Below are 55,869 nucleotides of genomic sequence, written 5' to 3'. Positions count from 1 at the left end.
GTCTTGCCGCAAGAGGCAAATTTTAGCCTGAACGGGGGTTTCGGCAATTGCCCGTTCGTTGCGCCTGTGATCCGAGCGGTTCGTGATTCGGGAGCCCGGTTGGCGGCTTCGGACCTATGAATGGACTTGTGGGCGGGCTTGGCCCGCGTCAAGGCCATCAGCACGGGGGAGCGTCGGCGATCCCGTACCTTATGGCTTGGCGGCGGGCTGGACGACCTGCTGCTCGACGAGGGAAAGGTGCCCCGGCAGCGCGCCGGCGCGCAGCAGCATGGCGACTCTGTTGGCCTCTTCGAGAGTGAAATTGCCGGAGATCTGGACCGAGCCGCCGGTGATGGGCTCACGGATCACGGGGGCCGAAATCACCCTGTCGTCGAGCACGATGGCAAAGGGCTTGCCGATGTTCTCTTCCGTGACGTGCGCGAAGCGCCGGGCGCCGCGCGCATTGAAGGTGAACGAGGCAATCGGATCCTTGGTGCCCGTGGCAAAGCCCGGGCCGGCATAGCTGATGTCGTCGCCGTCGAGCGCGCTGTCCTTCGAAACCAGGTAGGATCGCTTGTCCTTGAAGCCGAACAGGACTTCGGAGCCGGCGGGAGGGCTGCTGAGCTCAGCCTGCTCCGCCGGCATCGAGAGGTCGACCGTGCGGAAGCTGACGCGCACTTTTTTGGCGAAGATCGCGATCACGCGCTCGGGCTCCATCATGCCCGGCAGGAAGATGCGGATGCGGTCCGGCCCGTCCGGCTGCACGCTGGCGAGCTTGATGTCGTTGTCCTTGAGGCGCTGCTCGATCATGGCGATGGAGTCTTCGACCAGATCGTGCTGCCGCGCGGCGAGGGCGGCATCCGCGGGCGTGAGCCTGATCAGTCCATCGCCGGCGTCGGTCACGGTGAACGCGTGCGTGGGCAACGTGTTTGCCACCGAGGTGAGCTTGCGCTCGAGCTGATCACGGCCCTTGGCGTCGGCGATCTTGACCTCGACGCTGCCGTCATGGATCGCAAGGCCTGAGAATGCAATGTGGCCGTCCCGCAGGTTTTTGTAGACGTCGTCGCGCAGGTCCGTGACGGCAGCCTCGCGCAGGCCATCCGTATCGACCTTGTAGACGATGCGCGATCCGCCCTGCTTCTCCATCATGTTGCCGACGAAGGCCGAGATTTTCGCGCGCATCTTGTCGAGCTGGGTCTCCTCGGCGCGGGCGGCGCGGGGCAGGGCGATCGCCGATGCCATCGTGAGCACGACAATCATCCGTGTGATCCGCTGCTGCAGGGTCGTGGTCATGGGGTCCTCAATTCGCCCAAGCGCGGGGTCAGGTGGCGAGACCAGCGCCAGTTGTTGGTCCCCCGATCGCGCGTGGAGGTTCAAGAATGAGGGTTCGAACCTCCTGGGCGCCAGGCGCAACTCACAGCCAACGCTGCCGACTTTGGAACATGCCATGCGAGCCGGGATCATCGGAATCATGTTGAGTGCGATGCTGGCCGCAGGCCCGGCAGCCGCCTACGACACGTATGACAGCCGAAGCCTGTTCGCCAACCCGATGTTCATCGACCACGGGACCAGCGACGTTGCCTATGACCCCCGAAACTGCGCCGGCGTTGATTGGGACGACGAGGTCGTGCTGGCGCGGGTGACGGCCGGCCCGCGCGTCAACTTCATCAAGAGTCCGGACGACGAGACCGGCAAGGCCCCAAGCTGCCCCGCGGCGGGCGGGGCCTGCCGCAAGAAATCCTATCTCGTGCCCGGCGACTTCGTGCTTGCTGGCCGGACGCGGGGCGATTTCACCTGCATCAGCTACCGCTCGCCGGTGAGAAGGATCCCGGCCTGGCGGAACGGCTGGCTGCCGCGCGCGGCGCTGAGCCCGGTCGCACCGATGCCGGCACCACAGCTCAGCGATTGGCTGGGCACCTGGAGCCTGCCGAACGGCAGCATCGCCATCACCGACGATGGCATCGGCGGTCGTCTGCACATCGTGGGCGAGATGGCCGTGGCCACGATGCGCGACGTCCACACCGGCACGCTCGATGCGCAGGTGAAGCCTGGAACGGACAACATCGCCTTCCTCGAGGACGGCTGGCTGCCGTTCGAGACCAATTGCGACAGCGGCTGCCGGGTGCGCATGCGGCGCGTCGGCCCGTTTCTGCTGGTGCAGGACAATGGCGATTGCGGCGGCGCCGGAGCCAGTTTCACAGGGCTCTATCGCCGCAGCCCGTAGGGAATGGACGAACGCCAAATCATCCATCATTCTGTCCACGCCCGACCGGCAAGCGGTCGGGAGCCCGCCTGAACCAAAATGTCAACGACAAAGGGGCGCGGAATGAACATGAGGGAGGACGGAATTCCATGGCGGGCATCCACGCGCTCGATCGGCTCATCGGCAACGACTACCCGGACCTGGCAACGGACGCGGAGGTGCGGGCCTTCGAGCAGGTCCCTTACGCGGATCGCGTCGCGGCCGCGAGCACTTATGACGCCATCAAGCTCGGCGCTGAGCGCAACCCCGACGGTCCGGCGATTCAGTTCCTGCAAAATGCCGATCCGGCCGACACGCCGCTCGTCGTCAGCTACCGCGACTTCATCGTCCGCGTCACGCAGGCCGCCAACATGTTTCACGCGCTCGGTGCGGAAAAGGGCGACGTCATCAGCTTCATGCTGCCGCTGGTGCCCGATGCCTTCGTGACGCTGTTCGGCGCGGAGGCCGCGGGCATCGCCAATCCCGTCAACCCGCTGCTGGAGCCGCACCAGATCGCGGAGATACTGGAAGCCGCAAACACCAGGATCCTGGTGGCGCTCGGGCCGATGCCGGGCACCGACATCTGGCAGAAGGTCGAGCAGATCCGCCCGCAGCTGAAACATCTCAAGGCGATCGTGCAGGTGTCCGGCGGCGGCGATCCCGCCAACGGAATCTACGCGTTCAACGATCTCATCAAGCAGCAGCCGTCCGACCGGCTTGTCAGCGGGCGCAAGATTCCTGGGAGCGACATCGCCGCCTATTTCCACACCGGCGGCACCACCGGCACGCCGAAGCTGGTGCGGCACACCCATGCCAACCAAGTCTATCAGGCCTGGGCGCTCGGTCTGATGCTGAAGTCGAAGCCAGGTGGCAACATGCTGTTCGGCATGCCGCTGTTTCACGTCGGGGGATCGCTGACGCAGGTGCTGCTGACGCTGTCGAGCGGCGGATCGCTCGTCGTGCTGTCGCCGAGCGGATGGCGCAATCCGAATTCGGTGAAGAACATCTGGGGACTGGTCGAACGCTTCAGGCCCGAGGCGCTGTCGAGCGTGCCGACGGTGCTCGCCGCCGCGCTCGCGGTGCCGCCGGGCAATGCCGACATCTCCAGCCTGAAATATGCCGCCGGCGGTGGCTCGGCGATTCCCGTCGCGGTCGGCTCGGCGATCCAGGACAAGCTCAGCTTGCCGGTGGTCGAGGTCTACGGCATGACGGAGACCTCGAGCGTGCATACGCTGGCCTATCCGTCGCGGCCGATCCGGCTCGGCTCGGTCGGCCTGCCGATGCCCTATGCGCGCGTGCGCATCGTGCAGCTCGATGCCGACGGTCGGCTGATCCGTGACTGCGCACCTGACGAGATCGGCGTCGTGATCATGGCCGGTCCCGGCGTGTTCGGCGGCTATCTCAACGGCGAACACAACGAGGGCGCCTTCGTCGACGAGGTCTGGGTCAATTCCGGCGATCTCGGCCGGTTAGATGCTGACGGCTATCTCTGGATCACCGGCCGCGCCAAGGATCTCGTGATCCGCGGCGGCCACAACATCGATCCGGCGCCGATCGAGGAGATCATGTTCCGCCATCCTGCCGTGGGCTTCGCCGCGGTGGTCGGCCAGCCCGATGCCTATGCCGGCGAGTTGCCGATCGGCTATGTGCAGTTGAAGCCGGGTGCCCAGGTCGAGCCCGGCGAGCTGGAGACGTGGGTACGCGAGCGCACGCCCGAGCGCGCCGCCGTGCCCGTGCAGATCATCCCGATCGATCCAATGCCGGTCACCGGTGTCGGCAAGGTGTTCAAGCCGCAGCTGCGCTGGGACGCGGCGCAGCGTGTCTTCGCCAAGGTGCTGGCGCCGATCGCCGAGCGCGGCATCGACTGCAAAGTGAAAGTCGGGGCCCATGGCAGCCACGGCTCGATCGCCACCGTCACGCTTGCGGGACTCGCGGCGGAGCAGCGCGAGGTGGTCGCCGGCGAGGTGCACGCGCTGCTTGCGCCGTTCGTGATGCGGCATGAGGTCGGATTCGCCTGACCGGCATTGCCGAGCGGCTAGTTAGGCCCGATGGAGCCGCGCACAGCACGGCTCCATCACTACCGATTGGCCGCTACCCGCGGATCGCCGCATTGGCCTGCTCGGCCGCGCCTGTCATCGCGTCCTTTGCCGATTTCGCCCCGTTGACCACTTCGTTGACGCCGATCATGAAGGCGTCGAGGATCAGCTTCGATTGCGGGTGGAAAAGAATGGCCTTGGCGCGGTCGACATCGGCATTTTGCAGGTTGGTGAGCGCCGCCTCAGCGGCCTCCGCGCCGAACGCCGTCTTGAAGCCTTCGCTGGACCACGCCGATACGCGTGTCGTGGCCAGCCCCGCTGCAGCCGTCTGCAGCGATGTCGGCTTGCTCGTCGCCCAGAGCAGGAACAGGAACGCTGCCCGCTTGTTTCGTGACTTGGAATTGATGCAGGCCTGCCAGTGCGACATGAAGGGAACGGGTGCACGGCCGGGGAGATGCGGGAAAGTTGCATACCCGGCGTGCCCAGCCACACGGCTCTTCGCGGGATTGGAGATGTCGGTCGCGAAGTTGCTGCTGTCGATGGCCATTGCGGTCCTGCCCTGCAGGAAATCATCCAGCACGTGGTACCATTCATAGCTGCCGGCGCCGAAAGGTCCGGCCTGGCTCAGTATCTGTCCGTACATCTCGACGGCCGCGATCGCCTCGGGGCTCGCGAAAGCGGCCTTGTTGTCCTTGACCATGGCTCCGCCGTACGAGAACACGAAGCCCAAGGCCGGCGGGCAGGAATTGAAGCTGGCCTGGGCCCGCATGGCGATGCCCGACATCTCGCTGGTCTTGACCGCCTTGGCTGTGGCAAGCAGCTCTTCGAATGTCTGGGGAACCGGCAGGTTCCTGGCTGCCAGCGCATCCTTGTTGATGAACAGGGTCATCGCCTCCGAGGTGATCGGGATGGCGTAGCGTTCGCCGTCCGACCACAGCGGGAAGGCTCGGGCTGTTTTCAGCAGGTCGTTCTCGTCGTACCAGCCGAGATCGGTCAGCGACCTCTGGGAGTAATAGTGGTTCAGCGGCTCGAGCCATCCTGCCGAGATGCCTTGACCGTAGATCGTGAACATGAAGACGTCGGGCGTGCTGCTGCCGCGCGCGAGCCTGATCGGCAGAGCGCTCATGAACGTGGTTTCCAGCTGGAAATCGGCGTCCACCGTGATGCCCGTGAGCCTGGTGAACTCCGGCAGCAGCGGCGTGATCGCATGCGACCAGGGATGGATCGCACCCGCAAGCGTGATCGTCTGCCCGGCAAACTGCTTCCAGTCGATCGACGCGCTTGCGTAAGCCGCAGTGGTATCCTCGGCAAAGCCCCAGCGCGGCAGCGCGGTCAGAGCCGGCAGGACTACGCCAGCCGTCCCCAATCCCCTGACGAAGCTGCGTCGGCTCGCCCGATAGCGACGGCCCGATGAGTTTTCACCCTGCGCCATGTTGATGCTCCCTCGATCACCAAGGGCATTCATTCATAGCACGCGCGCGGGACCGTACACCTGCGACATCGCGGCTCTCACCACTGAAGTGGTCCGATGAATGTCGGGTTCCCGACCTACCCATCCGTGCTATTGTCCTATCATGCTCTGGCGTCGGCACCAGAACACGCACGGTCACACGAATCGAAGACGCACGGCCAATGTCCGTCCCTGTTCGGGCCCTGCCTTTGCGATGGCTTGCTCGTCCGCTGGTCCTGGCGGTCGTGGCGCTGCTGACGCTGTTTTCCGCGACCGCAATTCTCGGCCTGGAATATTGGCAGGAGCGGCAATCCACTCATCACGTGGTCGGGCATAGCCGCCAAGTCCTCGAAACACTCGATCGGCTGCGGGCGATCATCGCGGAACTGGAGGCCGAACGTCGCGGGTATCTGATGACCCTCGACCCGACCTATCTCAAGGCCTACGGCGTCTCCGACGAAGGTGTACGGCGAGAGGCGCAGGCGCTGCAGGCGCTGGTCGCGGACGATCCGTTGCAGAGGCTGCGCGCTCAACATCTGGCGCTGACCGTTACAGCCAAGCTGCGCGAGATCGACGAGATGGTGAAGACGGCCGGCACGTCCGGGCTGGCGGCGCTGGCGATGATCCGCAGCATGGATGAGATCCGCTCGCAGATCGACCTGATGGTGGATCACGAGCGCTTCCGTCTCGCCGACCGCGAGGCGCGCGCCGAAGCCTTCGAGCAACGCTGGACATGGTGGATCACCGGCGCCGTTGTCCTCGTCGTCGCGCTGGCTGGAGCTGCGCTGGCGCTCGCGCGGCTCGAAGCGAAACGGCGCAGAAAGGCGACCGAGGAGAACATCCAGCTCCAGAGCGATGTTGCAGCGCGCGATATCAAGATCCGGCGCCTGTTCGATGCCAACATCATCGGCATCATCATCTGGGAGGTCGAGGGACGCATTCTCGAGGCCAACGATGCCTTCCTGCGCATCGTGGGCTACGACCGGGAGGATCTCGTCTCGGGGCGCGTGCATCGGACCGACCTCACGCCGCCGGAATGGCGCGACCGCGACCTGCAAACCGTGGGGGAATTGAAGCGGGTCGGGACGGCCCTGCCATTCGAGAAGGAGTATGTGCGCAAGGACGGAAGCCGCGTGCCCGTGCTGATCGGCGGGACCATGTTTGCAGAAGGCGGGGATCAAGGGGTCGGCTTTGTGCTTGATCTGACGCCTCTCAAGCGGGCGGAAGCCGAAGCTCGCGAACACGAGCGGCGCTACCATGAAGCCCTGATTGAGCTCGCGCACGCCAATCGCGTCACCACGATGGGGCAGCTCACCGCTTCGATCGCCCATGAAGTCAACCAGCCGATCGCCGCGATCGTGGCGAACGCCGAGGCCGGGTTGACTTGGCTTCAGGCTCAACCGCCAAATCTGGAGCGGGTCAGGCAGACGTTCGGCTGGATCACCGCTGATGGCATGCGAGCCGGCGACATCATCGGCCGGATCCGAGCGCTGATCAGGAAGGCGCCCCCGCAAAAGGAGGACATGGAGATCAACCAGGCGGTGCTCGAGGTCATTGCGCTGACCCGCAGCGAAGCGTTCAAGAACGGCGTCTCGGTGCGAACGCAACTTGCCGAAGGCTTGCCGCCCGTTCAGGCAGATCGGGTTCAACTTCAGCAGGTGATCCTCAACCTGATTGTCAACGCGGTCGAGGCGATGGCCGGGGTCGGCGAGGGGGGACGCGAGTTGCTGATCAGCACCGGCAGGGACGCATCGAATGGCGTGCAGGTCACCTTGCGGGATTCCGGTCCGGGACTGGATCCGAAGAATGTGGAGCGCCTGTTCGACGCCTTCTACACCACCAAGCCGACAGGCATGGGGATGGGCCTCGCCATCTGCCGCTCGATCATCGAGGCGCATGGCGGACGGATGTGGGCCGGCGCGAACGAGCCTCACGGCGCCGTCTTTCAGTTCACCCTGCCTCTCGCGCCAGACGAGACCGCATCTCGCCTGCTGAGGACGGGTGAGCCAACGGCTCTACGCTCTGCGGCCCGATGACGGGCATTATCCATAGACCCGCTTGGATGCCTTTATGTGACGCTTGTCACAGAAGGGAGATTGCTTTCGGCCATGCTGTGAATAGTGTGTTCTGGAATTGCATCCGGGGGGACTGCAGTGATTCCGTTTCGGCTTTTTGGTTTATTGATTTTTGCAATCTGGCTGACTTGCGGACCGGCTCATGCCGAGAAGCGGGTCGCGCTCGTGATCGGCAATTCCGCCTACAAGAGCGTGCCGCGGCTCGCTAATCCCGTGAGCGATGCCGGCCTGATCGGCGGCATGTTCAAGAGGGCTGGCTTCGACGCGGTCGATGTTAAACAGGATCTGAGCGGCGCCGAGATGCGCAAGGCGCTGCGCGAGTTCGGCACCCGCGCGCGCGATGCCGACGTCGCGGTCGTCTACTATGCCGGCCACGGCATGGAGGTCGATGGCAACAACTACCTCATTCCGATCGATGCCGCTCTCGAGACCGATACCGACGTCTACGACGAGGCGTTCCCGCTTGATCGTGTGCTGGTGAGCATCGAGCCGGCGAAGCAGCTTCGGCTGGTCATCCTGGACGCCTGCCGCGACAACCCCTTCGCCAAGACCATGAAGCGGACGGTGGCCTCGCGTGCGATCGGCCGCGGCCTTGCCAAGATCGAGCCGACCAGCCCGAACACCATGATCGCCTTTGCCGCGAAGGCCGGCTCGACGGCCTCCGATGGCGATTCCAAGAACAGTCCGTTTGCGACGGCGCTGGCCGATCATCTGCCGAAGCCCGGCCTCGATCTGCGCAAGGCGTTCGGGTTCGTGCGCGACGATGTCCTGAAGGCGACGAGCTACAAGCAGGAGCCGTTCGTCTATGGTTCGCTGGGCGGCGATGACGTGGCGCTGGTGCCGGCGAAGCCCGCCGCGGCCGGCCCGCAGGCCAATCCGCAGGACAGCGTACGCCGCGACTACGAGCTTGCGTTGCAGGCCGGCCTCCGCGAGGCCTGGGAAGCGTTTCTGCAGGCCTATCCCGACGGGTTCTATGCCAATCTGGCCCGCGTGCAACTGAAAAAGATTGCGGCCGAAGAGGAGCGCGCCACGGCGACCGAGAAGGCGCGTCTGGCCGAACAGGAGAAGGCAAGGCTCGCCAGCGAACGCGTCCAGAAGGCGGAGCTGGAAAAGGCCGCCGCTGCGGCGAAGGCCGCAGAGGACGCGCGCATCGCCGCCGAGAAGGCCAAGCAGGTCGAGCAGGCCAGAGCCGAAGCGGCCGAGCAGCAACGCAAGGCGGCCGAAGCTGCCGCCGCGAAGGCGCTTGCCGAGAAGCAGGCGGCGGAGAAGGCCAAAATCGAGCTTGCCGCCAGGCAGGCCGCGGAGAAGGCGTCCGCCGAGCAGGCCGCAAAACAGACAGCCGATCGGCAGATGCCCGAGAGCGAGAGCCAGAAAGTGGCGGCGCTTTCGCCGGCGCCCGCGTCCACACTATCGGCGGCCGATCTGGCGAAATCCGTGCAGAGCGAATTACGCCGCGTCGGCTGCCTTTCCGCCGCCGTTGACGGCGACTGGAGCGCCGCATCGCAGCGCTCGCTGACGCTGTTCAACAAATATGCCGGCACCAAGCTCGACGCGAAGCTTGCGAGCATCGACGCGCTGGATGCGCTGAAGGCAAAGCCGGGCCGCGTCTGCCCGCTCGTGTGCGATCACGGCTTCAGGGCCGATGGCGATCAGTGCACGAAGATCTCCTGCCGCGCCGGCTATCGCGTCAGCGACGACAACGAATGCGAGAAGATTCCGGAGAAGAAGCCGGTCGCGACGCGCGAGGATTCAAGGAAGCGCGATACGGAGCGGAAGGCCACCGAATCTTCACCGGCCAAGCCTGAGGCGAGTGGGCAGATTATTTGCACTCAGACAGGCTGTCGCCCGGTGCAAAAAGGGTGCCGGCTGGGCAGTGGAGTTATCCCTGGAAGGGTCCAACTCCCCGGTGTAGGCCAAGAGGTGTGCAATTAGTTTTGCGTAACGACCGATTCTGTGCCGTGCATCAAGGCCCGCAGGTGATTAGCGTGAACATCATTCGATTATTCTGTGCATTGATTTTTGCAGCTTTCTTCGCCTGCGCGCCCGCGCAGGCTGAGAAGCGCGTCGCGCTCGTCATCGGCAATTCCGCCTACAAGAACGTGCCGAGGCTCGCGAACCCGGCAAACGATGCCGGCCTTATCGGCGACATGTTCAGGAAGGCCGGCTTCGATGCGGTCGACGTCAAGGTGGACCTCAATGCCGCCGAGATGCGGCGGATGCTGCGTGAGTTTGCCGGCAAGGTCCGCGACGCCGACATGGCGGTGATCTACTACGCTGGCCACGGCATCGAACTCGACGGCAACAACTATCTCATCCCGACCGACGCCACGCTGGAGACCGACGGCGACGTTCTGGACGAGACGGTCGCGCTCGATCGCGCGTTGTTCGCGGTCGAGCCGGCGAAGCGGTTGCGTCTCGTCATCCTCGATGCCTGCCGCGACAACCCCTTCGCCAAGACCATGAAGCGCACGGTCGCCCCGCGTGCGATCGGCCGCGGGCTCGCCAAGATCGAGCCGACCAGCCCGAACACGATGATCGCCTTTTCGGCCAAGGCGGGATCGACGGCATCCGACGGTGACACCGGAAATAGCCCGTTCGCCACGGCGCTGGTCGATCATCTGCCCAAGCCCGGGCTAGATCTGCGCAAGGCGTTCGGCTTCGTGCGTGACGACGTCTTGAAGACGACCGGTAACAGGCAGGAGCCGTATGTTTATGGCTCGCTGGGCGGCGACGATGTGGCGCTGGTGCCGGCGAAGCCGGCCGCGACCGGCCCGCAGGCCAATCCGCAGGATGCCATTCGCAGGGATTATGAGCTCGCGCTCCAGCTCGCCACGCGCGACGCCTGGGAAGCGTTTCTGGCGCAATATCCGGAGGGTTTCTATGCCAATCTGGCCAAGGGCCAGTTGAACAAGATCGCCGCCGAAGAGGTGCGCGCGGCGGCGACCGAGAAGGCGCGTCTGGCCGAACAGGAGAAGACAAGGCTCGCGGCGGAGCGCGCGCAGAAGGCGGAGCTGGAAAAGGCCGCCGCGGCGGCGAAGGCGGCCGAAGACGCGAGGGTCGCGGCCGAGAAACAGAAGCAGGTTGAGCAGGCCAAAGCGGAAGCGGCCGAGCGGCAGCGCAAGGCGGCCGAGGCTGCGGCCGCGAAGTCCGCCGCCGACAAGCAGGTGGCCGAGAAGGCGGCCGCGGATCTCGCGGCAAAGCAGCAGGCCGAGCGCGCGGCAGCGGAAGCTGCGGCCAAGCCAAAGCAGGACGGAAGCGAGGCTGACAAGAAGGTCGCTGCGCTGGCCACGGGGCCAAATTCCGCATTGTCCGACGCCGATCTCGCGAAATCCGTACAGCTCGAATTGCGGCGCGTCGGCTGTCTCACCTCAGGCGCTGGTGGTGAATGGAATTCGGCGGCGCAGCGCTCGTTGACGCTGTTCAACAAATACGCCGGTACCAAGTTCGACGCGAAGCTTGCGAGCACCGACGCGCTGGATGCGCTGAAGGCCAAGCCGAGCCGCGTCTGCCCGCTGGTCTGCGATCACGGCTTCAGGGCCGATGGCGATCAATGCGTCAAGATCACCTGCCGTGCCGGCTATCGCGTCAGCGACGACAATGAATGCGAGAAGGTCCAGGACAAGAAGCCGGTCGCGACGCGCGACGACGCGAGGAAGCGGGACGGCGAACGGAAGCTAGATGAGGCCACTCCTTCCAAGCCGCAGGTCAGCGGTCAGATGATCTGTAACCAAGCAGGCTGCCGTCCAGTCAGGAGTGGGTGCAGACTGGTGGGGCAAAAATCCGGCCTCAACACGGCCGGATACTATGGTGGACAGATGGAAGTGTGCAATTAAGCGCTCGCGTCGAGACGGCATCGTAGCCCGGATGAGCGCGGCGATATCCGGGACCTTGCTGCAACCTAGCGAGAACCCTCCCGGGTGTCGCTTCCGCCCTCGCTTCTTGAACTACGACGGCCAAGTCCTCACCCGGGCTGGAGCGACTGCGAATGCGGTTCTGGTTTAGTCTAGCCCGTTGGCATCCTCGTCTCGATCAGGCGCACCCAATAGGAGGCGCCGTGGCCGAGGATGTTGTCGTTGAAGACGTAGGCCGGATGGTGGCACTCGTTGCCGTCGCCCATGCCGACCAGGATCATCGCGCCGGGGCGCGCTTCCAGCATGAACGAAAAATCCTCGGCGCCCATCATCGGGATGAACTTCTCGTTGACGCGCTCGGCGCCGACGATGTCGCGCGCGACATCGGCGGCGATGCCGGCCTCGCGCGGATGGTTCATCGTCACCGGATACATGCGCGTGTACTTCGTCTCGGCCGAGCCGCCATAGGCGCGCGCGACGCTGTCGGCGACTTCGCCGATGCGGCGCTCGACGAGATCGCGCACTTCGGGATCGAGCGTGCGCACGGTGCCGCTGAGCTCGGCGACCTCGGGGATGATGTTGAAGGCGGTGCCGGCGTGGAATTGCGTGACGGAGATGACCGCCGATTTCAGCGGATCGACATTGCGCGCGACGATCGACTGCAGCGCGTTGACGATCTGTGAGCCGATCAGCACGCTGTCGACCGCCTTGTGGGGGCCGGCGCCGGCGTGGCCGCCTTTGCCGTAGACGGTGATCTGGATGTTGTCGGAGGAGGCGAGCATCGGACCAGGCGTGGTCGCGAAATGGCCTTCGGCGAGGCCCGGCATGTTGTGCATGCCGTAGACCTCCTGGACGTTCCAGCGCGTCATCAGCCCGTCCTCGACCATGGCCTTGCCGCCGCCGCCGCCTTCCTCGGCGGGCTGGAAGATCAGAACTGCGGTGCCGTCGAAATTGCGCGTTTCGGCGAGATATTTTGCGGCGCCCAGCAGCATCGCGGTGTGGCCGTCATGGCCGCAGGCGTGCATCTTGCCGGGGACTTTCGAGGCGTAGGGTACATCGGCGGTTTCCATGATCGGCAGCGCGTCCATGTCGGCGCGCAGGGCGATGGTCTTGCCGGACGCGCTCTTGCGGCCGCGGATCACGCCGACCACGCCGGTGCGGCCGATGCCGGTCACCACCTCGTCGCAGCCGAACTCGCGCAGCCTGTCGGCGACGATGCCGGCGGTGCGGTGGACTTCGTAGAGCAACTCGGGATTCTCGTGGAAGTCATGGCGCCAGGCGGCCATTTCGTCGGAGAGGGCGGCGATGCGGTTGACGATGGGCATGGGGAGGGTCCGTTCTCTGGGATTCTTGAGCTACCGTATCGTCATTCCGGGGCGACGCGCCAGCGTCGAACCCGGAATCTGGAGATTGTGACCAAGGGGGTTACGACTCCCCGAACACGCGCTTGAAGATCGTGTCGACGTGCTTGAGGTGGTAGCCGAGGTCGAACTGCTCCTCGATCTCGGCGTCGGTGAGATACTTCTTCACCTCGGCGTCCTTCTTCAGGAGCTGGAGGAAGTCGCCTTCGCCGCGCCAGACCGGCATCGCATTGCGCTGCACAAGCTTGTAGGCGTCCTCGCGGCTCGCGCCCTTCTGCGTCAAGGCAAGCAGCAGGCGCTGCGAATGCACCAGGCCGCCGAGGCGGTCGAGATTCTTCTGCATGTTGGCGGGATAGACCAGGAGCTTGTCGATCAGGCCGGCGAGGCGCACCAGCGCGAAGTCGAGTGTCACGGTGGCATCGGGGCCCATCATGCGCTCGGCCGAGGAGTGCGAGATGTCGCGCTCGTGCCAGAGCACGACGTTCTCCAGCGCCGGCGTCACATAGGCGCGCACCATGCGCGAGAGGCCGGTGAGGTTTTCCGACAGCACCGGGTTGCGCTTGTGCGGCATCGCGGACGAGCCCTTCTGCCCTTCGGAGAAGAACTCCTCGGCCTCCAGCACCTCGGTGCGCTGGAGATGGCGAATCTCCACCGCGAGGCGCTCGACGGAAGAGGCGATCACGCCGAGCGTCGAAAAATACATCGCGTGACGGTCGCGCGGGATCACCTGCGTCGAGATCGGCTCCGGCGTCAGGCCCATGGCCTTGGCGACATGCTCTTCGACGCGCGGATCGATCTGCGCGAAGGTGCCGACGGCCCCGGAGATGGCGCAGGTCGCAACTTCTTTCCGCGCCGCGATCAGGCGCTCCTTGGCGCGCGAGAACTCGGCATAGGCATAAGCGAGCTTGAGGCCGAAGGTGACCGGCTCGGCATGGATGCCGTGACTGCGGCCGATGGTCGGCGTCATCTTGTGCTCGAAGGCGCGCTTCTTCAGCGCCGCCAGCACCTTGTCGAGGTCGGCGAGCAAGAGGTCGGCGGCGCGGGTGAGCTGCACGTTGAGGCAGGTGTCGAGCACGTCGGAGGAGGTCATGCCCTGGTGCACGAAGCGCGCCTCGGGGCCGACGATCTCGGCGAGATGGGTGAGGAAGGCGATGACGTCGTGCTTGGTCTCGCGCTCGATCTCGTCGATGCGGGCGACGTCGAAAGTGGCGTTCTTGGCCTTTTCCCAGACCGTGTTGGCAGCCTGTTTCGGGATCGTCCCGAGCTCGGCTAGCGCGTCCGCCGCATGCGCCTCGATCTCGAACCAGATCTTGAACCGCGTCTGCGGCTCCCAGATCGAGGCCATTTCCGGGCGAGTATAACGGGGAATCATCTGACGGCTCCAGAAGGTGGGGCGGGGGCGCCCCATGGGAGGCAAGGGGCGCGGCTCCGGCCAAAATGCTTTTTACGCCGCGATTTAGCAGAGCGGGGAGGGCGAAACAAACGGCCAGGACGAGGTAGCGGGGGATGACCGGAAGCCACGCGCCGAACGCGGCCGTTTCGGCCCTAACCGACGGCTCAGAAATTAACTGTCAATCACGGATCATTGACTGACAGATATTGAAATCTGTCAGCGTGACGTGTATATCCGTTCTGGGACGCTCCACTTGGGCGTCCCGCGGTCACCTCCTGGGGCCCCAACATCCGAAACAGTCACGGATCGAGGGACGCAATTGAAGGGCGAGGGCCGCGGACGAATGGAGAATAAGAAAATGACGACCGAAATCATCAACTTCACCGGGACGATTGGGCATTGGCTCAATTTGCTGGTGGCGCGCCAGATCGCGGCGCAGGCTGCAAAACTGCCTCATTAAGGCGAGAGCCTTCCGAACGACCGGCGCGGCCGCTTCGGAAGTGGTCCTATCGCCGGGTAACTGAGCCCTTTAGCGGGAACATGGTGCTGGCATGAATGAAGCCGTTGTACTGACGCCGGAGCGGATCCTCGAAGTCACCGAGGACGTGCTTCGGCGCTACGGACTTGCCAAGGCCACCGTGGTCGATGTTGCTCGTGCGCTCGATGTGAGCCATGGCAGCGTCTACCGGCATTTTCCGAGCAAGGCGTCGCTGCGCGAGGCGGTGGCCAAACGCTGGCTCGAGCGCATCGACGGGCCGTTGCGCCAGATCGCTGAAGACGCTGCTGGTCCCGCGCCGGAGCGGCTCGACCGCTGGCTGCGCACGCTGTTCGCCGCCAAGCGCGAGCGCGTCTGCGACGATCCCGAGATGTTCCAGACCTATCTCACGTTGGCGCGCGAAGCCTGCGCGGCGGTGAAGTGCCACAAGGATGGTCTGATCGACCAGATGTCGGCGATCCTCGCCGACGGCGTGAAGCAGGGCGTTTTCAGTGTCACCGACACCAAGGCCACCGCACGCGCGATCTTCGACGCCACCAGTCGCTTCCACCATCCGGCCCATGCCGACGAGTGGAAGGATGCCGATCTGCCCGCACGCGTCGACGCGACGCTGGCGCTGCTGCTGCGCGGGTTGCAGGCCTAGACCGGCACGCCCACTTCAAAGTGCGGAACGGTGCTTCCTGGTTCCACTTCCCATCGGGAGAAGTCGACTGCCGAAGCATGCAATACCGCCTGTGGGTCACACAGTCGCAGAGGCAGATTGGGACACTAACGTCTTGGTCGAGGTGCGTGCGACCGCTCTCGGAAGAATCGAAGAGACTTTTAGCGACCGCCAAGTGAGGCGGCCCCTTTAGGGCAGACAATCGGACGCCATACCTTTGAGTAAGACTTCACCCTCTCGCCTTGTGAAGAAGCGCGTCATCGCGCAGCGGCGGCGAGGGAGCCGCGTGTCTGCGCGCGTGCAACGCGGCGCGGGTCGACGGCACAACCGGCGGGCTTTCCGGGTATGCATTGACTGCGATTTCGACGACGTCCTTTGACCGCTTGCGAAGGCGGTAGAATGTCAGCTCCTGATCGAGCATGGGGCAGCGGAAGTTGACGACGGCCGTATCCGGCAAGCGGCAAAGTTCGTCGATGAGCTCGCCGACCGTGATGATCGGGGGATGAGGGACTGCCTTGTGATTAGCCTTACTCATGGCGCTACTCCTTCACTCCTCTACTAACCACAGCGTGACGGCCTCGGTTCCGTTCCGCGCAGCTCGTACAAAGGTACGAACTACGCACCTATGCGCTAGAGATTCGATCCCAACCGCAGGCTGCGCGACCGCAATATGCCGAACGGGTCTTCACGAGCGGCCAGTCTGCGATATGTCGTGAGGTCCTCGGGCGTCGGACCTTCCCCGCGTCTGACATTCGTGCCAGCAGTCGTTCCGAGCGGAATCGACGTGCCGAGGCCGGCATAGAGATAATTGTCGCCGAATGCCTTCTTGAGCGCGGCAAAAGTCGGCTCACCGGTGCAATGTCCCGGCGCGATGCTGTCGACCCTGAACCTGTCCTTCAGCGCGGTGACGACCTTCGCGATCATCTCGTCAGGCGCAACGACGAGATGAAATCCACCCGCGATGAGATGAATCCTGGGATTGATGGCGGTCGCCGCCTCGACGATGCGCTCGATCCCGGGATGCGAACAACCGACCAGAAGGACCACTCCGTCTGCAGTGTTGACGGCCAAGGACAGCTCCTTGAGTTCTTTGGTCCCGGGGGCATCGGAGATCAGCGAGATAAGCGTGATCCCGGGAGCAATCTCGGTCGTCTGGTCGATCAGTTCGAAATTTGCGTTGGCCCATGCCGAGCCGAACTTCATCACCTCGGGGGGCTTGCCAGCATAGTACCGCATCTCCGGCGGCAGCGCCTCGTCCTTCCGATAGAAGCTGGACGGCAGCGACGAGCCGTAGATGCCAAATCCCTCCTTTGGGGCATAGACCTTGACGGTCGGATTGACGCTCAGGACGTAGGACAGACCGGCCATGTGATCGGAGTGACGGTGCGAAAGAACGACAAAATCGAGGTCGGAGAGGTTGACCCCCTTGGCCTTCACGTTTGCCGCGAAGATCTCGGGGTTATCGCCCGTATCGAACAAGATGCGCTTTCCCGCGATTTCGACGAGGGCTGAATAGCCCCAGTCTTTTGTCATCGCGTCATTTGTGCCGAAGGCATCATAAAGAATGGTGATCTGATTTTTCGCTTCGATCGCGGAGCTTTCACCTGACGGGGCCACCGCAAGAATGCCCGAAGCAATCAGTGTTGCAAGAAGACTGTCCCTGATGTTCATGGAAGCGTCTCCTGTTGTCGTGCAAAACACACAACGGGAACGAGGCGGCTTCTGAGGAGCAGTTCAAATGGGCTCGCGTTGAAAAACCCGAGCCCGATAGACAGTCGCCGACCTTGTGCCAGATGTCGCGCGCGAACCAGCTTAGCATGGTCTGGGAAAGACTGGATGTTCTTCGTTGGGGAGGCGGTCGGAACGCCGTGCGGTAGCATATGGCCGATGGAGAAGGTGCTTTGGGTGCCTCGTACAGGGCTGCGAAGCACTAGATCTTCGTCAGCCCGCACGTTGCCGCGAGTCGCACGAGCTGCGCGTCGGTGCGTGCGCCGGTCTTGGTCTTGATGAGATAGTGATAGTTCTGAACCGTCTTCACACTGAGATTGAGGTGTGAGGCGATCTGCTCGGTCGTCGCGCCGCCGGCGAATTGGCGCAAAATCTCGATTTCCCGTTCACCCAGTTGATCAAGCACCGAGCCGGTCGGCGACAGGCTGTCCTCGGCCAGCACATGGGCGATGTCGTCGCTCATGGCGCGCTCGCCGCGGGCAACGCTGCGGATCGCGGTGACGACTGCTGACGGCTCGCTGCTCTTGGTGACGAAGCCGCTGGCGCCGGCGCTGAAGGCGGCTTTCACCAGCACCGCCTCGTTGTGCATGGTGAAGACGAGAATGCGCGCACGCGGGCTGCGGGCGCGGATGTTGCGGATCGCCTCCAGCCCGCTCGCGCCGGGCATCGAGATATCCATCACGACGACGTCGGGATCGTGCACCTTGAAGGCACCGTAGGCGTCCGCTGCATTGTCGGCTTCCGCCACGACATGGAGGTCGCCCTGGCTCTCCAGCACGCGCCGATAGCCCTGCCGGACGATCGGATGATCGTCGACCAGCAGTACGGAGATGCCTGTCGCCGCAACCTCGGTCATGCCCGCCTCATGCCGCGAGCGGGATCGTGGCGGCGACGCTGAGGCCGCGCGTTGCGGGGAGGATCGACAGTGAGCCGCCGGCGGCCGCGACGCGCTCGCGAATGCCGGTGAGGCCGAAGCCGGCGGAGCGCGCCACGCGCTCGGCATCGCCGCCGCCGTCATCCTCGACCCGGATCAGAAGCGCATCATCCTCGCCGGAACGGCGCTCGATGTGCAACGAGATCTCGCGGGCCGCGCTATGGCGCAGCGCGTTGGTCAGGCACTCCTGGGCGACGCGATAGGCGGTGGTGGCGGCCGGGCCGCTGATGTCGGCGAGGTCGCCCTTGAGATCGAGCTGGATCGTCGGCTGCGCCGCGCTCTGCGAGCGCCAGCGGTCGACGAGATTGACGAGGCTCGCCTCGAGCCCGAGCTCTTCGGGCAGGGGATTGCGCAGGCGCTTCAGTGTGTCGCGCAAGGACGCCATGATGCGGTGGGTCGCCTGCGAGATCATGCGTGCATCCTGTGCGGTGCCGTTGTCCTTGCTCTCCCTTGCGGCCGCGGTCTCGATCGTGTTGGCGAAGGCGAGGATGGCCGAGAGGTTCTGTCCGAACTCGTCGTGAAGTTCGCGGGCGAGCGCGCGCCGCTCGTCGTCGCGAATCTCGATCAGTCGCCTTGTCAGCGCCGCGCGCTGCTCGGTCGCCTCTTCCAGGCGCGCGCCGAGCTCGCCGACGGCCTCGCCGATCATTGCGAGCTCCATCGAGCGGAAGCGCGGCAGCTTCGTGCGATACTGTCCGCGTGCCATGCGCTGCAACGCGGTGACGATCGCGCGCGCCGGCGCCAGCGCGTGTGCGATTGCGAGCGAGGCGAGCAGCGCGATCGCCGCCGACATCAACAGCGCGACATCGACCACGTTGAGGATGTACTCCCAGGCCAGCGAGATCGCGGCGGCGGCATCGGGTGTCGCAACGACCGTGCCGGCCGCCGCGGCGCGGGGACTGACAGGGCGCACCACCTCGGCATGGCTGCCGAGGAACGTCGGCACGATGGCTGCGAACCAGCGCGGCGGGATTTTGCCGATGCCTTGGTTCTGGCCGCAGAGCGGCTTCTCAAATGCGGCCGCCGGCTGGAACTCGACGCATACGCCGGGCGAGATCAGCTTCATCGTCTCGATCGTGCGCCAGTCGGGAACCGGCAGCAGGTGCTCGCGCATTCTGTTGCTGCGCAACAACAGCTCGTGCCAGTACAGCGCCTGAAGCGCCTTCGCGACACGCTGCGCCGACGCCGCGGTCGCGCGGTCGACGCTGCGATAGGCGTCGAACGTAGCCCATATCGTGGCCGCCCCCAGGCAGAGCGCGACGATGAGAAGCAGGCGGGCGACGAGCTGGAGCACGAGACGCATGCGATCACCCCCAACGTTTGCTAAGCTCACAGTAACAACGTCGCCGCGCCTTGCCAATTCTCGGGGAAGGGCAGGACTGCTGCTCGGGCAAATTTCCCAAGCCGATTTGGGCATGGCTCTTTGGACCGGGCGCGGCGACTTTGATCTAATCCGCGACGAAAGATCGTTGCAGGCCCGGAGCGATGCAGCATGAGCTCGATCACGATTGGACCGACCGCACGGCAACCGGCCGACCCGGCCGAGCGGAGCGCGCTCCTGTTCTGGATGATCTTCACAGGCCTTTCCATCTTCGCCGTCATCCTGTTGTGGCGGTTCGGGCTGATCCATCTGATGCTCACCTCGGACCGGACCTACATTTCGAGCGTGATCGCGGTGCTCTACATCGTCACCTGCGGTCACTGCTTCCTGCGGACGCGGGCGATCGCGCGTGAGGGGGCGGCGGCGCGGCGCTGCCGCGCGGTGCTGGCGGCGACCGGTGGCAGCAAGGCTCTCGACGCCAGCGCGAACTCGCTGCCGCGCGGCCTGGTACGGGATCACATCGACAGCCTCGTGACGAAGGCTGCGGCGCAGGATTACCGCCGGGTCGACCAGACGCTGCTGCTGCGGACGCTCGCCGACCGCCTGCGCGGCTCCAACGGGTTCGGCGCCTTCGTCTCCGACACGCTGATGAAGCTCGGCCTGCTCGGCACCATCATCGGCTTCATCATCATGCTGGCGCCGATCGCGGGGCTGGACGCCGCCGACAAGGTCGCGATGCGCTCCTCGATGGGGATGATGAGCGACGGCATGGCGGTCGCGATGTACACGACGCTCGCGGGTCTCATCGGCTCGATCCTGGTCCGGATCCAGTACTACATGCTGGACGCCGCGACCCAGCGGGTGTTCTCGGACGCCGTCGTGCTGACCGAGACCTACGTCACGCCGGCTCTGGAACGCCGTCATGATGGATGATTTCGGTCTCTATCCGCGCGAGGAGTCGTTCGATCCGCTGGGCGTGATGCTGTTCAAGGCGCTCCAGGTGATCGCCTTCCTGTTCTTTCTCGCTCTGCTCGCGGTGTCCCCGGATGCCAAGGACGGCAAGATCGACTCCAAGGCCGAGTTTATGATCACGCTGGACTGGCCGGACAATCACCCCGACGATCTCGACCTGTTCGTGCAGGATCCCGCCGGCAACATCGCCTGGTACCGGCACCGCGAGGCCGGATTCCTCACGCTCGACCGTGACGATCGCGGCGGCGCCAACGATTTCATCACGGTCAACGGCAAGAAGATCGCTTCGCCCATTCGCGAGGAGATCGTCACGGTGCGCGGCATCGTCGCCGGCGAATACACCGTCAACGTCTCGCATTTCCAGGCCACGACCGGCGAGCCCGTCTCGGCCAACGTGAAGGTGCAGAAGCTCAATCCGACCGCGCAGGTCGTCTTCGACAACAAGCTGACGCTCGACCACACCGGCGACGAGAAGACGGCGGTGCGGTTCCGGCTCGATGCCGAGGGCAAGGTGGTCAACGTGGATCAGCGGCCGAAATCGCTGCTGGAGACGTTCCGCAGCACCTGGCGCAACGGCGGCGACATCGATCCGAAGACCGGTGTGAGGATACGCCGTGAGTGATCTGCAACAGGTCATCCTGACGCTGTCGATCGCCTACGCCGTGATCGGTGCGCTGCTGCTGGTCGTGCTGGTCTATGCCCGCCTCCACTGGTCGCTGAAGGCGACCGCCGTGGTGGTGACCAGCGTATTCTATGTCGTCAGCTTCGGCGGCATGCGCTCCCTGCTCGGCTGGGCCAGCGCGGAGCGGATGCCGACCTCGTTCAAGCTGCTCCAGGCGCGCATCGTCGAGCCGCATTCGCTGGCGGGCGACCCGGGCTCGATCTATTTCTGGATCGAGGAGCTCGATGAGGACAACCGCCCGAGCGGCATCCCGCGGGCCTTCCGCGTGCCCTACAACGACAGGCTGGCCGACAAGACCCACGCTGCGCAGAACGAGATCGCGGCCGGGCATCCGCAGGGCGGGCGCGCGGCGGATTTCGGCGGCGGCGACGGCAGCCTCATCGACATGGTCCGGGAATATGTGACGCCAAAGGCCGTGCTCGAGACGTCTGGCGGCGATTCCTCGACCGGTGAGTTCAACGCCCCGCCGGCCGGCGCGCAAGGCGCCGTCTTCACGCCGCTGCCGCCGCCCCGGATGCCGCCGAAGGACGAGCAATAGGCTCTTCACCATGGCCGCAAGCGGCGCGCTGGAAAATAGCCCGGCGCTGGCGCATCTTGTTGACGTCCCTCAAATTGGCTTTATCGGCGTCCAGATAGCCTTCGAGGGTGGAGGGTGCGTGCTCCTAGCTGTCTTCTCGGATATCCATGGCAACCGGCAGGCGTTCGATGCCTGCCTGAAGGCCGCGCGGGCCCGCGGGGCGGAGCGGTTCGTGCTGCTCGGCGATCTCGTGGGCTATGGCGCCGACCCGGAGTGGGTGGTGGACACCGCAATGGAGCTGGTGGCCCATGGCGCCGTCGCGGTGCGTGGCAATCACGACCAGGCTGTGAATTCCTCGGCCGAGACCATGAACGCCGAGGCGCAGATCGCGATCGAATGGACGCGGGGGCGGCTCGACACAGCGCAGCGCCGGTTCCTCGCCGAGCTGCCGATGCTGGTCGAGGATGGTGACCGTCTGTTCGTGCACTCGGAAGCCTCGAGTCCCCAGCGCTGGCACTATATCCGCTCGACGGCGGATGCCGCCAAGAGCCTGATTTCGACGCCCGCCCATGTCACCTTCTGTGGCCACATCCACCGTCCCGCGCTCTATTCGATGTCGGTGACGGCGAAGATGACGAGCCTCGTGCCCAAGACCGGTGTCTCCGTGCCGCTCCTGCGCGGGCGGCAATGGCTCGCCGTGCTCGGCGCGGTCGGCCAGCCGCGCGACGGCGATCCGTCCGCGGCCTTCGTGCTGTTCGACACGGTCTCGTGCGAGATCACCTATTGCCGCGCGCCCTATGACATCGCGAGCGCGGCGAGCCGGATCCGCGAGAACGGCCTGCCGCCCTGGCTCGCCGACCGGCTGTCGGAGGGACGCTGACAGCGATGCCGATACCCCTGGTCAAGCCCGGCGCCGAGATCGACGGTTACACCATCGGCGAATGCGTCCATGCCGGCGGCATGGCGACGCTGTGGATGGTTACCCATCCCGGCATCGACACCCCGCTGCTGATGAAGATCCCGCGGGTGTCCGAAGGCGAGGACCCGGCGGCGATCGTCTCCTTCGAGATGGAGATGATGATCCTGCCGCGGCTCGCAGGACCGCATGTGCCGGCCTGTTTCGGCACCGGCGATTTCGCCCGTCAGGCCTATGTCGTCATCGAGCGCATTCCGGGGACCACGCTGTACAAGCGGCTGCCCGACCTGCCGCTGCCCTACGAGGAGGCGCGGTCGCTGGTGGCGAGGATCGCGACCGCGCTCGCCGACCTCCACCGGCAGAACGTGATCCATCACGACATCAAGCCGAGCAGCATCATGTTCCGCGACTCTGGCGAGGCGGTCCTGATCGATTACGGCCTGTCGCACCACAACCATCTGCCCGACCTGTTGCAGGAGGAGTTCCGCCTGCCTTACGGCACCGCGCCCTACATGGCGCCGGAACGGCTTTTGGGCGTGCGCGATGATCCGCGCAGCGATCTGTTTTCTCTCGGCGTGCTGCTCTATTTCTTCACCACCGGCGAGCGGCCGTTCGGCGAGGGCGAGACGTTGCGCGCGATGCGGCGGAGGCTGTGGCGCGATCCGCATCCGCCGCGCACGCTGCGAGCCGACTATCCGCCCTGGCTCCAGGAGGTGGTGCTGCGGTGTCTGGAGATCGAGCCGGGCTGGCGCTACCCGACCGCCGCGCAGCTCGCCTTCGATCTCACCCATCCGGACCAGGTCAAGCTCACCGCACGCTCGGAGCGGTTGAAGCGTGACTCCTTGAGCGTCGCCTGGCGGCGCCGGTTCAACCAGGGCGTCATGCAGCCGCGCGCGAAGGCCGATGTCGCGGCGCAGATCGCATCGAGCCCGATCCTCGCGGTCGCGCTCGACACCGCGGAAGGCGCGCCGGAGCTCAACGAGGCGCTGCGCGTCACCACCGAACGCATTCTCGCAACGTTGCCGTCAGCGCGGCTCGCCTGCGTCAACGTGCTCAAGCTCAACCGCATCGCCGTCGACCGGACGCTGGACGAGCAGGGCTCGAACAAGCATGTCGACCGCCTGGTGGCGCTGAGGCATTGGGCCACGCCGCTCAAGCTGGACGAGAGCCGGCTGTCGGTTCATGTGCTGGAGGCGATCGACCCCGCCGCCGCGCTGCTGGAGTTCGCCGAGGTCAACCAGGTCGACCACGTCATTATCGGCGCGCGGCAGGGCTCGTTCAGGCGGACGCTGCTCGGCAGCGTCTCGGCCAAGGTGGCCTCGGAAGCGACCTGCACCGTCACCGTGGTGCGGCCGCCGCGGTTGGCCGCGGATGCGGCCGAGGCGGATACGGACGAGGCGACAGGATAGGCCTCGTCCTGCTGGCCGGATCAGGCTGCGTGAGCGACGCCCTTGCGGCGGATGGGCCAGGAGAAGTGCGGGCCGGCTTCGCCGTGATCCGCGCTGCCACCGAAGTACTGGACGATCTCGCGGCAGGGCTCGCAATTGAAGAGGTTAGGCGAAGCGGGCCCCTTGGTCATTTCCTTCAGGCAGTTCGGGCAGTGCGGTTTCATCGGTTCAATCCGGAAAAAGATTCAATGCCGGCGCGTGACCGGAATGGGCGATCCAGGTCCACCATCTCGGCCCCGGCGTTGTCGCGCATCTCGCCTTCGGTGCGTTCGAGACGACCGAAGAAATAGTCGAGGCTCGGATGCGGGCGCCGCGGGATGCGGCACCTGCGCTTCGGCTGGCGCTTCACGATCGCGATCTGCACGGGCGTCACGCCCTGTCGCGACGGATGATGCGTGCCGAACGTGCCGGGACCTTCACCGGTCCGGCCGATGGGCCAAACACAACGAATGCACCAAAACCAAGCCACAACGCCACGCCAATCCAAACCAGGGTCGTCGTCATGATGTGCTCCCGCCAAAACAGGCAGGAATCACTTGCTGTGATTTGCACGAATCAGGGAAGTCCGGAGGAGTACGGATTCAGGTTGCAATCTTAAGGACTGCGCGCTGCACCCCGCAAGAGCCGCAGCTTCTCCGCAACTGCTGCCGCGCAGCTCAGATCGCTTCGCCGCGCGCCCCGAGCGCCGCGTTGCGGATCGCGGCGATGTTGGTCTTGTAGGCTTCCTGCGTGCCGCCCCTGAATACCGAGGTGCCGGCGACGAACGCGTTGGCGCCGGCGGCAGCCAGCGCGCCCGCGACGTCAGGGCCGACGCCGCCATCGACCTCGATGTCGATCGGGCGGCCCGCGGTCATCGCGCGGATGTCGCGGATCTTGCCGATCGCGGAGGGGATGAAGGCCTGGCCGCCGAAGCCGGGATTGACCGACATCACCAGCACGAGGTCGATCAGGTCGATGACATATTCTAGCGCGCTGATCGGCGTGCCCGGATTGAGCGAGACGCCGGCCTTCTTGCCGAGCGCGCGGATCGCCTGAAGCGAGCGATGCAGGTGGGGACCGGCCTCGGCATGCACGGTGATGTGGTCGCAGCCGGCTTTTGCAAACGCCTCGAGATAGGGGTCGCAGGGCGAGATCATCAGGTGCGCATCGAAGATCTTCTTCGTGTGCGGGCGCATCGCCTTGATGATGTCGGGGCCATAAGAAATGTTCGGAACAAAGTGCCCGTCCATCACGTCGAGATGGATCCAGTCGGCGCCGGCGGCGTCCACCGCGCGGACCTCTTCGCCGAGTTTTGAGAAATCCGAGGCCAGGATCGAGGGCGCGATTGCCAGGGGGCGGGGGCTGAGGGCTTGGGTCATTGGGCGCGGTTTCCCGTGGCGGCCGAAGGAGGATTGGCCTCGCCTAACATGGGCATTTGCGCCGGGCAATGCAGGGAGGCCTGCTTCTTGTGGGCGGAAAATTCTGCCGCCTGCGGCATGAATTGCCGGTGTTCCCCGGTTTCGCAAGACACGGTCAGGCCGGATTTCATTGAGCTTTTCGTGCTGGCACGACGCTTGCTGACCTCCGTTCAGGACATTGGCTGCGGCATGCCGCATCGGTTGGAGTTGTGCAATGTTGTTCGCCCTCGGTGCCGTCTCGGCTGCGCTCGACGCGATTCAGTCGCTGACGAACTCGAAATCGTCGTCGTCGACGCAGAAGACGGGATCCTCGCAAGGCGCAACGAATCCGTTCGCGATCGACAGCGGCAGCAGCTCGACGACCGGCGCGACCTCGTCGGTCAACTCGGGCAATTGTCCGCAGATCGCGCCGGAGACGATGAGCGCACTGCTCGCTGCGCAAAGCCAGTCGTCGGACAGCACGAACACCTCCGCCAGCTCGACCTCGACGGGCTCGACCTCCTCGATGAGCCGGGACGATGCGCTGAAGCATCTGTTCTCGCAGATCGACGCGGATGGCGACGGCAAGATCACCCAGTCGGAATTCGAGAAGGCGCTGGGTGCCGGCGGCACCAACCTGGCGCAGGCCGATGACGTATTCTCGAAGCTCGACGCGAATTCCGACGGCAGCGTCACGGTTGACGAGATGTCGAAGGCGTTGAAGAGCGGCCATCATGGCCACCATGCCCAGGGCGCGAGCGGCTCGGGCGATGCGTCCGGCAGCGGCTCGGATTCGTCGTCGCAATCGAGCGGCGGGTCGACCTCGACCACGACGACCAACGCCGACGGCTCGACCACCACCACCGTCACCTACGCCGACGGATTCAAGATGTCGACGACGGTTCCGGGTGCATCAAGCGCCGGCAACTCGGCCTACGACTTGTTTGCGCAGCTCATGCAGCGCCAGGGGCAGGCCTCGTCCGCGACTCCGTCTTCAACGATGTCGATGAGCGTGTGAGCTCGGCTAGTCCGAACTAAATAGCGCTGACGCCTTACCTCTCCCCGCAAGCGCGGCGAGGGAGCGCACCTACGCAGCGGCCACGCCGCTAGCCGAACCGATCCTTCCACGCCGGCACTATGCCCGCGAACGGCAGCGCGGTCGCGCTATGGACGCCGCGCGCAATCGCGCGCGCGACGACGTTGGCAGCGACCATGCCGAGCTCGGTGAGCTCGACCAGCGGCTCGATCGGCTTCTCGCAGGTGGCCGCCGCGAACAGCACGTCGCCGTCGAGCGGGGCGTGCACGGGGTAGATGGCGCGGGCCATTCCGGTCTGCGCGATCATCGCGAGCCGCTTGGCCTGCGCCTTGGTCAGGATGGCATCGGTGACGACGAGGCCGATCGTGGTGTTCTCGCGTTCGCTTGCGGCCGGGCCGCCCTTGATGCGCATCGCCAGCATGTCCGGCGTGAATTTCGGCGGCAGGCCGCGCCCGCCGAACTCGCCGTTCTGCTCGAACGGCGCGGCCCAGAACCACGGCCCGTCGCCGACGGTGACGCTGCCGACCGCGTTGACGACCATGATCGCGGCGACCTTGACGCCGTTCGCAGTCACGGCCGACGCCGAACCGAGCCCGCCCTTGAAGGTGGCCGTCGTGGCGCCGAGGCCGGCGCCGACGCTGCCGAGCGCAAAATCGGTGCCGGCGGCCGCGGCCGCGGCGTAGCCGAGATCGCGGTAGGGCGAAAAGCGGCCCCAGGCCTTGTCGCCGCCATTGAGCAGATCGAACACTATCGCGCCGGGCACGACGGGGATCACGGCCTCGCGGATTCGAAAGCCGCGGCCTTGTCCGGCGAGCCAGGCCTGCACGCCACCGCCGGCATCGAGCCCGAAGGCGGAGCCGCCGGACAGCGCGATCGCGTCGACGCGCTCGACCGTGTTGGCGACATCGAGCAGCGAGACCTCACGCGTGCCGGGGCCTCCGCCGCGGACGTCGATCGCTGCCACCGCCGGGGAATCGAAGATGATCGCGGTCGTACCCGAGGCGAGCTTGGCGTCGTCGGCATGACCGACGCGCACGCCGGCAATATCGGTGAGAAGGTTTTTCACGGACGGCACTCCATGCGCTGCAGACGACGTGAAGCGATAGCGCAGGTGCGGGGGCCGCTCAACTGGCGAGCGCCGTCCGGATCATCCTGGCGAGCTCGGACTTGCGGTAGGGCTTTGCCAGGAGCAGCACGCCGGAATCGAGCCGGCCGTGATGGACGATGGCGTTCTCGGTGTAGCCCGAGGTGAACAGCGTCTTCAGATCGGGGCGGCGGCGTGCCGCCTCGTCGGCAAGCTGACGGCCATTCATGTTGCCCGGCATGATGACGTCGGTGAAGAGCAGGTCGATGCCGGCATCGGCATCGATGATGGTGAGGGCCTCGGCCGCATTGGCGGCCTCGAGCGCGGCATAGCCGAGGCTCTTGATCTGGGTCACGACATATTGGCGGACCAGGGTGTCGTCCTCGACGATCAGGATCTTCTCGTCGCCGCCAGCGATGGGCACGTTCTGGAGCGCCTCGTACTCGGTCTCCTGCACGCCGCTCGAGCGCGGCAGGTAGATCTTCACGCTCGTACCGTGGCCTTCCTCGCTGTAGATCTTGACGTGGCCGCCGGACTGCTTGACGAAGCCGAACACCATGCTGAGCCCGAGCCCCGTGCCCTTGCCGACCTCCTTGGTGGTAAAGAAGGGATCGAACACCCGATCGATCAGGTCGGGCGGAATTCCGCTGCCGGTGTCGCTGACCGCGATCATCACGTAGTTGCCGGCAACCACGTCGGGATTCATGCTGGCATAGCCATCGTCGAGGAAGATGTTGCGGGTCTCCAGCACCAGGGTGCCGCCGTCGGGCATGGCGTCGCGCGCATTCAGCGCGAGATTGAGGATCGCGGTGGAGAGCTGGCCCGGGTCGATCAGCGCCGGCCAGGCATCCTCGGTGAGCATGGGCGTGATGCTGATCTGCTCGCCGAGGGTCGGGTGCAGCAGCTTGGCAGCTTCGAGCACCAGCGCGTTGACGTCGATCTCGCGCGGCTGAAGCGGCTGCTTGCGGGCGAAGGCGAGCAGATGCTTGGTCAGCTGCGCGCCGCGCTCGGCGGCATCGTCGATCAGCTTGGTGATGGCGGCAAGCTCGGGACGGTCGGCGACGGCGTCCGCCAGGATGCCGATCGTGCCGGTGATGACCGTGAGCACGTTGTTGAAGTCGTGGGCGACGCCGCCGGTGAGCTGGCCGATGGAGTCCATCTTCTGGGCCTGCCGGAACTGGGCCTCGGCGGCCTGCTTCTCGGTGAGGTCGCGCCCGATGAAGAAATGGCGCTTCACGGGCTCCGACCAGGTGCCCATCCAGTTCAGCGTGACCTCGTGACCGTCGTAGTGGTAGTAGCGCGCCTCGAAGCTGCGCTTGACCTGGCCGCGGCGCGCCGCGCGCATCTCGTTGCGGGTGTTTTCGAGATCGTCGGGATGGATGAACTCGGTCGCGCTGCGCCCGATCATGTCCTCCGGCTTGAGGCCTAGGATGGCGGTCGCGCTCGGGCTGACCTGGACGAAAGTGCCGTAGCCGTCGGTGACCAGGATGAGGTCCTGCGAGGTCTCGAAGATGCGCTGGCGTTCCTCGATCTCGCGGTTGAGCGCGATCTCCGTCCGTTTCCGTTCGGTGATGTCGCGGGCGACCTCGGAGGCGCCGATGATCTTACCCTCGGGCGTACGCAGCGGGTACAGGCTCAGCATGATGTCGACCAGCTGGCCGTTCTTCTTCATCCGCACCGTTTCGTGCTGGTCGACAACCTCGCCGTTGCGGGTGCGGGCCAGGATTTCCTTGGTCTCGTCGCGCCGTCCCTCGGGGACGACGATGTCGATCGGGCGGCCGACCGCCTCCGTCGCGGAGTAGCCGAAGACGCGCTCGGCCGCGTGATTCCAGCTCGTGATGGTGCCGTCGAGCGACTTGGTGATGATGGCGTCGTTGGAGGATTCGACGACGGCGCTGAACAGCCGCTCCCGCTCGGCGTGATAGTCGCGCTCGGAGCTCGACTGCCGCCGCAGCCTGCCGACCTGCCTCGCCATCTGGGCCTGGAGTCGGACGTTCTCCACCAGCAGCACCGCGAGCACAAACATGGCGGCGCAGAGGCCGTAGAGGCGGCCGGCGTAGAAGCCGAGATCGAAGCGGGCACTGTTGAATATCCCCGACAGGGCGATATCGAACAGCCAGGCGCACATCGCCGCCATGAGCCAGACGTCGAGCACCGTATGCGGCCGCCTGAACCACAGCCCGATCAGGGCGGCAAAGCTCAACGACCACACGAAGGAGATCACGCCCACCTGCGCCGCCGTGAAGCCGCCGCCTTCCTTCAACAGTGGCGGAAGTAGACCGTCTCTTGCGGTCACGATCCAGGTGAGGGCCGCCAATGCCGCGCCGACGCCAAGCAGGCTGCCGATGATCGCGTTTCGCGTCGAAGCCGACATTTCGGCCCGACCGTTCGCCCCCTTCCACCAGACATAGGCCAGCACGAACAGCGGAAAGCCGCCGTGCCAGATCATATAGAGCCAGGCGGTTGTCTGCGGGCCGGAGCCAAACAGCCCATTCGGCGCGAAAAGGCCGGGAAAGCTGAGCGCGTGGACCACGGCGGCCGCCGCGGTGAACAGATAGCCGCTCGAAAGCCACAGCAGTGCGCGGGTCCGCAACACCGCAAACTGCGAGAACAGCAGGACTGCGGTGATGATGTCGCAGACAGCAAGAGCGGATTGATAGCTCGCGATGAAGGCCGGCATGCGTTCAAGCGGAACGCTGGCGAAGGGGACGGCCAGGGCGAACAGAAACGCGGAAATGCCAACGATCGCCAATGCTGTTCTGCGATCGCTCTGTGTGGCCGGCAGGGTCGAAAGGAATGTGCTTCGGTCGTTCGGTACAGGCACGTTCACCTCTCGCTGGCCGCCGTGGATAACCGCGTCACTTCAGTCGCCGGCTGCCTTATCCTCCATGGTAGCCGGCTCCGGGCGCGTGTCCTAAGGGGACGAGCCCGCGACTCAACCGAGAGTTACAGCTTACTTAACTTCGATGGGGACGCGGAACGGGTAGCTGGTAAGGTTGGCTTTACTGGTGGGACGCATACTGCCGTACCGCACGTTTCGTTTGAATTGAACGAAATAATGATTGGAATCCGGGAGTTGTTCCCATGCCGCGAGTCCTGGTTATCGACGACCAGAAGGACGTCCGGGCGATGGTTGCCATCGTGCTCCGCGTCAACCGCTATGACGTGGTCGAGGCGGAAAGCGGCGCGGCCGGCCTGAGGGCCTTCGCCGAAGACGCTTTCGACGCTGCGATAGTCGATATTTTCCTGGCGGATACCAGCGGCATCGAGGTCATGGCCACCATCCGCGAGCGGGTTCCCGGGTTCCCGATCGTTGCGATCTCGGGCATGACCGCCCTGGATTTCATGGGCGAGGCGCCCGATCTCGCCAACGTGGTGTGCCTGCAGAAGCCGTTCCGGCCGAATGACCTGCTGCGGGCGCTCAAGGCGGCCCAAAGCCAGGAGGGGGCCGCCGAACAGGCGGCCGTCTAGCCAACGAAAACGCCCCGGCGAACCGGGGCGTCTGATGCGACTGGATGAAAGGTCAGCTTCGCTGTCTCAGGTGCCGCCGCCGACGATCTCGGCGTAGCCGCCCTTGGCGTCCCATTTGTAGACGACGTAGTCGATCTGCTTGATGTCGCCCTTGGCGTCATACTCGATCGGGCCGATCACCGTGTCCCACTTGCCAGCCTTCATCGCGTCCATGACCTTCTTGGCGTCGGTCGTGCCGGCCTTCTTGGCCGCCTGCGACCAGACCTGCATCGCAGCATAGGTGTAGAGGGTGTAGCCCTCGGGATCGATGCCCTTGGCCTTGAAGGCCTCGACGATCTTCTTCGCGGTCGGCTTGTTGCGCGGATCGGGGCCGAAGGTGAACAGCGTGCCTTCGCCGGCCGGACCGGTGATGGAGGCGTACTCCTTGTCGGCGAGCGCGTCGCCGGCCATCAGCACCGTCTTGAGACCCTGGTCGCGCATCTGGCGCAGGATCAGGCCGCTCTCCTGGTGGTAGCCGCCGACATAGACGAGATCGATGTTGTCGCGCTTCAGGCGCGAGACGATCGCGTTAAAGTCCTTGTCGCCCTTGTTGTAGGACTCGTACATCTTCTCGGTGATGCCGGCCTTGTTGAGCGCCTTCTTGGTCTCGTCGGCAAGACCCTTGCCGTAGGTGGTCTTGTCGTTGAGGATCGCGATGTTCTTGCCCTTGAAGTTCTTGGCGATGTACTGCGCCGCGATCAGGCCCTGCTGGTCGTCACGGCCGCAGACGCGCGCCACGTTCCAGAGCTTGCGCTCGGTGAACAGCGGGTTGGTCGAGGCCGGCGTGATCTGCAGGACGTTGCCGTCGGCATAGGCTTCGGACGCCGGGATCGACGACGAGGAGCAATAGTGCCCGGCGACGAACGGCATCTTCGCGCTGGCGATCTTCTCGGCGACCGAGCGTGCCTGTTTCGGATCGCAGGCGTCGTCCTCGACGTCGAGCGCGAGCTTCTTGCCGTTGACGCCGCCGGCGGCATTGATGTCAGCCACGGCCATCTCCGCGCCGTTCTTCATCTGACGGCCGAAGGCGGACTCGCCGCCGGTCATCGGGCCTGCAACTGCGACTGTGACATCCTGCGCGAATGCCGCGCTCGACAGCGCGATCGATGCGCCGAATGCCAGACCGATGAGCTTCAGTGATTTCATGAGATACCTCGCGGGTGGTCGCCTGTGGACGTTGCCGGGCCTGCCCGGCTCAAACCGGCGCCATTCTCGAATGAATTTGCGGAGAAGTCACCGGCAAAATACGGGCAGGGCTGAGGATATCTCGCCGCATTTGCGGCGCTCGAGGGCGCCTAGCCGTGCCGGCCGCCTTCCAGATAGGCGGCGCGAATCTCGGAGCGCTGCAACAATTCGGCGCCGGTTCCGGCCAGCGTGATCAGGCCATTGACCATGACATAGCCGCGATGGGCGAGCTTGAGCGCGTGGTTGGCGTTCTGCTCGACAATGAGCACCGTCAGGCCGTCCTGCCGGTTCAGGACGCGGATCGCATCGAAGATCTGGCGCGCGATCAGCGGCGCGAGCCCGAGCGAGGGCTCGTCGAGCAGGAGCAGGCGCGGGCGGCTCATCAGAGCGCGGCCGATCGCCAGCATCTGCTGCTCGCCGCCGGACAGCGTGCCGCCGCGCTGGGCATAGCGTTCCTCGAGCCGCGGGAACAGCGTGAACACGCGGTCCAGCGTCGCGTCGCGTTCCGCCTCCGTGCATTCGGTGGCGTCCGCCCCCATCTGGAGGTTTTCAGCAACGCTCATGCGCGGGAAGATGCGCCGGCCTTCGGGCGATTGGGCGATGCGCAAATGCGCGATCTCGTGGGTCGGAACGTCCGTGATGTCGCGGCCCTCGTACAGGATCTGGCCGGCGCGGGCCCGCGGCTTGCCGAAGATCGTCATCATCAGCGTCGATTTGCCGGCGCCGTTGGCGCCGATCAGAGCGACGATCTCGCCGGGATTGATCTCGATGTCGACGCCCTTCAGCGCCTCGATCTTGCCATAGGCGGCGCGCAGGCCGCGGATCGCGAGCAGGGGTGAGGTCACGACCCACTCTCCATCACGGCGATGGCCTCTTCCTCGTCAGTGCCGAGATAGGCGGCGATCACCTTGGGATCGTCGCGGACCTCGCGGGGCGAGCCTTGCGCGATCTTCATGCCGTGGTCCATCACCACGATGTGGTCGGAGATCTCCATCACCACCGACATGTCGTGCTCGATCAGGAGGATCGAGGTGCCCAGTTCGTTACGGATCGACAGGAGCAATTCGCTCAAGGCGGCGCTCTCGCGCGCATTGAGGCCGGCGGCGGGCTCGTCCAGGCACAACAGCGCGGGCTCGGTGCACATCGCGCGCGCGATCTCGAGCCGGCGCTGGTCGCCATAGGCGAGGTTGCCGGCCGCATCGTCGGCGCGGTCGAGCAGGTTGACCCGCCGCAGCCATTCGGTGGCGAGCGCGATGGCGCTCGCCTCGGCGCTGCGGTAGGTGGGCACGCCGATGAGGCCGAGAAAGGTGAAGCCGGATGCGCGCATCAGCGCGTTGTGCTGCGCCACCATCAGGTTTTCCAGCGCCGTCATGCCGGGAAACAGTCGGATGTTCTGGAAGGTCCGCGCGACCTTGGCCTGCTTGGCGATTCGGAAATCGTTCAGCCGTTCCAGCGCGATCTGCCTGCCGTCGTCATGGGTGAGGCGGATGGTGCCGCCGCTCGGCTTGTAGAAGCCGGTGATGCAGTTGAAGACGGTGGTCTTGCCGGCGCCGTTCGGCCCGATCAGCGCCGTGATCTTGCGCCGCTCGGCCGCGAAGGACAACTCGTGCACGGCGACGATGCCGCCGAAGCGCATCGTGAGCTTGTCGACCTTCAGGATGCTCTCGCCGCTCATCCGTGCCCTTCCTTGACGAGGTCGGAGGAGATCGCCTTCGCCTTCGTCAGGAACACCGTCGGCGCACGGTGGCCGATCAGGCCGCGTGGCCGCCAGATCATGATCAGCACCATCGCCATGCCGAACACCAGCATGCGGTAGGTCTCGAGGCCGCGGAACAGCTCGAAGCCGCCGATCATCGTGAGCGCGGCGAGCGCGACGCCGAGCTGCGAGCCCATGCCGCCGAGCACGACGATAGCGAGCACCAGGGCCGATTCCTGGAAGGTGAAGGATTCCGGGCTGATGAAGCCCTGACGCGTGGCGAAGAACGCGCCGGCAAAGCCGCCGAACATCGCGCCGGTCGCGAACGCCGTGAGCTTCGTGGAGGTGGTGTTGATGCCGAGCGCGCGGCAGGCGACCTCGTCCTCGCGCAGCGCCTCCCAGGCGCGTCCGATCGGCAAGCGGCGCAAGCGGATCGTCACCCAGTTGGTGAGCAAAGCCATCGCCAGGATCAGGTAGAACAGGAAGACGATGCGATGGGTCGGCGAATATTCGATGCCGAGCTTGGCGGCGAGCCCGTCGTCGCTGTTGTCGAGCGGGATGCCGAACAGCGTGGGGCGCGGAATGCCGGAGACGCCGTTCGGCCCGCCGGTCAGCTCCTGCCAGTTGATGATGACGAGGCGGATGATCTCGCCGAAGGCGAGCGTGACGATGGCGAGATAGTCGCCGCGCAGGCGCAGCACGGGGAAGCCGAGCAGCATGCCCCAGAAGGCCGCGAGGATGCCGGCGAGCGGCAGGCAGACCCAGAACGACCAGCCGAAATTGGTGGCGAGCAGTGCGTAGGAATAGGCGCCCACCGCATAGAAGGCGACGTAGCCGAGGTCGAGCAGGCCGGCGAGCCCGACCACGACGTTCAGCCCCCAACCCAGCATAACATAGGTGAGTACTAGGATCGCGAGATCGAGAATGTAGCGCTGGTTATAGAAGATCACCGGCACCAGCAGGGCGAAGATCAGAAGGGCCGGTGCGAGGAAGCGGCCAACGAACGCCATTCCGGTGTGCACTGCCGGCGGCACGAGCCGCTCGGCGCCGCCCGGACCGATCCATTGCCTGAGCAGCTCGATCACGATCGAGCCGCCGAACACGACGGCGACGAGCGAGGCGAGCTCGCCGAAGCGCGTCCAGTAGGTGAGCTGGCCGTCGGAGCCCGCCTCGGTGCGGATGCCGACCATCAGCGAGAACAGCACCAGCGCAACCAGCGCGTTGATGACGGCGGTCTTCAGAATGGAGGGGATGCCGGCGGTGCGACTTGCGTGCGTGGTTTGAGGAATGGTTGTCACGCGGGCCGGTCCGTCAGACTTTTTCGACTTCGGGACGACCGAGCAGGCCGGTCGGCATGAAGATCAAAACCACGATCAGGATGGAGAAGGCCGCGACGTCCTTGTACTCCACCGAGAAATAGGCCGACCAGAACGTCTCGATCAGGCCGATCGCGAGCCCGCCCAGCATCGCACCCGGCAGCGAGCCGATGCCGCCGAGCACGGCCGCGGTGAATGCCTTGATGCCGGCGACGAAGCCCATGAAGAAATCGACCAGGCCGTAATAGAGCAGGTACATCAGGCCGGCGACGGCAGCGAGCGCCGCGCCGATCACGAAGGTCATCGAGATGGTGCGGTCGACATTGACGCCGAGCAGCGCCGCCATGGTCTGGTCCTGCTCGCACGCGCGCATGTCGCGCCCGAGCCGGGTGCGCGACACCAGCCAGGTGAAGATCGCCAGCAGCACGATCGTGGTGATGACCACCATGATCTGGATGTTGGAGAGCTGGATCACGAAGCCGTCGGGGCTTTCATGCAGCGTGTAGCCGCCGGTGATGAAGGGTGGGATCGGCTTGACGCGCGCGCCCTGCGCAACTTGCGAGTAGTTGGTCAGCACGAAGGACATGCCGATCGCCGACAGCATCGGGGCGAGGCGGAAGGAATGGCGCAGCGGCCGGTAGGCGATGCGCTCGATGGTCCAGCCATAGAGGGCGGTGATCGCCATCGAGACCAGCAGCACCACGAGCAGGATCACCGGAATGGCGGTCAGGCCGAGCGAGATCAGGATCAGGAAAGTGATGAGGGCGATGAAGCCGCCGATCATGAAGATGTCGCCATGGGCGAAATTGATCATGCCGACGATGCCGTAGACCATCGTGTAGCCGATCGCGATCAGGCCGTAGATCGAGCCGAGCACGAGGCCATTGATGAGCTGCTGGGCGAAATAATCCATAGGCTGCCGTACCAAACCTGTCGCGGCTCAAAGGGAGCTCTTTAGAGAGAGAGTTCTAGGGCCCCGGCAGCCCTTGAGCGTTCGTCTCGTTTTCTAACAGGAGGGAACTGGCCGCCGCAACAGGCCAGGCCTCGACATAAAGGCTTGTACAGAGGTGATTTTCGCCTTCTGGTTCCCCCAAAACGGAGGAACCGGGTTCCGCGGGCAACCAAAATAAGGGGCGGCCGTTGTCTCGCCTCTGACGTCCAACAAGGGAGTTCCCCCGAATGACGAAGCAGCAGAACCAGAATCCGGGCCAGCAGAGTCAGAACCCCGGCCAGCGCAATCCTCAGCAGCAGCAGGGCGGCGGTCAGAAACCCGGACAGCAGCAGCAGGATCCGATGCGCCAGGGCGAGAAGCCCGGCCAGCAGGGCGGTCAGCAGGATAACAGGTAGACTGGGAGCCCACGGGCAAGCCAAGGCCAAGTGGAGAGCAGTGCAGGTCCCGCCGAAAAGGCGGGGCCTTCTTCTTTTGGGTGCGCTATGCTTGGGCTCTCTCGTCCTTCGGCGCGATGCGAAGCGTCGAACTATGGTGCGCATGCGCACCTGAGAATCTCGATATTCCGGATTCGGTCCTGCGGACCGCCCCGGAATGACGAAGGTGGCGGCGGGCCAGTTAAGGTAAACAAAGGGTTTAAATTGCCGCCACAGTCCGATGCGAGTTAGCTCCCGGCAATATCGCCGCCGTCCCCCCCGTGGGGGCGCGGCAAACGAAGCGGGAAGCGGCATGTTCACGAATTGGCGGATCGGCTCAGTCAACGGCGCGCTGCTGGCGGCCTATTTCATTCCGGCCTGGACGCTCGTCGCCTTCAACATCGTCATCGCGCCGGTGCATGGCCTCTACGAGCGGCCGAGCGTGGCGGTGGCGCTGTTCCTCAGCGATCACCTGCAGATGGCGGGGATGAGCACGGTGCGCGCCGCCTGGCTGCTGGCCCTCGGTCGGGCGACCGTTGTGGCGTTCTTTGCGATCTATCTCGCGCTTCTGTGCATTCCCCGCACCCGCAAGAGCGGCAGCAGCGACGAAGCCCTCGGCATCGCGCTTGCGATCGGCAGCCTGATCTCGTTTGCGAGCATGGTGATGGCCTCGAAGGTCGGCGAGATGGCCGCGCTCCGGCTGCATGCCACCGAGCTGTTGCTTCTGCTCGGTGCGGCGATCGTGATGGTGATCGAACGGCCGGAGGCGCCGAAGGCCGTCGAGGCCGCCGCGCCGCTAGGTTTTGAGCAGGCCGAGCTCCTGCACAATCGCTGAGGCTTCCTTCACGGCGTGGTTCGCTGCCGGCACGCCGCAATAGATCGCCTGCTGCAACAGGATTTCCTTAATGTCGTCGGGGGTGAAGCCGCCCTCGGCCAGCGCTGCGCGCACGTGCAGCCGGAATTCGTCCCATTGCCCTAGCGCGACCATGGTGCCGATCACCAGCACCCGTCTCGTGCGTTCGTCGAAATGCGGCCGGGTCCAGATCTCGCCCCAAGCATAGCGGGTGATCAGGTCCTGGAAGTCGGTGTTGAACGCGTTGCGGTTGGCGATCGACTTGTCGACCCAGGCATTGCCCAGCACCTTGCGGCGCACATTCATGCCGTCATCGCGGCGCTTCTGGTCGTCCATTCTATCCTCCTCTCCGTCATTGCGAGCGCAGCGAAGCAATCCAGAAACGTGTCCGCGCAGACAGTCTGGATTGCTTCGTCGCTACGCTCCTCGCAATGATGCGTTGTGAGATCAGCGTTGCGTCAAGAACCCAACCACCGCATCGGTGAAGGCGTGGGGCTGCTCGACATTGGAAATATGGGCGGCGTCGATGATGGTCATGCTCGCGCCGGGGATATTGCTGCGGATCAGCTCGCCGGCCGAGATCGGCGTCGCCATGTCGTGGCGGCCGGCGATCACCAGCGTCGGGCTCTTGATCTTCGGCAGCAGCGCGCGCTGGTCGAGCGTCGACAGCGCCTCGCAGCAGGCGAGATAGCCTTCGACGGGGGAGGCGAGCAGCATCGATTTCATCTTCGCGGTGATCTGCGGCTCCCGCTCACGGAAATCGGCCGTGAGCCAGCCGGCCAGCACGGCATCGGCGACCGCAGCGATGCCACCTTCCTTCACCGCCTGGATGCGCTCCAGCCATTTGGTCGGCTCGGCATAGTAGCAGGAGGTGTTGGCGAGGATGATCTTGCCGAGGCGCTCCGGTGCGTTGGCTCCCAGCCACTGGCCGACCATGCCGCCCATCGACAGGCCGCACCAATGCACCTTCTCGATGTTGAGATCGTCGAGGATCGCGAGCACGTCGCGGCCGAACCGCTCCATCGAATAGGGGCCCGGCGGGACGTTCGACTTGCCGTGGCCGCGGCGGTCGTAGCGGATGACGCGGAACACCTGCGTCAGCGCCTTCATCTGCGGCTCCCACATCTGCAGCGTGCAGCCGAGTGAATTGGAAAGCATCAGGGTCGGCCCGCCGTCGCGGCCTTCGACGGAGACGTTGATCAGGCAACCGTCGGCATCGATCATGGGCATGCGGCGTCTCCGTTCTATTCGCGGTCGAGGCTGTCGAGCAGGCGGTCGATCAAGGCCTGCGAGGACCCTTGATAGGCCATCGGCTCGAACAATGCCGCAATTTTCTGGGGCGTAAGATGCGCGGTGACCTGCGAATCGGCTGACAGCTCCTCGCGCAGGTGCTTCTTCTCGGCGACCGCGCGCTTGCTCGCGGCCTCGACGAGATGATGCGCGTTGCTCTTGCCGACTTTCTCGGCCAGCGCCATCGACACCGCTTCTGCCATGATCAACCCATGTGTCGCATCGAGATTGCTGCGCATGCGCGCCGTGTCGACGTCGAGCCCCTCGGCGATGTCGACGATAGCTGCGAGCGCTCCTGAGGCGACCAGCATCAGCTGCGGCAGCGTTGGCCATTCAGCATGCCAGGGGCCGGCGCTGCGCTCGTGATCCTGCACCTGCGCGGCAAAAATCGTCGCGGCGAGCTGCGGCGCCATCGTCGCAGCCCCCAGCGCACTTGCGGCCGCAACTGGGTTGCGCTTGTGCGGCATGGTCGAAGAGCCGCCGCGGCCTTCGCCAGCGGGCTCGAAGGCTTCGGCGACATCGGTCTGCATCATCAGCGAGACGTCGCGGGCGATCTTGCCGCAGCTTCCGGCGAGAATCGCGAAGCTTGATGCGGCTTCCGCGATCCGGTCGCGATGGGTATGCCAGGGGGCTTCGGGCAGGGGAAGATCGAGCTCCTGCGCGAGCTGTTCGGCAACTTTGAGCCCGTTATCGCCAAGGGCTGCGAGCGTGCCGGCGGCGCCGCCGAATTGCAGCGCGAGGCCTTCGCGGGAGAGCCGCCGCAACCGGCAGCGGGCGCGGGCGAGGCTTGCGGCATATTCGGCAGCCTTCAGCCCGAACGGCATCGGAAGCGCGTGCTGAAGCCAGGTCCGCGCGACCATGGCGGTGTTGCGGTGGGTGCGCGCCAGCGCGGCAAGGCCCTTGATGGCGCGGCTGAGGTCGACGTCCAGCGCGTCGATGCCGGCGCGAAGCGTCAGCATGGTCGCGGTGTCGATGACGTCCTGGCTGGTCGCGCCCCAATGCACGTAGCGCGCAGCCTCGCCGTCCGCCCTGGCGACGTTGGCGGTCAGCGTCTTGACCAGGGGGATCGCCAGATTTCCCGACCGGGTCGCGGCCTCCGCCAGCGCCGCGAGGTCGAAGGAGCCAGCCTTGCAGGCGGCTTCGATCGGAGCCACCGCGGCCGCGGGAATCACGCCTGTGGCGGCTTCCGCCCGTGCCAAGGCTGCCTCGAAATCGAGCATGTTCTGCAGGGTGGACCGATCGTCACAGACGGCGCGCATGGCGGCGCTCGACAGCATCGGTGCGAGCAGGGGGGAGAGGGATGTGCTCATGTTGCGCGGGACCTAACCATCATGGCCCGGCTCTGCCAATCCAAAACCGTTCGCGCAAGCCTTTTGCAGTTGCGAATATGCATTGCACGTGACCGGGCGCCGCCCTTTCCTTTGAGGCGCCCGTGCGTTACTTCAGCTAGCACGAAAGCAACGCGATCCGGGAGGCGCCCCATGGCCATGACAATGAACGGCGAAGTCCAGCTTGCGGCATCGCGCGAGGCCGTGTGGGCCAAGCTCAATGACCCCGAGGTGCTGAAGGCCTGCATCCCCGGCTGCGAGGAGCTCGAGAAGACCGAAGACGGCGGCTTTCGCGCGGTGGCCAAGATGAAGGTCGGCCCGGTCTCGGCGCGCTTCAGGGGCAAGGTGATGCTGAGCGATCTCGACCCGCCGAACGGCTACAAGATCTCCGGCGAAGGCGAGGGCGGGGTGGCCGGCTTCGCCAAGGGCGGCGCGGCGGTCAAGCTGTCCGAGAAGGACGGCGGCACGCTGCTGTCCTATGACGTCGAGGCGCAGATCGGCGGCAAGTTGGCGCAGCTCGGACAGCGCCTGATCAACGGCGCCGCCAAGAAACTGGCCGACGAATTTTTCGCGAACTTTGCCAAGGCGGTACAGGGCTAAAGCCCATCGCCTTTCGTATGGCGGCCTGCGCTCGGGGCGATGTTGCCCCGGGGCATAATGGCCCATATGATAGGCTGGAATAATTATAAGAACCGCTTCGACGGGACCCGTCGGGGCGCTGATAGAGAGTGCTTATGGCGAAAATCTCCCTCATCGTGAACGGCAATCCTGTGACGGCCAACGTCGATCCTCGCACACTGCTGGTGCAGTTCCTGCGCGAGAATCTGCATCTGACCGGGACCCATGTCGGCTGCGACACCTCGCAGTGCGGCGCCTGTGTCGTGCATCTCGACGGCAAGGCCGTGAAGTCCTGCACCACGCTTGCCGTGATGGCCGACGGCCACGAGGTCAAGACCATCGAGGGGCTGGCCGCCGACGGCGCGCCGCTGCATCCGATGCAGGAGGCCTTCCGCGAGCATCATGGCCTGCAGTGCGGGTTCTGCACGCCGGGCATGATCATGACCGCGATCGATATCGTCCATCGCAAGGGTCATGAGCTCGACGACCACACCATCCGCGAGGAGCTGGAAGGCAATCTCTGCCGCTGCACCGGCTATCAGAACATCGTCGCCTCGATCGCCGCCGGCGCCAAGGCGATGGCGAAATCCGATCTCGCCTAACACCTCTACCCGCGCGCATTCCGCGATCAGGACATTCAGATGTACGAATTCAAATATCATCGTCCCGGGACCGTGCGGCAGGCGGCCAATCTCCTGGTGAAGAACGAAGACGCCAAGGTGATCGCCGGCGGCCACACGCTGATTCCCGTCATGAAGCAACGGCTGGCGAGCCCGCCGCATCTGGTCGACCTCTCCCATATCGAAGGTCTCGACACCATCGAGATGAAGGGGCGCTCGCTCGTGATCGGCGCCACCGCCAAGCATGCCGACGTCGCCACCTCCGCCGTCGTCGGCGAGGCGATCCCGGCGCTTGCGAGCCTTGCCGGCGGCATCGGCGATCCGGCCGTGCGTCACAAGGGCACGATCGGCGGCTCGCTCGCCAACAATGACCCGACGGCGGACTATCCGGCCGCGGTGCTCGCGCTCGGCGCGACCATCGTCACCAACAAGCGCCGCCTCAAGGCGGAAGAGTATTTCCAGGGCCTGTTCACGACGGCGCTGGAAGCCGACGAGATCATCACCAAGGTGATGTTCCCGCTGCCGAAGAAGGCCGCCTACATCAAATTCCGCAACCAGGCCTCACGCTACGCGTTGGTGGGTGTGTTCGTCGCCCGCCGTCCCTCGGACGTGCGCGTCGCCGTGACCGGCGCGGGCTCCGAAGGCGTGTTCCGTGTAACCGCATTCGAGGAAGCCCTGAAGAAGCGCTTCTCCTCGAAGGTGCTCGATGGCATCGCCGTGCCGGCGGAGGGCCTCAACAGCGACATCCACGGCAGCGCCGAATACCGCGCGCATCTCATCGGGGTGCTGACGCGGCGCGCCGTCGACGCCGCCAATGCCAAGGAGTGAGGTGACCTCACTCCTTGGCCCAAACTTGTCCCTGGTGAGGGCGTAGCGAGACTGGCTCTTTCATGACTTCAGCGGCCAATACTTCCGATGCCTTGCCGGCATCGGTCGATGCGATGCTCGAACTTCTGACTTCGCGCGGCTATCTCGCGGAGCGCTCGCTCGCCACCGTGACCTATCTCTCGTTGCGCCTCGGCCGACCGCTATTCCTCGAGGGCGAGGCCGGGGTTGGCAAGACCGAGATCGCAAAGGTGCTGTCGGCGGCGCTGGGGCGGAAGCTGATCCGACTGCAGTGCTACGAGGGCCTCGACGTCTCGTCGGCTGTGTACGAATGGAATAGCGCCGCGCAGATGATCGCGATCCGGATGGCGGAAGCCGCCGGCGACACGGATCGCGACCAGCTCTCGTCCGACATCTTCGCCGACCGCTATCTGATCAAGCGGCCGCTGCTGCAGGCGCTGGAGCCGGATGTCGCCGGCCCGCCGGTGCTGCTGATCGACGAGCTCGACCGCGCCGACGAGGCCTTCGAGGCTTACCTCCTCGAAATCCTCAGTGACTTCCAGGTGACCATCCCCGAGTTCGGCACCGTGAAGGCGCCGCACCCGCCGATCGTCATCATCACCTCCAACCGCACCCGCGAGATCCACGACGCGCTGAAGCGCCGCTGTCTCTATCATTGGGTCGATTATCCCGCCGCCGAGCGCGAGCTCGCGATCGTCAAGACGCGCGTGCCCGGCATCTCCGCAAAGCTGTCGCAACAGGTCGTGCGCTTCGTGCAGGCGCTGCGCAACCAGGATTTCTACAAGTCGCCGGGCGTCGCCGAGACCATCGACTGGGCCACCGCTCTGTCCGAGCTCGACGCCCGCTCGCTGACCCCGCAGGTGGTCGGCGACACGCTGGGCGCGTTGCTCAAGTACCAGGATGATATTGTCCGGATGCAGGGCGACACCCTGCAGAAGGTGCTGAAGGAAGCGACGAGCGAGAATTGAGGATCGTGCGTCACAATTGAGCTCGTCATTCCGGGGCGCGCGTAGCGCGAGCCCGGAATCCATCGGCCCGCAGTGATTGGGATGAATGGATTCCGGGCTCGCGCCCAAGAGGGCGCGCCCCGGAATGACGAGGGGATGGATAAGAGACCATGGCCATCAACCACCTTGCGCCTGAGAAGACCGAGCAGTTCGCCGACAACATCGTCGGCTTTGCCCGTGCACTGCGCGCGGCGGGCATGCCGGTGGGGCCGGGCGCGGTGATCGATGCCATGAACGCGCTGCAGGTGATCGAGATCGGCAGCCGCGCCGACGTCTTCACCACGCTGGAGGCGATCTTCGTCAAGCGCCATGAGCATGCGCTGATCTTCAAGCAGGCCTTCAACCTGTTCTTCCGCGCCTCGGAAGAGTGGAAGCACATGCTGGATTCGGTGCCGCTGCCCGATCACGCCAAAAAGAAGCCGCCGCCGGCCTCGCGCCGGGTGCAGGAGGCGATGTCACAGCCGCACATGACGGAGACGCCGCAGCACCAGGAGCAGGATCTGCGCCTGTCGGTCTCCGACAAGGAAATCCTTCAGAAGAAGGATTTTGCGCAGATGAGCGCGGCGGAGATCACGGAGGCGTTGCGCGCCATCGAGAGGATGCGGCTGCCGCAGGCCGAGCTTTTGACCCGGCGGCACCGGCCCGATCCGCACGGCTTGCGCCTCGACCTGCGCCGCACGCTGCGCGCGTCCTTGCGCACCGGCGGCGACATCATCGACCTCCACCACCTCGGGCGGATCGAGAAGCCGGCGCCGATCGTTGCGCTGCTCGACATCTCGGGCTCGATGAGCGAGTACACCCGCCTGTTCCTGCATTTCCTCCACGCCATCACCGATGCGCGCAAGCGTGTCTCGGTGTTCCTGTTCGGGACCCGCCTTACCAACGTCACGCGCGCGCTGCGCCAGCGCGATCCCGATGAGGCGCTGGCGAGTTGCTCGGCCGCGGTCGAGGACTGGGCCGGCGGCACCCGGATTGCGACCTCGCTGCACAACTTCAACAAATTGTGGGCGCGGCGCGTGCTGAGCCAGGGCGCCATCGTGCTCTTGATCTCCGACGGGCTGGAGCGGGAGGCGGATTCCAAGCTCGCCTTCGAGATGGACCGGCTGCATCGCTCCTGCCGGCGGTTGATCTGGCTGAACCCGCTGCTGCGGTTCGGCGGCTTCGAGGCCAAGGCACAGGGCATCAAAATGATGCTCCCGCACGTTGACGAATTCCGCCCCGTGCATAATTTGAGGTCGATCCAGGAGCTGATCAAAACGCTCTCCCAGCCGCTGCCGCCGCATCACCGCAGCCTGATCCGCTCCGCAGCTTGAGAGGTAGCCATGCTCGATCGCGACGAGGACATCCTGAAGGCGGCGGAGGACTGGCAGAAGGCCGGCCATGGCGTCGCGCTCGCCACCGTGGTGGAGACCTGGGGCTCGGCGCCGCGCCCGGCGGGCTCGAGCCTCGTCATCAATGACGAAGGCACTTTCCTGGGCTCGGTCTCCGGCGGCTGCGTCGAGGGCGCCGTCGTCACCGAGGCGATGGACGTGATCGAGAGCGGCAAGCCCAAGATGCTGGAGTTCGGCGTCGCCGACGAGACCGCCTGGAATGTCGGGCTGTCCTGCGGCGGCACCATCCGCGTTTTCGTCGAGAAGGTCGGCTAGTCGTGAAGCTCGAGATCCTGCACGAACTCAATGCCGAGCGCGCCGCGCGCCGGCCGGTGATCCTGGTGACCGACACCGAGAGCGGCGAGCAGCGACTGGTGAAGGCCAGGGACTTTGCCGGGGATCCGCTGCGCGCAGAACTGGACAAGCAGCTTCGCATGGGCAAGAGCGCCAATGTCGAGGCCGGCGGCAAGAAGCTGTTCCTCAACGTCTACGCGCCGACCGCAAAGCTCGTCATCATCGGCGCCGTCCATATCAGCCAGGCGCTTGCGCCGCTGGCGCGCTCGCTCGGCTATGACGTCACCGTGGTCGATCCGCGCACGGCGTTTGCGAGCCCCGAGCGCTTTCCCGACATTCCGCTGGTCGCCGAGTGGCCGGACACGGCGCTGCCGCCGCTCAATGTCGATGCCTACACGGCGTTCGTCGCGGTGACGCACGATCCGAAGATCGACGATCCCGCGCTGCTGCACGCCTTCGAGCGCAACTGCTTCTATATCGGCGCGCTCGGCTCGCGGAAGACCCACGCCAAGCGCGGCGACCGGCTGCGGACGCAGGGCGCGAACGAGAGCGACATCGCGCGCATCCACGCGCCCATCGGCCTTGCGATCGGCGCTGTCTCCCCGTCCGAGATCGCGGTCGCGATCATGGCCGAGATCACGGCGGTGCTCCGGCTGCCCCCAAAAGAAAAAGAAGAAGCGGCATGAAATTCGGTCCGGCGAGCCCCAAGGATGCGATCGGCGGGGTGACCGTCCACACCCTGCGCCAGGGACCGCTGGTGCTGAAGAAAGGCACGACGATCGGCCCGGCCGAGGTCGAGGCGCTGACGCGCGCCGGCATCAAGGACATCGTCGTGGTGCGCATGGAGAAGGGCGACGTCTCCGAGGACGTCGCGGCCGCCAGCATTGCGCTCGCCGTCGGCGGCGAGGGTATCCATGTCGAGCGTGCCTTCACCGGCCGCGCCAATCTGTTTGCCGCGCGCCCGGGCGTGCTGGTGATCAATCGCGCCGCGGTCGACCGCGTCAACAATATCGACGAGGCCATCACGTTTGCCACGCTCTCCACCTTCAAGCCGGTGGTCGAGGGCGAGATGGTCGGCACCGTCAAGATCATCCCGTTCGGCGTTGAAGAAAACTTGCGCGATGCCGCGGTGAAGGCCGCCGGCAAGGACGTGCTGACGGTCGCACCCTACGTCATCAAGCGCGTCGGCGTGGTCTCGACGCTGCTGCCGGGCCTGTCCTCCAAGGTGGTCGACAAGACGCTGCGCGTCACTGCCGAGCGGCTGGCGCCCGCGGGCGCCAGCATTATCGCCGAGCGGCGGGTCCAGCACGAGGAGCGGGCGCTGTCGGCCGCGATCAAGGAGCTGCTCGGGCTTGGCGCCGAGCTCGTGATCGTGTTCGGCGCCTCCGCGATCGCCGATCGCCGCGACGTGATCCCGGCGGCTGTCACCGGAGTCGGCGGCGAGATCGAGCATTTCGGCATGCCGGTCGATCCCGGCAATCTGCTCCTGATCGCACGTGCCGGCGGCGTGCCGGTGCTGGGTGCGCCGGGCTGCGCGCGCTCGCCGGTCGAGAACGGGTTCGACTGGGTGTTGATGCGGCTGCTCGCCGGCATCAAGGTGACGCGGTCCGAGCTGATGGGCATGGGCGTCGGCGGCCTCTTGATGGAGATCGTGACGCGGCCTCAGCCGCGCGCTCAGCCGGAGACCGAGGGCAGCAGCCAGGTCGCGGCGATCGTGCTCGCGGCGGGACGCTCGACCCGGATGGGAGGGCCGAACAAGCTGCTCGCCGAGCTCGACGGCAAGAAGCTGGTGCGCCTCGCAACCGAACAGGCGCTGGCCTCAAAAGCATCCGAGGTGATCGTCGTCACCGGCCACCAGGCCGAGCTGGTCGAGCAGGCCCTGCAGGGCTTGAAGGTGAAGTTCGTGCGCAACCCGGATTTTGCCGGCGGAATCGCAAGCTCGGTCAAGGCCGGCATCGCGGCCGTGCCGGAGGCTTGCGACGGCGCCCTGGTCTGCCTCGGCGACATGCCGCTGATCGATGCCGGCCTGATCGACCGTCTCATCGACGGTTTTGCGCCGGACCGCGGCAATCTCATCGTCGTGCCGGTCAGCGAAGGCCGCCGCGGCAATCCCGTGCTGTGGTCGCGCCGCTTCTTCAGGGAGTTGATGACGCTCGACGGCGACATCGGTGCGCGCCACCTGATCGCCAAACACGCCGAGGCGGTCGCCGAGGTGCCCGTCGACGGCGAGAGCGCCTTCCTCGACATCGACACGCCGCAGGCGCTGGAAGCGGCACGGCGCGGATAGCGATGCCGTAGGGTGGGCAAAGCGAAGCGTGCCCACCTATTTTAGATCGTTGTGTGGATGGATGGTGGGCACGGCGCTTCGCGCCTTTGCCCACCCTACGGTGTTGGCGCTTCACGGCCGCCCGTTTTCAACCTCCCGTTCACCATCTGGAAACGACCGCCGCTTACAGTCGCCGCCACTTGCCTTGGGGGTGAGGGGTTTTTCCATGGCTTCGAATGTCGTCGCGCGCCGTTGCGCGATGTTTTGCTTTGTCTTGTCGGTTGTTGTGACTGCCGCCCGCTACATCACCGAAGTCCACGCCGCGGGTGCGTTCGCAGTCGGCAAGTGCGGCGCCTACGGCCAGGCTTTTGACTATGCTGCCGAACACGAGGCGCGCGCGGCGGCGCAAAAGCAGTGCAAGGGCGATTGCACGACGGTGACGATGAAGCGCGCCTGCGCCGCGATGTCGGTCGATCTCGCCAATCCTTGCGGCGCCTATGGCTATGCCGTGAAGCCGAAGATATCCGCAACGCTCAATGCCGCCACGCGCGAATGCTATAAGTATGGCGGCAAGGAATGCGTGATCCGCGCCTGGGCCTGCGACGCGAAGGGGTGATTCCTCTTGCCGTCATTCCGGGGCGATGCGTAGCATCGAACTCTGGTGCGCAGTTGCGCACCTGAGAAACTCGGGATTCCGGGTTCGGTCCTGCGGACCGCCCCGGAATGACAGTTGAGGAATTGCATGCAATTCGACACCAAGGTCGCCGTCGTGATCCGGACCGATCTTCAGGCCTGGCAGAAGCTCAATGTCGCGTCCTTTCTCGCCAGCGGCGTCGCTGCGGCCTATCCCGGATGCATCGGCAAGCCCTATGAAGACGCCTCGGGAACGAAATATCTTTCGCTGATCGGCCAACCGATCCTGATCTACGGCGCCGACGGTTCGGCCTTGGCGCGTGCGCTCGACCGCGCGCTGTCGCGTGGCGTCACGCCGGCGGTCTACACCGAGGACATGTTCAAGACCACGCATGATGCGGCCAACCGCGAAGCGGTGAGGGCAGTCGCGCGCACCGATCTCAATCTCGTCGGCATCGCCATGCGCGCCGAGCGTAAGGTGATCGATAAAATTGTCGATGGATTGAAGTTCCATAGCTGACATCGGCGCCGCGCGCGGCGCGTTGTCACCTGATTGTTATCGCGTCGCTTGCGCAAACATTGTGCTGCTTGACCCCAATCAAGGACACATTCCGCGCGGCCGTTAGTCTGCCTCCCGCAAATCAGAAGGAGCAGACCGATGCCGACCATGAAAGCTGCCCTCGTCAAGCAATTCGGCAAGCCGCTGGTGATTGAGGATGTCCCGGTGCCGCAGCCCGGCCCCGGCGAGGTTCTGGTCAAGGTGAAGGCGTGCGGTGTCTGTCATACCGATCTGCACGCCGCATCCGGCGACTGGCCAGTGAAGCCGGTTCCGCCCTTCATCCCAGGCCACGAGGTGGCCGGTACCGTTGCGGCACTCGGGCCCGGCGTGAAAAATCTCAAAGTCGGTGATGCCGTCGGCGTAGCCTGGCTGCACGATGCCTGCCTGCATTGCGAATACTGCGAGACCGGCTGGGAGACGCTGTGCGAGCACCAGCACAACACTGGCTACAGCGTGAACGGCGGCTTCGCCGAATATGTCATCGCCTCTGCCGCCTTCGCCGCAAGACTGCCCGCAAACGTGGATTTTGCCGCCATAGCGCCGATCCTTTGCGCCGGCGTAACGACTTACAAGGGATTGAAGGAGACAGACGCACGCCCCGGCGAGTGGGTTGCGATCTCAGGCGTCGGCGGCCTCGGCCATGTCGCGGTCCAGTATGCCAAAGCGATGGGGCTCAAGGTCGCGGCGATTGACATCGCCGAGGACAAGCTTGCGCTCGCACGCGCCGCCGGCGCCGATCTCGCGGTCAACGCACTCGCTGCCGATGCTGTGGACAATGTGTTGGCGGCAACCGGCGGCGGGGCGCACGGCGTGCTGGTGACGGCGGTCTCGACGGCCGCGTTCGCCCAGGCGCTGAAGATGGTGCGCCGGAAAGGCACCGTCAGTCTCGTCGGCCTGCCGCCGGGCGAATTCCCGACGCCGATCTTCGATGTCGTGCTCAAGCGCATCACTGTGCGCGGCTCGATCGTCGGGACCCGCAGGGATCTCGACGAGGCCATCGCGTTTGCCGCGGACGGCAAGGTCAAGGCCGAGGTCACCAAGGTGCCGCTCGCAGAGATCAACGGCGTCTTCGACCGGATGAAGGCCGGCAAGATCGACGGCCGCATGGTGCTCGATTTTGGCTAGAGCGTGGACTCATGACAACGCGTGACCGCGATCTTGGTCGATGTCCGCTTTGGTCTGCCCAACCGGACTGAACTCGGATATTTCCGTAGGTCCGAGCGCGCGACGAGGGCGCCCTCGAGAGGGCGTCCTCGTAACAGCGGCCTACCCGCCCGCGCAATCAGCCCTGAGCCCGCTACTGCGTCTTCGTACGCGGATCGTCCTTCGGATTGATGTAGTTGATGCCCCACGGACCGGTGCTGTTTATCTGAAGAATCGTGTCTTCGTCGGCGAAGAAATAGTGCTCCGTACCGGGGTGCAGCGCAAAGAAACTACCCGTGGGAAGAGCCTGGGCCTTGTCGTGATTGGCCGTCGTTCCCATCCCCAAGCGCGCTGTCCCCGAGAGCACGGTGACGATCTCCGGCTTGGGATGGGTGTGCGGGGCAACGTGATAGCCCTGCGGCACTTTCAGACGAAAAGCAAACAGGCCTTCCTTGCTCGGGTCGCCGTACAGCACCGCGGACTGCGCACCGGGTGGGAGGGACGGTGGCGCCGGTCCCCATTTGACATCCTGCGGCGTGATCAACTTATGCTCGCCTGTCTCCTGACCAACGGCGCTGCCAGTCAACGCAGCGAGCCCGATCGCCGTCATCGCAACAATGTTGAAGAGGCTATGCCGATTCATTGTGGCTCCTCCTTTGACTTATGCACCTCCGCGCGCGAATCCGCGGCATGGATGGTGGAACATCAGCGGTAAAGGTGGTTGGCTGAGATTGCGGCGCCGCCTACGGCAGTACGGCTGCCCGTTCGCCCGAACGGAATTTTCAGCACGGCCCGTCTTCAGCCCAGCCGCTTACAGTCTATCCGATCTTGCGACTGAGAGAGAGGGCACTTGTTGACGCAGGATAATCGAACGGCAATGTCGGATTCGGGTCTGGCTTTTCACACAGCCAGGGTCACAAGCCGGCATTGCTCTGTTTCAAATCGGCAGCAGGCGGAACGAGCTACCGCAAATCTCCTCGGTAGAGGCTTGCGTATCTCATCGACCGATGCCGACGAGACCGAGGATAACGGTCGCGGACTGCTCCGTTGCTCGTCACGTGATGCGCCAAAGGGGCGCCCGCCAATATCGTCCGCCACAAAACGGAACCGAGTGCTACCCAAGCCTTCGTCCCTGGGATAGCTGATGGAGGACATGACCTTCGCGACCGGCCTGCGGAAATTGCCTTGGCCGTAGAGCGCTTCATCCCTAAAGTCTCGCCACCGTCGCCGGGTGCTCCGGATCGAGTTCAGTCACTACGGAGTAGAAGCCATGCCAAAACCGGAAAGCTTCGCAATCGACAAGATCTACGTTCCGGTGAAAAGGAAGAAGGCTCTCAAGCCTGAGCTCGTTCGAGAAATTGCGGAAAGTATTTTGGAAATCGGACAACAAGCCCCCATTCTCGTTCGGCCCGACGAAGGCCGGTTCGTTCTGGTCGAGGGACTGCATCGGTTCGAAGCCTGCAAGGCTCTCGGCGAAAAAACCGTCATCGGGATCCTCGTCTCGGCTGAGATCGTTCACCAAAAGACGCTTTTGTCCGACAGCGCTGAAGCCGAAGCAGAGCGCGACAAGATGGCGCGATTGAAAAAACTGCGTCTCGAAAAGGAGGCAGCCGAGAGATCAGCCGCTGCTTCAGAAGTAGTCATGGAGACGCAATCAGCAGTGCTTCTACGAAAATCTTCGGAGAAGGAGATCCGGAACAATCCCAAGGCGTCACGAAGCCAAGAAAATCGCGGGACTTCAGGATCAACGCCAAGAACCTTGTCGGAATGGATCACGCAACAAAAGCGCGATGGCGGCCGTTATTGATTGCCGGCTTGGCCACGATCACCGGCCTCGAGCGAGCTTGAGTTCAACAACCTAATGATAGGAAATCGGATTTTTCGTATGCGTGCGGAGTAGGAATTATAGGGCGCTGCGCTGGTATAATCGGGGCTCTCCGTGAAGCAGTTCATGCTGCTTTAGCCAGCGAGAATGCTATGATACTCATTGATGGCCGCCTCCATTGATCTCGTCGCGGGCGGCGCGGTCGTTGCGCAAATCCTCCGGACGTTCAACGCCCGACGGAAGTTGCGATGATCCTTACATCGCGGGGAAGCTCATGAGGTGTTCGAGCTGCGCGGCCGAGATCAAGAATGGCAACAGGTTCTGCATCAGATGCGGAGCATCGGTTGCGCCGACCTGCGCCGCTTGTGGTACGCTGAACGAACCGAGTGCAAGATTCTGCGGCCAATGTGGCTTGGAGCTCGCGAGTCAGCTCCAAGCAAGTGTCGCAGCGACGGACAAGCGGCCCCGCTTCGAACCGTCTCCGCAGGCCGCCGAGCGCCGCCACTTGACGGTCATGTTTTGCGATATGGCCGGCTCGACGGCGCTTTCGACTCGGCTCGATCCGGAGGACCTGAGCGAGGTCATACGGGGATTTCAGGAGGCTTGCGTCGGGGCGATCCGTCGATTCGACGGCTTCATCGCGAGGTTCATGGGCGACGGCGTGCTGGCTTATTTCGGCTATCCAAGGGCTCATGAAGACGATGCCGAACGCGCGGTCAGAGCGGGTCTCGCGGTCGTCGATGCGGTCAGCCGGCTGATGCCGCCGACTAAGGTCCAACTAGAGGTCCGCGTGGGCATCGCCTCGGGCCTCGTGGTGGTCGGCGAGACGTTGGGTGAAGGTTCGTCTCAGGAGCAGGTCGTCATCGGTGAGACGCCGAACCTCGCGGCCCGGCTCCAGACCATCGCCGAGCCGAACACTGTTGTCATTGCCGATGGAACGAGGCAGCTGCTCGGCAGACGATTTGATTTCGAGGATCTCGGGTCGCGCTTTCTCAGGGGAATGACCAATGCAATTCCGGCGTGGCGGGTCGTTGGCGAACACGCGACCGAAAGTCGCTTCGAGGCCGGGCAGGCTCAGCGTGCGAGTGGCTTTTTTGGCCGCGAGCGCGAGGTCGATTTTCTGATGGAACGCTGGGTCCAGGCACAAACTGGCGAAGGTCAGGTCGTGCTCTTATCGGGCGAGGCCGGAATCGGCAAGTCGCGGGTCGTCGCGGCGCTCCGGCAAAAGATCGCCGACGAGGCCCATACGCGCATTCTGTATCAGTGCTCGCCTCATCACACGAATAGCCCTTTTTATCCCGTGATCTCCCAACTCGAGCGTGCGGCCGCGATTGCGCCTGATGACTCCACCGAGACCAAACTCGACAAGCTGGAACAGGTACTGGCACGTTCGTTCTCGACGATCGATGATGTTGCGCCACTCTTTGCGACGCTCCTGTCGCTGCCAATCGAGGGCCGGTACGTAGCACTCAACCTCACTCCCCGAGAGCAGAAGGAGCGCACTTTACTGGCGCTCAACGAGCTACTCGGCGGCCTGGCGAAGCAACGCCCCGTCTTGTTCATCCTGGAAGATGCGCACTGGATTGATCCGACGACTCTTGAATCGTTTACGCGAAACGTCGACCGGCTGCAGTGCTGGCCGGTCCTGCTGATCGTCACCTTCCGCCCCGACTTCGAAGTGCCTTGGGACCACTACGCTCACGTGACCAGACTCGCCTTAAATCGGCTGGCCCAGAGCCATGTGGTGGCAATGATCGACAGATTGACGGACGGCAAGATGTTGCCGGCCGATGTCCGGGACAAGATCATCGCGAAGACGGACGGGGTGCCGCTGTTCGTGGAGGAGCTCACCAAAGCAATCCTGGGATCGGGGCTCCTGGAGGAGGCCGCCGACCGCTATGTCCTGCAGGGCCCGCTGCCTCCTCTGGCGATTCCGGCAACGCTGCACGACAGTTTGTTGGCGAGGCTCGACCATCTCGCGCCCGTGAGGGAGATCGCCCAGATCGGCGCTGTCATTGGAAGGGAGTTTACCTACAAGCTGCTGGATGCCGTGGCGCCGATTCACGACGAGGCGCTCGAGAACGCACTCGACGAGCTTGGCAAGGCGGAACTGATCTTTCCCAGGGGAGTGCTGCCCGAAACAACCTACACCTTTAAGCACGCACTCGTGCAGGACGCCGCCTATCGAAGCCTCCTGCGCTCAACGCGCCGACAGCTTCACGGCCGCATCGCCGCAGCGATCGCGGAGCTGATGCCCCAAATCGTCGAGACCCAACCCGAACTTCTCGCGTATCACTATGCGCAGGCGGGGCTCATCGATGATGCCATCGCTTATAGCCTGCGAGCAGGACGGCGCTCTGCGGCGCGTTCCGCCAACGAAGAGGCGATCACGCACTACACCAAGGCGCTGGAGTTGTTGGGGACGAAATCGGCGGGACTGGAGCGAGACAGGCAGGAGCTTGAGCTGCTCATCGCCCTCGGCGTACCGACGATCGCAGCGCGAGGCTACATGGCCGCTGACGTCGAAAGCATCTACGGCCGGGCGAGCGAGCTATGCGGCAGCCTGCCCGAGACTCCGCACCGCTTTACCGTGCTGCGCGGCCTCTGGAATAGCGCATTCCTGCGCAAACCGCTCCTGAAAGCGCAAGCACTGAGCGCCGAATTGGTGGCCCTGGCAGATGCGCAAGGTGATGATACACGTCGGGCGCTCGCTCATCGGGCGCAGGGCTGCGCCCTGTTTTTCAGCGGCGAGTTCGAGTCCGGCTGGGAAAGCTTTCGTCAGGCCATCGAGTTTTGGGATGCCGACACAGCGCGCGCGGAGATCCTCGTCTACGGCGAGGATCCGAGCGTGCTGTGCAGAGCCTATGGCGCGTGGCTGACATGGTTCCTCGGCTATCCGGACAAGTCGAGCAGATTGATCTGCGAGGCGTTGGCCGATGCCGAGCGGCTATCCAACCCTTTCATCAACGCCATGACCCTCGGCCTCGCATCCGCGCTGCACGTCTATCGCAACGAATTTTCTCAGGCATTGGAGCGCGCCGAGGCCTCCTCAGTCATCTGTGCCGCGTACGGTTTCCCGCAGTGGACGGCCTACGCCATGATAATGAGAGGCCGCGCTCGCGCGGCGCTCGGTCGAACCGATGACGGTATCGCCGAGATGGAAAAAGGTTGGGCCGACTGGCAGGCGTTGGGCGCCAAGCTTGCTACGACACAAATGAGCGTCGGGCTGGCGGATGTATGTATGAAGACAGGCCGCACCGCGGCGGGCCTCGATTGGATCAAGGTCGCGGCCGAGCATGCTCGTACGTTCCACGAAGAGATTCTCGGGGCCGAAATCCATAGGGTGCACGGTGAACTGCTGCTCGAGAGAGCTGCAACGGGGGATGCGGAGGCGTGCCTTCGCCGCTCCATAGAGATCGCCCAACACCAAGAGGCCAAATCTCTGGAACTGCGGACAGCCATGGTCTTGGCGCAACTCTGGCAGCAGCAGGGCCGGCGAGACGCCGCGTACGATCTGCTCGCGCGGATATACGGCTGGTTCAGCGAGGGCTTCGACAGCCCGGATCTGCGGAGTGCGAGGGCTTTGCTGGACGATCTGGCATGAACGATACCGAGCGGTGCGCGGTCCAATCGTGCACCTCACTATTTTCATGTGTGCTACCTGGTTGGGTAGCAAGATGGTAGCAGGAAGGGCAGATCATGACTGACGATCAGGTCAATCTCGTCGTTCAGCACCTTTGCGAGCACTTGCACTTGGCGCTCCGATTGAAGGGCAGCGAGGCACATCCACCAAACGCCAAAGATATTGGATTCGATCCCGCCTTTGTAAGAACTGTACTGCTGACCGGGTTGCGGTCGGCGGGTGTCACGATCCACCACGAGGCAGCCGGGGCCAGCGAAGAACCGCCGTGGTCCTAAACGCAAGCCGCGGGACAGAAGCCTCCCGCCAGTGTCTCAGTTGGGGCAGACTGGGTCACTCGGCGATGCTGGCTCGATCTCCGGTTTGCGCGAAAGCAGCACACGCCCTGGCGCTGGCTCCTCACGCCGGCGGCATGGTCTCGAACTTCGGCAGGTTTGGGTCGAGCTGGTCCCAGTCATGTCCGCGCGCGGCATATGTGACCGCTTGCGGCTTGTAGCGCGCCGGCTCGTCGAGGCTCGCGGCGCGGATGGTGAAGATGTCGGGCATCGCGGCGAAGGTCATGTAGACCGGCAGGCCGCACACGGAGCAGAAGGCGCGCGTCTTCACGTTGCCGCTGTCGCCGACCATGTCCCATTGCTTGGCCTCGCCTGTCACCGTGACGCCGGCGCGCGCGAAGGTCGCGTACGAGCCGTGGCCGCTGCCGCTTTCACGCTGGCAGTCCCGGCACTGGCAGTGATTGCTGAACAGGGGTTCGCTGGCAATCGAATAGCGGATCGCGCCGCAGGCGCAGCCGCCGGTATAGGGCTTGTTCATCGCGATATCTCCCACTCCCACTCACTCTTCGCCGCTGATTTCGTCGAGCTGTCGGACGACCTTCTTCCAACCGCCGCTCATGACGTTGTAGGCCGACTCGTTCCTCGGCATGACGAAGCCTGCATGAACCAGACGTA

General features: G+C 64.8%; 55 protein-coding genes and 1 pseudogene (1 of these 56 cut by a window edge). 30 read left to right on the top strand and 26 right to left on the bottom strand.

Translation table 11 applies throughout. The annotated features are described in order from the left end of the window. Positions 1-189 precede the first annotated feature (189 nt). Positions 190-1,272, bottom strand: a complete 1,083-nt coding sequence (locus K289_RS0116585) for a preprotein translocase subunit SecD (RefSeq protein ID WP_027552559.1) — start codon at positions 1,270-1,272, stop codon at positions 190-192. A gap of 154 nt (positions 1,273-1,426) precedes the next feature. Between K289_RS0116585 and K289_RS0116580 the strand changes: the two genes are divergently transcribed. Together K289_RS0116580 and K289_RS0116575 are read left to right on the top strand one after the other, a co-directional pair. Continuing rightward, a complete protein-coding gene (locus tag K289_RS0116580) occupies positions 1,427-2,203 on the top strand; it encodes a hypothetical protein (protein WP_027552558.1) in 777 nt (258 codons plus the stop codon). Between the two features lie 128 nt (positions 2,204-2,331). Next, positions 2,332-4,239 carry an acyl-CoA synthetase gene (locus K289_RS0116575; protein WP_027552557.1) on the top strand — a complete coding sequence of 636 codons (1,908 nt, stop codon included), beginning with the start codon at positions 2,332-2,334 and terminating at the stop codon, positions 4,237-4,239. A gap of 73 nt (positions 4,240-4,312) precedes the next feature. Here K289_RS0116575 and K289_RS0116570 read toward each other — a convergent pair whose 3' ends face one another. Next, positions 4,313-5,689, bottom strand: coding sequence for an ABC transporter substrate-binding protein (locus K289_RS0116570; RefSeq protein ID WP_027552556.1), 1,377 nt, complete (start codon positions 5,687-5,689; stop codon positions 4,313-4,315). 200 nt (positions 5,690-5,889) lie between these two features. Between K289_RS0116570 and K289_RS0116565 the strand changes: the two genes are divergently transcribed. The 3 genes from K289_RS0116565 to K289_RS44525 all read left to right on the top strand — a co-directional run bounded on the left by K289_RS0116565 (position 5,890) and on the right by K289_RS44525 (position 11,615). Continuing rightward, positions 5,890-7,743, top strand: coding sequence for an ATP-binding protein (locus K289_RS0116565; RefSeq protein WP_027552555.1), 1,854 nt, complete (start codon positions 5,890-5,892; stop codon positions 7,741-7,743). Positions 7,744-7,887: 144 nt separating this feature from the next. After that, positions 7,888-9,714, top strand: coding sequence for a caspase family protein (locus K289_RS0116560; protein WP_371260824.1), 1,827 nt, complete (start codon positions 7,888-7,890; stop codon positions 9,712-9,714). 53 nt (positions 9,715-9,767) lie between these two features. Next, a complete protein-coding gene (locus tag K289_RS44525) occupies positions 9,768-11,615 on the top strand; it encodes a caspase family protein (RefSeq protein ID WP_035684952.1) in 1,848 nt (615 codons plus the stop codon). Positions 11,616-11,785: 170 nt separating this feature from the next. On the opposite strand, the gene K289_RS0116550 is transcribed toward K289_RS44525, so the two are convergent. Continuing rightward, positions 11,786-12,958: a M20 aminoacylase family protein gene (locus K289_RS0116550; protein WP_027552553.1), complete on the bottom strand. Its 1,173-nt coding sequence runs from the start codon at positions 12,956-12,958 to the stop codon at positions 11,786-11,788. A gap of 100 nt (positions 12,959-13,058) precedes the next feature. After that, the gene (purB, locus tag K289_RS0116545) at positions 13,059-14,366 is read right to left on the bottom strand and encodes an adenylosuccinate lyase (protein WP_027552552.1); all 1,308 of its coding nucleotides are present in this window, start codon (positions 14,364-14,366) and stop codon (positions 13,059-13,061) included. A 572-nt stretch (positions 14,367-14,938) separates the two neighbouring features. Between purB and K289_RS0116535 the strand changes: the two genes are divergently transcribed. After that, positions 14,939-15,526 (top strand): TetR family transcriptional regulator, encoded by a 588-nt coding sequence (locus K289_RS0116535; protein WP_027552551.1) that lies wholly within the window; start codon positions 14,939-14,941, stop codon positions 15,524-15,526. Between the two features lie 247 nt (positions 15,527-15,773). Here K289_RS0116535 and K289_RS0116530 read toward each other — a convergent pair whose 3' ends face one another. The 4 genes from K289_RS0116530 to K289_RS0116515 form a co-directional block, all read right to left on the bottom strand. Then, positions 15,774-16,079, bottom strand: a complete 306-nt coding sequence (locus K289_RS0116530; RefSeq protein ID WP_027552550.1) for a hypothetical protein — start codon at positions 16,077-16,079, stop codon at positions 15,774-15,776. Between the two features lie 95 nt (positions 16,080-16,174). Continuing rightward, positions 16,175-17,215 (bottom strand): MBL fold metallo-hydrolase, encoded by a 1,041-nt coding sequence (locus K289_RS0116525; RefSeq protein WP_027552549.1) that lies wholly within the window; start codon positions 17,213-17,215, stop codon positions 16,175-16,177. A 259-nt stretch (positions 17,216-17,474) separates the two neighbouring features. Beyond that, positions 17,475-18,128: a response regulator transcription factor gene (locus K289_RS0116520; RefSeq protein WP_027552548.1), complete on the bottom strand. Its 654-nt coding sequence runs from the start codon at positions 18,126-18,128 to the stop codon at positions 17,475-17,477. 7 nt (positions 18,129-18,135) lie between these two features. Then, a complete protein-coding gene (locus K289_RS0116515; RefSeq protein ID WP_027552547.1) occupies positions 18,136-19,506 on the bottom strand; it encodes a sensor histidine kinase in 1,371 nt (456 codons plus the stop codon). Positions 19,507-19,695: 189 nt separating this feature from the next. Between K289_RS0116515 and K289_RS0116510 the strand changes: the two genes are divergently transcribed. The 5 genes from K289_RS0116510 to K289_RS0116490 all read left to right on the top strand — a co-directional run bounded on the left by K289_RS0116510 (position 19,696) and on the right by K289_RS0116490 (position 24,020). Continuing rightward, the gene (locus K289_RS0116510; protein WP_027552546.1) at positions 19,696-20,457 is read left to right on the top strand and encodes a MotA/TolQ/ExbB proton channel family protein; all 762 of its coding nucleotides are present in this window, start codon (positions 19,696-19,698) and stop codon (positions 20,455-20,457) included. Beyond that, positions 20,447-21,118, top strand: a complete 672-nt coding sequence (locus tag K289_RS0116505; RefSeq protein WP_027552545.1) for a hypothetical protein — start codon at positions 20,447-20,449, stop codon at positions 21,116-21,118. Before K289_RS0116510 ends, K289_RS0116505 begins: the two co-directional genes overlap by 11 nt. After that, positions 21,111-21,716 (top strand): hypothetical protein, encoded by a 606-nt coding sequence (locus K289_RS0116500; protein ID WP_027552544.1) that lies wholly within the window; start codon positions 21,111-21,113, stop codon positions 21,714-21,716. The genes K289_RS0116505 and K289_RS0116500 overlap by 8 nt, the downstream gene beginning before the upstream one ends. Before the next feature lie 118 nt (positions 21,717-21,834). Further along, complete coding sequence (locus tag K289_RS0116495) at positions 21,835-22,575, top strand: metallophosphoesterase (protein WP_027552543.1); 741 nt, start codon at positions 21,835-21,837, stop codon at positions 22,573-22,575. A gap of 5 nt (positions 22,576-22,580) precedes the next feature. Next, complete coding sequence (locus tag K289_RS0116490; protein ID WP_027552542.1) at positions 22,581-24,020, top strand: bifunctional serine/threonine-protein kinase/universal stress protein; 1,440 nt, start codon at positions 22,581-22,583, stop codon at positions 24,018-24,020. A gap of 20 nt (positions 24,021-24,040) precedes the next feature. On the opposite strand, the gene K289_RS0116485 is transcribed toward K289_RS0116490, so the two are convergent. From K289_RS0116485 to K289_RS50490, 5 genes are all read right to left on the bottom strand, one after another. Beyond that, positions 24,041-24,223, bottom strand: coding sequence for a hypothetical protein (locus tag K289_RS0116485; RefSeq protein WP_027552541.1), 183 nt, complete (start codon positions 24,221-24,223; stop codon positions 24,041-24,043). Next, a complete protein-coding gene (locus K289_RS44520) occupies positions 24,220-24,423 on the bottom strand; it encodes a hypothetical protein (RefSeq protein WP_051310621.1) in 204 nt (67 codons plus the stop codon). Before K289_RS44520 ends, K289_RS0116485 begins: the two co-directional genes overlap by 4 nt. Positions 24,424-24,428: 5 nt before the next feature. Continuing rightward, positions 24,429-24,563 carry a hypothetical protein gene (locus K289_RS52845; RefSeq protein ID WP_256380004.1) on the bottom strand — a complete coding sequence of 45 codons (135 nt, stop codon included), beginning with the start codon at positions 24,561-24,563 and terminating at the stop codon, positions 24,429-24,431. A gap of 152 nt (positions 24,564-24,715) precedes the next feature. Beyond that, on the bottom strand, positions 24,716-25,417 hold the full coding sequence (gene rpe / locus K289_RS0116475) for a ribulose-phosphate 3-epimerase (RefSeq protein ID WP_027552540.1): 702 nt from the start codon (positions 25,415-25,417) through the stop codon (positions 24,716-24,718). Further along, the gene (locus tag K289_RS50490; RefSeq protein WP_156918007.1) at positions 25,414-25,587 is read right to left on the bottom strand and encodes a hypothetical protein; all 174 of its coding nucleotides are present in this window, start codon (positions 25,585-25,587) and stop codon (positions 25,414-25,416) included. Before K289_RS50490 ends, rpe begins: the two co-directional genes overlap by 4 nt. Before the next feature lie 83 nt (positions 25,588-25,670). On the opposite strand from K289_RS50490, the gene K289_RS0116470 reads away from it, so the two are divergent. After that, positions 25,671-26,453 (top strand): EF-hand domain-containing protein, encoded by a 783-nt coding sequence (locus K289_RS0116470; RefSeq protein WP_027552539.1) that lies wholly within the window; start codon positions 25,671-25,673, stop codon positions 26,451-26,453. 88 nt (positions 26,454-26,541) lie between these two features. On the opposite strand, the gene K289_RS0116465 is transcribed toward K289_RS0116470, so the two are convergent. Both K289_RS0116465 and K289_RS0116460 read right to left on the bottom strand, forming a co-directional pair. Continuing rightward, positions 26,542-27,537, bottom strand: coding sequence for a P1 family peptidase (locus K289_RS0116465; RefSeq protein WP_027552538.1), 996 nt, complete (start codon positions 27,535-27,537; stop codon positions 26,542-26,544). A 58-nt stretch (positions 27,538-27,595) separates the two neighbouring features. Continuing rightward, positions 27,596-30,379: a PAS domain S-box protein gene (locus tag K289_RS0116460; RefSeq protein ID WP_198024721.1), complete on the bottom strand. Its 2,784-nt coding sequence runs from the start codon at positions 30,377-30,379 to the stop codon at positions 27,596-27,598. 260 nt (positions 30,380-30,639) lie between these two features. Between K289_RS0116460 and K289_RS0116455 the strand changes: the two genes are divergently transcribed. Further along, positions 30,640-31,026, top strand: a complete 387-nt coding sequence (locus K289_RS0116455) for a response regulator (RefSeq protein ID WP_027552536.1) — start codon at positions 30,640-30,642, stop codon at positions 31,024-31,026. Positions 31,027-31,092: 66 nt separating this feature from the next. On the opposite strand, the gene K289_RS0116450 is transcribed toward K289_RS0116455, so the two are convergent. The 5 genes from K289_RS0116450 to K289_RS0116430 form a co-directional block, all read right to left on the bottom strand. Beyond that, positions 31,093-32,211 (bottom strand): branched-chain amino acid ABC transporter substrate-binding protein, encoded by a 1,119-nt coding sequence (locus K289_RS0116450; protein ID WP_027552535.1) that lies wholly within the window; start codon positions 32,209-32,211, stop codon positions 31,093-31,095. 149 nt (positions 32,212-32,360) lie between these two features. Further along, a complete protein-coding gene (locus K289_RS0116445) occupies positions 32,361-33,095 on the bottom strand; it encodes an ABC transporter ATP-binding protein (protein WP_027552534.1) in 735 nt (244 codons plus the stop codon). Beyond that, positions 33,092-33,925 (bottom strand): ABC transporter ATP-binding protein, encoded by an 834-nt coding sequence (locus K289_RS0116440; protein ID WP_027552533.1) that lies wholly within the window; start codon positions 33,923-33,925, stop codon positions 33,092-33,094. Before K289_RS0116440 ends, K289_RS0116445 begins: the two co-directional genes overlap by 4 nt. Further along, positions 33,922-35,244 (bottom strand): high-affinity branched-chain amino acid ABC transporter permease LivM, encoded by a 1,323-nt coding sequence (livM, locus tag K289_RS0116435; RefSeq protein ID WP_035684893.1) that lies wholly within the window; start codon positions 35,242-35,244, stop codon positions 33,922-33,924. The genes K289_RS0116440 and livM overlap by 4 nt, the downstream gene beginning before the upstream one ends. Before the next feature lie 13 nt (positions 35,245-35,257). Beyond that, positions 35,258-36,175: a branched-chain amino acid ABC transporter permease gene (locus K289_RS0116430; RefSeq protein WP_027552531.1), complete on the bottom strand. Its 918-nt coding sequence runs from the start codon at positions 36,173-36,175 to the stop codon at positions 35,258-35,260. Positions 36,176-36,441: 266 nt separating this feature from the next. Between K289_RS0116430 and K289_RS51595 the strand changes: the two genes are divergently transcribed. After that, positions 36,442-36,609 carry a hypothetical protein gene (locus K289_RS51595; RefSeq protein WP_198024720.1) on the top strand — a complete coding sequence of 56 codons (168 nt, stop codon included), beginning with the start codon at positions 36,442-36,444 and terminating at the stop codon, positions 36,607-36,609. A 331-nt stretch (positions 36,610-36,940) separates the two neighbouring features. Continuing rightward, the gene (locus tag K289_RS0116420) at positions 36,941-37,462 is read left to right on the top strand and encodes a hypothetical protein (protein ID WP_027552530.1); all 522 of its coding nucleotides are present in this window, start codon (positions 36,941-36,943) and stop codon (positions 37,460-37,462) included. Here the strand turns inward: K289_RS0116420 and K289_RS0116415 are convergent. From K289_RS0116415 to K289_RS0116405, 3 genes are all read right to left on the bottom strand, one after another. Next, positions 37,424-37,816 carry a carboxymuconolactone decarboxylase family protein gene (locus tag K289_RS0116415; protein ID WP_027552529.1) on the bottom strand — a complete coding sequence of 131 codons (393 nt, stop codon included), beginning with the start codon at positions 37,814-37,816 and terminating at the stop codon, positions 37,424-37,426. The two genes, K289_RS0116420 and K289_RS0116415, sit on opposite strands and share 39 nt — an antisense overlap. Before the next feature lie 111 nt (positions 37,817-37,927). Further along, positions 37,928-38,710, bottom strand: coding sequence for a 3-oxoadipate enol-lactonase (gene pcaD, locus K289_RS0116410; protein WP_027552528.1), 783 nt, complete (start codon positions 38,708-38,710; stop codon positions 37,928-37,930). Between the two features lie 14 nt (positions 38,711-38,724). Continuing rightward, positions 38,725-40,080 carry a 3-carboxy-cis,cis-muconate cycloisomerase gene (locus K289_RS0116405; RefSeq protein WP_027552527.1) on the bottom strand — a complete coding sequence of 452 codons (1,356 nt, stop codon included), beginning with the start codon at positions 40,078-40,080 and terminating at the stop codon, positions 38,725-38,727. A gap of 171 nt (positions 40,081-40,251) precedes the next feature. On the opposite strand from K289_RS0116405, the gene K289_RS0116400 reads away from it, so the two are divergent. The 11 genes from K289_RS0116400 (at position 40,252) to adhP (ending at position 49,436) form a co-directional block, all read left to right on the top strand. After that, a complete protein-coding gene (locus tag K289_RS0116400; RefSeq protein ID WP_027552526.1) occupies positions 40,252-40,698 on the top strand; it encodes a carbon monoxide dehydrogenase subunit G in 447 nt (148 codons plus the stop codon). 134 nt (positions 40,699-40,832) lie between these two features. Then, positions 40,833-41,318, top strand: a complete 486-nt coding sequence (locus K289_RS0116395; RefSeq protein WP_027552525.1) for a (2Fe-2S)-binding protein — start codon at positions 40,833-40,835, stop codon at positions 41,316-41,318. 39 nt (positions 41,319-41,357) lie between these two features. After that, positions 41,358-42,164 (top strand): xanthine dehydrogenase family protein subunit M, encoded by an 807-nt coding sequence (locus K289_RS0116390; protein ID WP_027552524.1) that lies wholly within the window; start codon positions 41,358-41,360, stop codon positions 42,162-42,164. Positions 42,165-42,226: 62 nt separating this feature from the next. Continuing rightward, a complete protein-coding gene (locus K289_RS0116385; protein WP_027552523.1) occupies positions 42,227-43,150 on the top strand; it encodes a MoxR family ATPase in 924 nt (307 codons plus the stop codon). A 149-nt stretch (positions 43,151-43,299) separates the two neighbouring features. Next, on the top strand, positions 43,300-44,502 hold the full coding sequence (locus K289_RS0116380) for a VWA domain-containing protein (protein WP_027552522.1): 1,203 nt from the start codon (positions 43,300-43,302) through the stop codon (positions 44,500-44,502). Positions 44,503-44,511: 9 nt separating this feature from the next. Then, the gene (locus tag K289_RS0116375; protein WP_027552521.1) at positions 44,512-44,835 is read left to right on the top strand and encodes an XdhC family protein; all 324 of its coding nucleotides are present in this window, start codon (positions 44,512-44,514) and stop codon (positions 44,833-44,835) included. 2 nt (positions 44,836-44,837) lie between these two features. Then, the gene (locus K289_RS0116370) at positions 44,838-45,539 is read left to right on the top strand and encodes an XdhC family protein (RefSeq protein ID WP_027552520.1); all 702 of its coding nucleotides are present in this window, start codon (positions 44,838-44,840) and stop codon (positions 45,537-45,539) included. Beyond that, positions 45,536-47,140, top strand: a complete 1,605-nt coding sequence (locus K289_RS0116365; protein WP_027552519.1) for an NTP transferase domain-containing protein — start codon at positions 45,536-45,538, stop codon at positions 47,138-47,140. Before K289_RS0116370 ends, K289_RS0116365 begins: the two co-directional genes overlap by 4 nt. Positions 47,141-47,345: 205 nt before the next feature. Further along, entirely contained in the window at positions 47,346-47,735 is a 390-nt protein-coding gene (locus K289_RS0116360) for a DUF4189 domain-containing protein (RefSeq protein WP_027552518.1), read from the top strand. Between the two features lie 126 nt (positions 47,736-47,861). Further along, entirely contained in the window at positions 47,862-48,272 is a 411-nt protein-coding gene (locus tag K289_RS0116355) for a DUF2000 family protein (RefSeq protein ID WP_027552517.1), read from the top strand. 138 nt (positions 48,273-48,410) lie between these two features. Further along, the gene (gene adhP, locus K289_RS0116350; protein ID WP_027552516.1) at positions 48,411-49,436 is read left to right on the top strand and encodes an alcohol dehydrogenase AdhP; all 1,026 of its coding nucleotides are present in this window, start codon (positions 48,411-48,413) and stop codon (positions 49,434-49,436) included. A 172-nt stretch (positions 49,437-49,608) separates the two neighbouring features. Here adhP and K289_RS0116345 read toward each other — a convergent pair whose 3' ends face one another. Beyond that, positions 49,609-50,097 carry a cupin domain-containing protein gene (locus tag K289_RS0116345; protein ID WP_027552515.1) on the bottom strand — a complete coding sequence of 163 codons (489 nt, stop codon included), beginning with the start codon at positions 50,095-50,097 and terminating at the stop codon, positions 49,609-49,611. A 627-nt stretch (positions 50,098-50,724) separates the two neighbouring features. Between K289_RS0116345 and K289_RS0116340 the strand changes: the two genes are divergently transcribed. From K289_RS0116340 to K289_RS0116330, 4 genes and pseudogenes are all read left to right on the top strand, one after another. Continuing rightward, complete coding sequence (locus K289_RS0116340) at positions 50,725-51,261, top strand: ParB N-terminal domain-containing protein (RefSeq protein ID WP_027552514.1); 537 nt, start codon at positions 50,725-50,727, stop codon at positions 51,259-51,261. A gap of 292 nt (positions 51,262-51,553) precedes the next feature. After that, positions 51,554-51,679, top strand: a pseudogene (locus K289_RS53085) (zinc-ribbon domain-containing protein); the annotation flags it as partial. Between the two features lie 105 nt (positions 51,680-51,784). Next, the gene (locus K289_RS44515; protein WP_256380003.1) at positions 51,785-54,883 is read left to right on the top strand and encodes an AAA family ATPase; all 3,099 of its coding nucleotides are present in this window, start codon (positions 51,785-51,787) and stop codon (positions 54,881-54,883) included. A 95-nt stretch (positions 54,884-54,978) separates the two neighbouring features. After that, on the top strand, positions 54,979-55,197 hold the full coding sequence (locus K289_RS0116330; RefSeq protein WP_027552513.1) for a hypothetical protein: 219 nt from the start codon (positions 54,979-54,981) through the stop codon (positions 55,195-55,197). Between the two features lie 121 nt (positions 55,198-55,318). Here K289_RS0116330 and K289_RS0116325 read toward each other — a convergent pair whose 3' ends face one another. Then, on the bottom strand, positions 55,319-55,732 hold the full coding sequence (locus K289_RS0116325; protein WP_027552512.1) for a GFA family protein: 414 nt from the start codon (positions 55,730-55,732) through the stop codon (positions 55,319-55,321). A gap of 21 nt (positions 55,733-55,753) precedes the next feature. Continuing rightward, on the bottom strand, positions 55,754-55,869 hold the 3' end of the coding sequence (locus K289_RS0116320) for an SRPBCC domain-containing protein (RefSeq protein ID WP_027552511.1). 346 nt of this gene lie beyond the right edge of the window; the window shows 116 of its 462 coding nt (coding positions 347-462); its start codon lies beyond the right edge, outside the window; it ends in the stop codon at positions 55,754-55,756.

This window comes from Bradyrhizobium sp. Cp5.3 (assembly GCF_000426265.1).
In the GTDB taxonomy this organism is placed as follows: Bacteria; Pseudomonadota; Alphaproteobacteria; order Rhizobiales; family Xanthobacteraceae; genus Bradyrhizobium; species Bradyrhizobium neotropicale.
The sequence above is the reverse complement of the archived record's forward strand: the minus strand, read 5'-3'. Positions and strand labels throughout refer to the sequence as shown.

What these genes read in the sequence shown, in the direction of transcription:
- K289_RS0116520 (WP_027552548.1), bottom strand. Translation starts at nt 18,128, where the DNA reads ATGACCGAGGTTGCGGCGACAGGCATCTCCGTACTGCTGGTCGACGAT.
- K289_RS0116400 (WP_027552526.1), top strand. Translation starts at nt 40,252, where the DNA reads ATGGCCATGACAATGAACGGCGAAGTCCAGCTTGCGGCATCGCGCGAG.
- K289_RS0116535 (WP_027552551.1), top strand. Translation starts at nt 14,939, where the DNA reads ATGAATGAAGCCGTTGTACTGACGCCGGAGCGGATCCTCGAAGTCACC.
- K289_RS0116385 (WP_027552523.1), top strand. Translation starts at nt 42,227, where the DNA reads ATGACTTCAGCGGCCAATACTTCCGATGCCTTGCCGGCATCGGTCGAT.
- K289_RS0116330 (WP_027552513.1), top strand. Translation starts at nt 54,979, where the DNA reads ATGACTGACGATCAGGTCAATCTCGTCGTTCAGCACCTTTGCGAGCAC.
- K289_RS0116430 (WP_027552531.1), bottom strand. Translation starts at nt 36,175, where the DNA reads ATGGATTATTTCGCCCAGCAGCTCATCAATGGCCTCGTGCTCGGCTCG.
- K289_RS0116505 (WP_027552545.1), top strand. Translation starts at nt 20,447, where the DNA reads ATGATGGATGATTTCGGTCTCTATCCGCGCGAGGAGTCGTTCGATCCG.
- pcaD (WP_027552528.1), bottom strand. Translation starts at nt 38,710, where the DNA reads ATGCCCATGATCGATGCCGACGGTTGCCTGATCAACGTCTCCGTCGAA.
- K289_RS0116405 (WP_027552527.1), bottom strand. Translation starts at nt 40,080, where the DNA reads ATGAGCACATCCCTCTCCCCCCTGCTCGCACCGATGCTGTCGAGCGCC.
- K289_RS0116440 (WP_027552533.1), bottom strand. Translation starts at nt 33,925, where the DNA reads ATGAGCGGCGAGAGCATCCTGAAGGTCGACAAGCTCACGATGCGCTTC.
- K289_RS0116420 (WP_027552530.1), top strand. Translation starts at nt 36,941, where the DNA reads ATGTTCACGAATTGGCGGATCGGCTCAGTCAACGGCGCGCTGCTGGCG.
- K289_RS0116550 (WP_027552553.1), bottom strand. Translation starts at nt 12,958, where the DNA reads ATGCCCATCGTCAACCGCATCGCCGCCCTCTCCGACGAAATGGCCGCC.
- K289_RS0116415 (WP_027552529.1), bottom strand. Translation starts at nt 37,816, where the DNA reads ATGGACGACCAGAAGCGCCGCGATGACGGCATGAATGTGCGCCGCAAG.
- K289_RS0116340 (WP_027552514.1), top strand. Translation starts at nt 50,725, where the DNA reads ATGCCAAAACCGGAAAGCTTCGCAATCGACAAGATCTACGTTCCGGTG.
- K289_RS0116455 (WP_027552536.1), top strand. Translation starts at nt 30,640, where the DNA reads ATGCCGCGAGTCCTGGTTATCGACGACCAGAAGGACGTCCGGGCGATG.
- K289_RS0116395 (WP_027552525.1), top strand. Translation starts at nt 40,833, where the DNA reads ATGGCGAAAATCTCCCTCATCGTGAACGGCAATCCTGTGACGGCCAAC.
- rpe (WP_027552540.1), bottom strand. Translation starts at nt 25,417, where the DNA reads ATGACCCAAGCCCTCAGCCCCCGCCCCCTGGCAATCGCGCCCTCGATC.
- K289_RS0116380 (WP_027552522.1), top strand. Translation starts at nt 43,300, where the DNA reads ATGGCCATCAACCACCTTGCGCCTGAGAAGACCGAGCAGTTCGCCGAC.
- K289_RS0116570 (WP_027552556.1), bottom strand. Translation starts at nt 5,689, where the DNA reads ATGGCGCAGGGTGAAAACTCATCGGGCCGTCGCTATCGGGCGAGCCGA.
- K289_RS0116450 (WP_027552535.1), bottom strand. Translation starts at nt 32,211, where the DNA reads ATGAAATCACTGAAGCTCATCGGTCTGGCATTCGGCGCATCGATCGCG.
- K289_RS0116515 (WP_027552547.1), bottom strand. Translation starts at nt 19,506, where the DNA reads ATGCGTCTCGTGCTCCAGCTCGTCGCCCGCCTGCTTCTCATCGTCGCG.
- K289_RS0116510 (WP_027552546.1), top strand. Translation starts at nt 19,696, where the DNA reads ATGAGCTCGATCACGATTGGACCGACCGCACGGCAACCGGCCGACCCG.
- K289_RS0116325 (WP_027552512.1), bottom strand. Translation starts at nt 55,732, where the DNA reads ATGAACAAGCCCTATACCGGCGGCTGCGCCTGCGGCGCGATCCGCTAT.
- K289_RS0116365 (WP_027552519.1), top strand. Translation starts at nt 45,536, where the DNA reads ATGAAATTCGGTCCGGCGAGCCCCAAGGATGCGATCGGCGGGGTGACC.
- adhP (WP_027552516.1), top strand. Translation starts at nt 48,411, where the DNA reads ATGCCGACCATGAAAGCTGCCCTCGTCAAGCAATTCGGCAAGCCGCTG.
- K289_RS0116345 (WP_027552515.1), bottom strand. Translation starts at nt 50,097, where the DNA reads ATGAATCGGCATAGCCTCTTCAACATTGTTGCGATGACGGCGATCGGG.
- K289_RS0116360 (WP_027552518.1), top strand. Translation starts at nt 47,346, where the DNA reads ATGGCTTCGAATGTCGTCGCGCGCCGTTGCGCGATGTTTTGCTTTGTC.
- K289_RS0116565 (WP_027552555.1), top strand. Translation starts at nt 5,890, where the DNA reads ATGTCCGTCCCTGTTCGGGCCCTGCCTTTGCGATGGCTTGCTCGTCCG.
- K289_RS0116490 (WP_027552542.1), top strand. Translation starts at nt 22,581, where the DNA reads ATGCCGATACCCCTGGTCAAGCCCGGCGCCGAGATCGACGGTTACACC.
- K289_RS0116470 (WP_027552539.1), top strand. Translation starts at nt 25,671, where the DNA reads ATGTTGTTCGCCCTCGGTGCCGTCTCGGCTGCGCTCGACGCGATTCAG.
- K289_RS50490 (WP_156918007.1), bottom strand. Translation starts at nt 25,587, where the DNA reads ATGAAATCCGGCCTGACCGTGTCTTGCGAAACCGGGGAACACCGGCAA.
- K289_RS0116580 (WP_027552558.1), top strand. Translation starts at nt 1,427, where the DNA reads ATGCGAGCCGGGATCATCGGAATCATGTTGAGTGCGATGCTGGCCGCA.
- K289_RS0116375 (WP_027552521.1), top strand. Translation starts at nt 44,512, where the DNA reads ATGCTCGATCGCGACGAGGACATCCTGAAGGCGGCGGAGGACTGGCAG.
- K289_RS0116390 (WP_027552524.1), top strand. Translation starts at nt 41,358, where the DNA reads ATGTACGAATTCAAATATCATCGTCCCGGGACCGTGCGGCAGGCGGCC.
- purB (WP_027552552.1), bottom strand. Translation starts at nt 14,366, where the DNA reads ATGATTCCCCGTTATACTCGCCCGGAAATGGCCTCGATCTGGGAGCCG.
- K289_RS0116485 (WP_027552541.1), bottom strand. Translation starts at nt 24,223, where the DNA reads ATGAAACCGCACTGCCCGAACTGCCTGAAGGAAATGACCAAGGGGCCC.
- K289_RS51595 (WP_198024720.1), top strand. Translation starts at nt 36,442, where the DNA reads ATGACGAAGCAGCAGAACCAGAATCCGGGCCAGCAGAGTCAGAACCCC.
- K289_RS0116575 (WP_027552557.1), top strand. Translation starts at nt 2,332, where the DNA reads ATGGCGGGCATCCACGCGCTCGATCGGCTCATCGGCAACGACTACCCG.
- K289_RS0116530 (WP_027552550.1), bottom strand. Translation starts at nt 16,079, where the DNA reads ATGAGTAAGGCTAATCACAAGGCAGTCCCTCATCCCCCGATCATCACG.
- K289_RS0116355 (WP_027552517.1), top strand. Translation starts at nt 47,862, where the DNA reads ATGCAATTCGACACCAAGGTCGCCGTCGTGATCCGGACCGATCTTCAG.
- K289_RS52845 (WP_256380004.1), bottom strand. Translation starts at nt 24,563, where the DNA reads ATGACGACGACCCTGGTTTGGATTGGCGTGGCGTTGTGGCTTGGTTTT.
- K289_RS0116525 (WP_027552549.1), bottom strand. Translation starts at nt 17,215, where the DNA reads ATGAACATCAGGGACAGTCTTCTTGCAACACTGATTGCTTCGGGCATT.
- K289_RS0116585 (WP_027552559.1), bottom strand. Translation starts at nt 1,272, where the DNA reads ATGACCACGACCCTGCAGCAGCGGATCACACGGATGATTGTCGTGCTC.